General features: G+C 64.7%; 54 protein-coding genes and 1 pseudogene (2 of these 55 cut by a window edge). 33 read left to right on the top strand and 22 right to left on the bottom strand.

The genetic code is table 11. The annotated features are described in order from the left end of the window. The 3 genes in view from NGM28_RS10225 to NGM28_RS10215 are tightly spaced (each overlapping or abutting the next) and all read left to right on the top strand, a layout consistent with a single transcriptional unit that may run on beyond the window. Window positions 1-1,284 carry the 3' portion of a sensor histidine kinase gene (locus tag NGM28_RS10225; RefSeq protein WP_252090017.1) on the top strand. Its footprint begins 531 nt before the window's first position, so only the last 1,284 of its 1,815 coding nucleotides appear in the window; the start codon falls outside the window, past its left edge; its stop codon occupies window positions 1,282-1,284. After that, complete coding sequence (locus NGM28_RS10220; protein ID WP_252090015.1) at window positions 1,281-2,693, top strand: sigma-54-dependent transcriptional regulator; 1,413 nt, start codon at window positions 1,281-1,283, stop codon at window positions 2,691-2,693. Before NGM28_RS10225 ends, NGM28_RS10220 begins: the two co-directional genes overlap by 4 nt. Continuing rightward, on the top strand, window positions 2,690-3,145 hold the full coding sequence (locus tag NGM28_RS10215; protein ID WP_252090013.1) for a YiiD C-terminal domain-containing protein: 456 nt from the start codon (window positions 2,690-2,692) through the stop codon (window positions 3,143-3,145). Before NGM28_RS10220 ends, NGM28_RS10215 begins: the two co-directional genes overlap by 4 nt. A gap of 113 nt (window positions 3,146-3,258) precedes the next feature. Here NGM28_RS10215 and cysQ read toward each other — a convergent pair whose 3' ends face one another. Together cysQ and nudE are read right to left on the bottom strand one after the other, a co-directional pair. Next, entirely contained in the window at window positions 3,259-4,092 is an 834-nt protein-coding gene (gene cysQ / locus NGM28_RS10210) for a 3'(2'),5'-bisphosphate nucleotidase CysQ (protein WP_252090012.1), read from the bottom strand. Next, complete coding sequence (nudE, locus tag NGM28_RS10205; RefSeq protein ID WP_213659158.1) at window positions 4,089-4,655, bottom strand: ADP compounds hydrolase NudE; 567 nt, start codon at window positions 4,653-4,655, stop codon at window positions 4,089-4,091. The genes cysQ and nudE overlap by 4 nt, the downstream gene beginning before the upstream one ends. Window positions 4,656-4,719: 64 nt before the next feature. Between nudE and yrfG the strand changes: the two genes are divergently transcribed. Beyond that, a complete protein-coding gene (gene yrfG / locus NGM28_RS10200; RefSeq protein WP_240064006.1) occupies window positions 4,720-5,382 on the top strand; it encodes a GMP/IMP nucleotidase in 663 nt (220 codons plus the stop codon). A gap of 110 nt (window positions 5,383-5,492) precedes the next feature. On the opposite strand, the gene lysM is transcribed toward yrfG, so the two are convergent. After that, window positions 5,493-5,933, bottom strand: a complete 441-nt coding sequence (gene lysM, locus NGM28_RS10195; protein ID WP_252090010.1) for a peptidoglycan-binding protein LysM — start codon at window positions 5,931-5,933, stop codon at window positions 5,493-5,495. 174 nt (window positions 5,934-6,107) lie between these two features. Between lysM and fdhD the strand changes: the two genes are divergently transcribed. The 5 genes from fdhD to NGM28_RS10170 all read left to right on the top strand — a co-directional run bounded on the left by fdhD (window position 6,108) and on the right by NGM28_RS10170 (window position 11,899). Beyond that, window positions 6,108-6,935, top strand: coding sequence for a formate dehydrogenase accessory sulfurtransferase FdhD (gene fdhD / locus NGM28_RS10190; RefSeq protein ID WP_240064008.1), 828 nt, complete (start codon window positions 6,108-6,110; stop codon window positions 6,933-6,935). Between the two features lie 8 nt (window positions 6,936-6,943). After that, on the top strand, window positions 6,944-9,289 hold the full coding sequence (locus NGM28_RS10185) for an FdhF/YdeP family oxidoreductase (protein ID WP_252090008.1): 2,346 nt from the start codon (window positions 6,944-6,946) through the stop codon (window positions 9,287-9,289). 347 nt (window positions 9,290-9,636) lie between these two features. Further along, window positions 9,637-10,116, top strand: a complete 480-nt coding sequence (locus tag NGM28_RS10180; protein ID WP_125462220.1) for a YMGG-like glycine zipper-containing protein — start codon at window positions 9,637-9,639, stop codon at window positions 10,114-10,116. Window positions 10,117-10,323: 207 nt separating this feature from the next. Next, window positions 10,324-11,127 (top strand): CheR family methyltransferase, encoded by an 804-nt coding sequence (locus NGM28_RS10175; RefSeq protein ID WP_252090006.1) that lies wholly within the window; start codon window positions 10,324-10,326, stop codon window positions 11,125-11,127. A 118-nt stretch (window positions 11,128-11,245) separates the two neighbouring features. After that, window positions 11,246-11,899, top strand: coding sequence for a response regulator (locus NGM28_RS10170; RefSeq protein WP_252090005.1), 654 nt, complete (start codon window positions 11,246-11,248; stop codon window positions 11,897-11,899). Here the strand turns inward: NGM28_RS10170 and NGM28_RS10165 are convergent. Beyond that, complete coding sequence (locus tag NGM28_RS10165; protein ID WP_213659151.1) at window positions 11,889-12,323, bottom strand: acyl-CoA thioesterase; 435 nt, start codon at window positions 12,321-12,323, stop codon at window positions 11,889-11,891. The genes NGM28_RS10170 and NGM28_RS10165 overlap by 11 nt on opposite strands. A gap of 106 nt (window positions 12,324-12,429) precedes the next feature. On the opposite strand from NGM28_RS10165, the gene NGM28_RS10160 reads away from it, so the two are divergent. Together NGM28_RS10160 and NGM28_RS10155 are read left to right on the top strand one after the other, a co-directional pair. Then, on the top strand, window positions 12,430-12,894 hold the full coding sequence (locus tag NGM28_RS10160) for a ParC-related protein (RefSeq protein WP_286088962.1): 465 nt from the start codon (window positions 12,430-12,432) through the stop codon (window positions 12,892-12,894). Next, the gene (locus NGM28_RS10155) at window positions 12,894-13,166 is read left to right on the top strand and encodes a type II toxin-antitoxin system RelE/ParE family toxin (RefSeq protein ID WP_286088961.1); all 273 of its coding nucleotides are present in this window, start codon (window positions 12,894-12,896) and stop codon (window positions 13,164-13,166) included. The genes NGM28_RS10160 and NGM28_RS10155 overlap by 1 nt, the downstream gene beginning before the upstream one ends. 58 nt (window positions 13,167-13,224) lie before the next feature. Here the strand turns inward: NGM28_RS10155 and NGM28_RS10150 are convergent, their stop codons facing one another. Beyond that, a complete protein-coding gene (locus tag NGM28_RS10150; RefSeq protein WP_240064014.1) occupies window positions 13,225-14,766 on the bottom strand; it encodes a phosphoenolpyruvate carboxykinase in 1,542 nt (513 codons plus the stop codon). A gap of 179 nt (window positions 14,767-14,945) precedes the next feature. Next, complete coding sequence (gene hslO, locus NGM28_RS10145; RefSeq protein WP_252090003.1) at window positions 14,946-15,848, bottom strand: Hsp33 family molecular chaperone HslO; 903 nt, start codon at window positions 15,846-15,848, stop codon at window positions 14,946-14,948. A gap of 108 nt (window positions 15,849-15,956) precedes the next feature. Between hslO and NGM28_RS10140 the strand changes: the two genes are divergently transcribed. Then, complete coding sequence (locus NGM28_RS10140; protein ID WP_252090002.1) at window positions 15,957-16,757, top strand: phosphatase PAP2 family protein; 801 nt, start codon at window positions 15,957-15,959, stop codon at window positions 16,755-16,757. Window positions 16,758-16,847: 90 nt separating this feature from the next. On the opposite strand, the gene NGM28_RS10135 is transcribed toward NGM28_RS10140, so the two are convergent. Beyond that, a complete protein-coding gene (locus NGM28_RS10135; RefSeq protein WP_252090001.1) occupies window positions 16,848-17,249 on the bottom strand; it encodes an RNA-binding S4 domain-containing protein in 402 nt (133 codons plus the stop codon). 109 nt (window positions 17,250-17,358) lie between these two features. Here NGM28_RS10135 and rimB point away from each other — a divergent pair, with 109 nt between their 5' ends. Both rimB and rimK read left to right on the top strand, forming a co-directional pair. Continuing rightward, window positions 17,359-17,841: a retropepsin-like aspartic endopeptidase RimB gene (rimB, locus tag NGM28_RS10130; RefSeq protein WP_240064018.1), complete on the top strand. Its 483-nt coding sequence runs from the start codon at window positions 17,359-17,361 to the stop codon at window positions 17,839-17,841. Continuing rightward, window positions 17,838-18,743, top strand: coding sequence for a 30S ribosomal protein S6--L-glutamate ligase (rimK, locus tag NGM28_RS10125; protein WP_011531656.1), 906 nt, complete (start codon window positions 17,838-17,840; stop codon window positions 18,741-18,743). Before rimB ends, rimK begins: the two co-directional genes overlap by 4 nt. 138 nt (window positions 18,744-18,881) lie before the next feature. On the opposite strand, the gene NGM28_RS10120 is transcribed toward rimK, so the two are convergent. After that, window positions 18,882-20,195, bottom strand: a complete 1,314-nt coding sequence (locus NGM28_RS10120) for an ATP-binding protein (RefSeq protein WP_011531655.1) — start codon at window positions 20,193-20,195, stop codon at window positions 18,882-18,884. Between the two features lie 94 nt (window positions 20,196-20,289). After that, window positions 20,290-21,030 carry an osmolarity response regulator transcription factor OmpR gene (ompR, locus tag NGM28_RS10115; protein ID WP_252090000.1) on the bottom strand — a complete coding sequence of 247 codons (741 nt, stop codon included), beginning with the start codon at window positions 21,028-21,030 and terminating at the stop codon, window positions 20,290-20,292. A 229-nt stretch (window positions 21,031-21,259) separates the two neighbouring features. Here ompR and NGM28_RS10110 point away from each other — a divergent pair, with 229 nt between their 5' ends. The 4 genes from NGM28_RS10110 to NGM28_RS10095 all read left to right on the top strand — a co-directional run bounded on the left by NGM28_RS10110 (window position 21,260) and on the right by NGM28_RS10095 (window position 26,447). After that, complete coding sequence (locus tag NGM28_RS10110; RefSeq protein ID WP_240064020.1) at window positions 21,260-23,587, top strand: Tex family protein; 2,328 nt, start codon at window positions 21,260-21,262, stop codon at window positions 23,585-23,587. Further along, window positions 23,587-23,970, top strand: coding sequence for a PaaI family thioesterase (locus NGM28_RS10105; protein ID WP_186654087.1), 384 nt, complete (start codon window positions 23,587-23,589; stop codon window positions 23,968-23,970). Before NGM28_RS10110 ends, NGM28_RS10105 begins: the two co-directional genes overlap by 1 nt. A gap of 267 nt (window positions 23,971-24,237) precedes the next feature. Then, a complete protein-coding gene (gene gshA / locus NGM28_RS10100) occupies window positions 24,238-25,815 on the top strand; it encodes a glutamate--cysteine ligase (RefSeq protein WP_252089999.1) in 1,578 nt (525 codons plus the stop codon). Beyond that, complete coding sequence (locus tag NGM28_RS10095) at window positions 25,815-26,447, top strand: TetR/AcrR family transcriptional regulator (RefSeq protein WP_252089998.1); 633 nt, start codon at window positions 25,815-25,817, stop codon at window positions 26,445-26,447. Before gshA ends, NGM28_RS10095 begins: the two co-directional genes overlap by 1 nt. 83 nt (window positions 26,448-26,530) lie before the next feature. Here the strand turns inward: NGM28_RS10095 and NGM28_RS10090 are convergent, their stop codons facing one another. From NGM28_RS10090 to NGM28_RS10055, 8 genes are all read right to left on the bottom strand, one after another. Further along, window positions 26,531-26,746, bottom strand: a complete 216-nt coding sequence (locus NGM28_RS10090; protein WP_008095172.1) for a TOBE domain-containing protein — start codon at window positions 26,744-26,746, stop codon at window positions 26,531-26,533. A 30-nt stretch (window positions 26,747-26,776) separates the two neighbouring features. Then, window positions 26,777-27,589, bottom strand: coding sequence for an aliphatic sulfonates ABC transporter ATP-binding protein (ssuB, locus tag NGM28_RS10085; RefSeq protein ID WP_252089997.1), 813 nt, complete (start codon window positions 27,587-27,589; stop codon window positions 26,777-26,779). Continuing rightward, window positions 27,589-28,386, bottom strand: a complete 798-nt coding sequence (gene ssuC, locus NGM28_RS10080) for an aliphatic sulfonate ABC transporter permease SsuC (RefSeq protein WP_252089996.1) — start codon at window positions 28,384-28,386, stop codon at window positions 27,589-27,591. Before ssuC ends, ssuB begins: the two co-directional genes overlap by 1 nt. 11 nt (window positions 28,387-28,397) lie before the next feature. Then, window positions 28,398-29,546 (bottom strand): FMNH2-dependent alkanesulfonate monooxygenase, encoded by a 1,149-nt coding sequence (gene ssuD / locus NGM28_RS10075; protein ID WP_252089994.1) that lies wholly within the window; start codon window positions 29,544-29,546, stop codon window positions 28,398-28,400. A 59-nt stretch (window positions 29,547-29,605) separates the two neighbouring features. Further along, the gene (locus NGM28_RS10070) at window positions 29,606-30,571 is read right to left on the bottom strand and encodes a sulfonate ABC transporter substrate-binding protein (RefSeq protein WP_240064025.1); all 966 of its coding nucleotides are present in this window, start codon (window positions 30,569-30,571) and stop codon (window positions 29,606-29,608) included. A 96-nt stretch (window positions 30,572-30,667) separates the two neighbouring features. After that, window positions 30,668-31,261, bottom strand: a complete 594-nt coding sequence (ssuE, locus tag NGM28_RS10065) for an NADPH-dependent FMN reductase (RefSeq protein ID WP_011531645.1) — start codon at window positions 31,259-31,261, stop codon at window positions 30,668-30,670. Window positions 31,262-31,619: 358 nt separating this feature from the next. Further along, on the bottom strand, window positions 31,620-32,258 hold the full coding sequence (locus tag NGM28_RS10060) for a peroxiredoxin (protein WP_011531644.1): 639 nt from the start codon (window positions 32,256-32,258) through the stop codon (window positions 31,620-31,622). A gap of 165 nt (window positions 32,259-32,423) precedes the next feature. Beyond that, on the bottom strand, window positions 32,424-33,764 hold the full coding sequence (locus tag NGM28_RS10055; protein ID WP_252089992.1) for an OprD family porin: 1,341 nt from the start codon (window positions 33,762-33,764) through the stop codon (window positions 32,424-32,426). Between the two features lie 582 nt (window positions 33,765-34,346). Between NGM28_RS10055 and tauA the strand changes: the two genes are divergently transcribed. The 4 genes from tauA to tauD are packed head-to-tail and all read left to right on the top strand — an operon-like array spanning window position 34,347 to window position 37,829. Then, on the top strand, window positions 34,347-35,318 hold the full coding sequence (gene tauA / locus NGM28_RS10050; protein ID WP_252089990.1) for a taurine ABC transporter substrate-binding protein: 972 nt from the start codon (window positions 34,347-34,349) through the stop codon (window positions 35,316-35,318). A 13-nt stretch (window positions 35,319-35,331) separates the two neighbouring features. Further along, window positions 35,332-36,111 (top strand): taurine ABC transporter ATP-binding subunit, encoded by a 780-nt coding sequence (gene tauB / locus NGM28_RS10045; RefSeq protein WP_252089988.1) that lies wholly within the window; start codon window positions 35,332-35,334, stop codon window positions 36,109-36,111. Further along, a complete protein-coding gene (gene tauC / locus NGM28_RS10040) occupies window positions 36,108-36,947 on the top strand; it encodes a taurine ABC transporter permease TauC (protein WP_240064029.1) in 840 nt (279 codons plus the stop codon). The genes tauB and tauC overlap by 4 nt, the downstream gene beginning before the upstream one ends. A gap of 48 nt (window positions 36,948-36,995) precedes the next feature. Further along, window positions 36,996-37,829, top strand: coding sequence for a taurine dioxygenase (gene tauD, locus NGM28_RS10035; protein WP_252089986.1), 834 nt, complete (start codon window positions 36,996-36,998; stop codon window positions 37,827-37,829). A gap of 77 nt (window positions 37,830-37,906) precedes the next feature. Here the strand turns inward: tauD and betT are convergent, their stop codons facing one another. Together betT and epsC are read right to left on the bottom strand one after the other, a co-directional pair. Continuing rightward, on the bottom strand, window positions 37,907-39,868 hold the full coding sequence (gene betT / locus NGM28_RS10030; RefSeq protein WP_240064088.1) for a choline transporter BetT: 1,962 nt from the start codon (window positions 39,866-39,868) through the stop codon (window positions 37,907-37,909). Between the two features lie 330 nt (window positions 39,869-40,198). Then, complete coding sequence (epsC, locus tag NGM28_RS10025; protein WP_240064031.1) at window positions 40,199-41,131, bottom strand: serine O-acetyltransferase EpsC; 933 nt, start codon at window positions 41,129-41,131, stop codon at window positions 40,199-40,201. Between the two features lie 361 nt (window positions 41,132-41,492). Here epsC and tcyJ point away from each other — a divergent pair, with 361 nt between their 5' ends. From tcyJ to NGM28_RS09980, 9 genes and pseudogenes are all read left to right on the top strand, one after another. Next, window positions 41,493-42,287 carry a cystine ABC transporter substrate-binding protein gene (gene tcyJ / locus NGM28_RS10020; protein ID WP_011531636.1) on the top strand — a complete coding sequence of 265 codons (795 nt, stop codon included), beginning with the start codon at window positions 41,493-41,495 and terminating at the stop codon, window positions 42,285-42,287. Beyond that, entirely contained in the window at window positions 42,284-42,952 is a 669-nt protein-coding gene (gene tcyL / locus NGM28_RS10015; RefSeq protein WP_240064032.1) for a cystine ABC transporter permease, read from the top strand. The genes tcyJ and tcyL overlap by 4 nt, the downstream gene beginning before the upstream one ends. 1 nt (window position 42,953) lies before the next feature. Further along, window positions 42,954-43,715 carry an L-cystine ABC transporter ATP-binding protein TcyN gene (tcyN, locus tag NGM28_RS10010; protein ID WP_240064033.1) on the top strand — a complete coding sequence of 254 codons (762 nt, stop codon included), beginning with the start codon at window positions 42,954-42,956 and terminating at the stop codon, window positions 43,713-43,715. Window positions 43,716-44,026: 311 nt separating this feature from the next. Further along, window positions 44,027-45,278 (top strand): annotated as a pseudogene (locus NGM28_RS10005) (SfnB family sulfur acquisition oxidoreductase). An 85-nt stretch (window positions 45,279-45,363) separates the two neighbouring features. Then, window positions 45,364-46,545, top strand: coding sequence for an SfnB family sulfur acquisition oxidoreductase (locus NGM28_RS10000; protein ID WP_240064035.1), 1,182 nt, complete (start codon window positions 45,364-45,366; stop codon window positions 46,543-46,545). Then, window positions 46,545-47,936: an LLM class flavin-dependent oxidoreductase gene (locus NGM28_RS09995; protein WP_252089982.1), complete on the top strand. Its 1,392-nt coding sequence runs from the start codon at window positions 46,545-46,547 to the stop codon at window positions 47,934-47,936. Before NGM28_RS10000 ends, NGM28_RS09995 begins: the two co-directional genes overlap by 1 nt. Further along, on the top strand, window positions 47,929-48,729 hold the full coding sequence (locus NGM28_RS09990) for a MetQ/NlpA family ABC transporter substrate-binding protein (RefSeq protein WP_252089981.1): 801 nt from the start codon (window positions 47,929-47,931) through the stop codon (window positions 48,727-48,729). Before NGM28_RS09995 ends, NGM28_RS09990 begins: the two co-directional genes overlap by 8 nt. A gap of 1 nt (window position 48,730) precedes the next feature. Further along, window positions 48,731-49,840, top strand: a complete 1,110-nt coding sequence (locus tag NGM28_RS09985; RefSeq protein WP_252089979.1) for a methionine ABC transporter ATP-binding protein — start codon at window positions 48,731-48,733, stop codon at window positions 49,838-49,840. Continuing rightward, on the top strand, window positions 49,830-50,474 hold the full coding sequence (locus tag NGM28_RS09980) for a methionine ABC transporter permease (protein WP_252089977.1): 645 nt from the start codon (window positions 49,830-49,832) through the stop codon (window positions 50,472-50,474). Before NGM28_RS09985 ends, NGM28_RS09980 begins: the two co-directional genes overlap by 11 nt. Before the next feature lie 79 nt (window positions 50,475-50,553). Here the strand turns inward: NGM28_RS09980 and dibA are convergent, their stop codons facing one another. Further along, window positions 50,554-52,449 carry a phosphodiesterase DibA gene (dibA, locus tag NGM28_RS09975; protein WP_252089975.1) on the bottom strand — a complete coding sequence of 632 codons (1,896 nt, stop codon included), beginning with the start codon at window positions 52,447-52,449 and terminating at the stop codon, window positions 50,554-50,556. 151 nt (window positions 52,450-52,600) lie between these two features. Here dibA and desA point away from each other — a divergent pair, with 151 nt between their 5' ends. Further along, on the top strand, window positions 52,601-53,785 hold the full coding sequence (gene desA / locus NGM28_RS09970; protein ID WP_011531626.1) for a delta-9 fatty acid desaturase DesA: 1,185 nt from the start codon (window positions 52,601-52,603) through the stop codon (window positions 53,783-53,785). A gap of 139 nt (window positions 53,786-53,924) precedes the next feature. Then, entirely contained in the window at window positions 53,925-54,914 is a 990-nt protein-coding gene (locus NGM28_RS09965; RefSeq protein WP_240064041.1) for a GGDEF domain-containing protein, read from the top strand. Window positions 54,915-54,952: 38 nt separating this feature from the next. Here NGM28_RS09965 and NGM28_RS09960 read toward each other — a convergent pair whose 3' ends face one another. Together NGM28_RS09960 and NGM28_RS09955 are read right to left on the bottom strand one after the other, a co-directional pair. Continuing rightward, the gene (locus tag NGM28_RS09960; RefSeq protein ID WP_240064042.1) at window positions 54,953-55,675 is read right to left on the bottom strand and encodes a hypothetical protein; all 723 of its coding nucleotides are present in this window, start codon (window positions 55,673-55,675) and stop codon (window positions 54,953-54,955) included. A gap of 197 nt (window positions 55,676-55,872) precedes the next feature. Beyond that, a protein-coding gene (locus tag NGM28_RS09955; RefSeq protein WP_240064043.1) for a response regulator crosses the window boundary here: on the bottom strand, window positions 55,873-55,956 show its end. The gene runs 1,254 nt beyond the window's last position; only the last 84 of its 1,338 coding nucleotides appear in the window; the start codon falls outside the window, past its right edge — the gene reads right to left on this strand; the stop codon is at window positions 55,873-55,875.

Here is a 55,956-nt window from a genome sequence, read left to right as displayed (position 1 = left end):
GGCGTGCTGGTGGTCAAGGTCGACCTCGACCACACCGAAACCCTCTGGGGCCGCACCCCGGAACAGTTGCTGCTGACCGACCAGAACGGCGTGGTGGTGCTGACCTCCCGCCCGGACTGGCGCTTCCGCGCCACCCGCGAGCTGACCGAAACCGAGCGCCAGGCGATCATCGCCATCCAGCCCTACCCGACCCAGGCCCCTCAGCCATTGACGCTCGACCAGGCCGCCTGGCTGATCCAGACCCGCGACATCAAGGAGACCGGCTGGCAGGTCAGCATCCTCGCGCCGCGCACGCTGGTCGACCGCTCGGTACAGACCGTCATGGCCATCGGCGGCGCCGCGCTGCTGGTGGCCATGCTCCTGGCGGGCCTGGTGATGCAACGCCGCCGCCACTACATCGACCGCATCGACTTCGAGGCCCGTGCCCGCCAGGAACTGGAAAAGCGCGTGATCGAACGCACCGCCGACCTCGAAGGCCTCAACACCCGGCTGAAAAGCGCGGTGCTGGAGCGCGAGAACACCCAGCAGGAGCTGGTGCGCGCCCAGGACGAACTGGTCCAGGCCGGCAAGCTGTCGGTGCTGGGCACCATGTCGGCAAGCATCAGCCACGAACTCAACCAGCCGCTGGCGGCGATCCGCAGCTACGCCGAAAACGCCGAGATCCTCCTCGACCATCAACGTTCCGAGGACGTGCGCGGCAACCTCAAGCTGATCGGTGAACTGACCGGCCGCATGGCCTCGATCATCGCCCACCTGCGCGCGTTCGCCCGCCGCGACCGCCACGCCCCGGAAAGCGTGGCCCTGCAACCGGCGCTGGACGATGCCCTGGCGCTGCTGGCCAAGCGCCGCCGGGCCATGGCCGTGGAGCTGGTGCGTGACCTGCCGGAGGCCACCCTGTGGGTGCAGGCGGGCGAAACACGCCTGCGCCAGGTACTGGGCAACCTGCTGGCCAACGCCCTCGACGCCCTGACCGAGAAAGCCAACCCACGCAAGCTCTGGCTGAGTGCCGAACGGCGGGACGACTGCGTCTACCTGTACATCCGCGACAACGGCCCCGGCTTCAGCCGCCAGGCACTGGAACATGCCAAGGAGCCGTTCTTCACCACCAAGACCCGTACTCAGGGCCTGGGGCTGGGGCTGGCCATCTGCGAAAGCCTGATGCGCGCCCTGGGCGGCGAACTGCTGCTGGCCAACCACCCGGAAGGCGGCGCCCTGCTGACCCTGCAACTGCGCGTGGCCAAGCCCGGCGCCAACCTGCAATCTTCGGAGGACACCTCGGCATGACCACCGAGACACTGATCGACAGCCGTGCCCAGGTGATCCTGGTCGATGACGACCCGCACCTGCGCCAGGCCCTGAGCCAGACCCTCGACCTGGCCGGGCTCAAGGTCGTGCCACTGGCCGATGCCCAAGGCCTGGCCGCACGCATCGAGGCCGACTGGCCGGGTGTGGTGGTCAGCGATATCCGCATGCCCGGCATCGATGGCCTGCAACTGCTGGAACAACTGCACGCCCGCGACAGCGAGCTGCCGGTGCTGCTGATCACCGGTCACGGCGACGTGCCGCTGGCGGTGCAGGCCATGCGCGCCGGCGCCTACGACTTCCTCGAGAAGCCCTTCGCCACCGACGCCCTGCTCGACAGCGTGCGCCGCGCCCTGGCCCTGCGCCGCCTGGTGCTGGACAACCGCAGCCTGCGCCTGGCGTTGAGCGATCGCCAGCAACTGGCCACGCGCCTGGTTGGCCAGTCGGCCGGGATGCAGCGCCTGCGCGAGCAGATCGGCGCCCTCGCCGGGACCCGGGCCGACGTACTGATCCTCGGTGAGACCGGCGCCGGTAAGGAGGTGGTCGCTCGCGCACTGCATGATCTCTCGAGCCGCCGCGACGGGCCGTTCGTGGCGATCAACGCTGGCGCCCTGGCCGAGTCGGTGGTCGAGAGCGAGCTGTTCGGCCACGAGCCCGGTGCCTTCACCGGCGCGCAGAAGCGCCGTATCGGCAAGTTCGAGTTCGCCAATGGCGGCACCCTGTTCCTCGATGAGATCGAGAGCATGAGCCTGGACGTGCAGGTCAAGCTGCTGCGCCTGCTGCAGGAGCGCGTGGTCGAGCGCCTGGGCGGCAACCAGTTGATCCCGCTGGATATCCGCATCATCGCCGCGACCAAGGAAGACCTGCGCCAGGCCGCCGACCAGGGGCGCTTCCGCGCCGACCTTTACTACCGCCTGAATGTCGCGCCGCTGCGGATTCCAGCCCTGCGTGAACGGGGCGACGACATCCTCGTCCTGTTCCAGCATTTCGCCGATGCCGCCAGCGAGCGTCATGGCCTGCCGCCGCACACCCTGCAACCGGCCCAGCGCGCCCTGCTGCTGCGCCACGACTGGCCGGGCAACGTGCGCGAGCTGCAGAACGCCGCCGAACGCTTTGCCCTCGGTCTGGAACTGGCCCTGGATGGCCAGGCGCCCGCCAGCCCCCATGATGTTCAAGGCCCCGTGTCGACCGGCAACCTCAGCGAGCAGGTCGAACATTTCGAACGTTCGCTGATCGCCGCCGAACTGTCCCAGCCCCACGGTTCGATGCGCAGCCTCGCCGAAGCCCTCGGTATCCCGCGCAAGACCTTGCACGACAAGTTGCGCAAGCACGGCCTGAGCTTCGATGGCGGTAGCGGCGCGCACGACGACCAGGAGGACAACCGTCAATGAACACCGATAGCCAGTACCTGCAGGCCGTGCTGCACGGCGACATCCCGTTGACCTGCGAAATGGGCATGGAAGTCATTGACTGGCAGGATCACTGCCTGCGCCTGAAGCTACCGCTGGCGCCCAACGTCAACCACAAGAGCACCATGTTCGGCGGCAGCCTGTACTGCGGCGCGGTACTTGCGGGTTGGGGCTGGTTGCACCTGCGTTTGCGTGCGCTGGGGATCGATGACGGGCATATCGTCATTCAGGAAGGGCAGATCAGCTATCCGCTGCCGGTCACTGGCACGGCGATAGCGAGCTGCCCGGCAGCGGACGAGAAGACCTGGGAGCGGTTCCTGGCGATGTACCAGCGCCGAGGGCGGGCGCGGCTGACGCTGGAGACGGTGGTGTGCAACGAGGGTAGCGCCGAGCCTGCGGTGAAGTTCAGCGGGCAGTACGTGCTGCATCGCTGAAGCCTTGGGGCTGCTGCGCAACCCATCGCGGGTAAACCCGCTCCTACAGGGATACCGCTGAACCTGTAGGAGCGGGTTTACCCGCGATGGGCCGCAAAGCGGCCCCGACGCGTTCAATCGTTGATCACGCTGGCCAACCGGACAAGCGCCGCACGCCACTCGGCAGCACGAGGCAACGCCAGGAAAAACGGATTGAGCAGCGATTCCCGCGCCGGATACCTGAACGCCAACCCGTCCAGCCCGATCACCTCGCCCCCGGCGCCTTCGAGCACGCCTTGCGCAGCTGCCGTATCCCACTGAGAAGTCGGCGCCAGCCGCGGATAGCAGTCGGCACTCCCCTCAGCCAGCAGGCAGAACTTCAATGAACTGCCAATATTGGCCAGCTCCAGCTCACCCACCGCCCCACTCAACCCGGCCAGCAGTGCCTCCTGCTGCGGGCTGGTATGACGACGGCTGGCGACGACCGTGAAGTTCGTCCCCGCTGGCGGCACGTCACGCACCTGGATCGGCTGCGCGGCACCATCACGCTCGACGCGCCAGGCCCCCAGCTCGCGCCCACCGAAGTAGCAGCGCCCGTTGGTCGGCATCGCCACCACCCCGAACACCACCTCGCCACGTTCGATCAGCGCGATGTTGACGGTGAATTCCTCGCTGCCGGCAATGAACTCCTTGGTGCCGTCCAGCGGGTCGACCAGCCACCAGCGCTGCCAGGCGGCACGCGTCTCAAGCGCAATGTCGCAATCTTCCTCGGAAAGCACTGGGATCTGTGGCGCCAATGCCTGCAGGCCCTCGGCGATAACCCGATGAGCGGCCAGGTCGGCAGCCGTGACCGGCGAATCGTCGGCCTTGTTGGTCACGGCGACACCCGCACGCCAGAACGGCAGGGTCGCCTCCCCCGCTGCAAGGGCGAGGGTCACCACGTCCTGCATCAACTGCCGATCGTTCATACGCTCAACACCCCGCGCTGGATCAGCAGGTCACGGGCCAGGTACAGCGCCGCCAACGCGCGACCTTCGGTGAACTGCGGGTGCATGGCCAGGGCCGAGAGCTCACGCAGGTTGACCTTGTCGACACGCATGGGCTCAGGCTCGTCGCCCTCCAGGCGCTCTTCGTACAGGTCCGTGGCCAACACCACCTGGATCTTCTGGCTCATGTAGCCGGGCGACAGTGACAGCTCGGTCAGGTGCTCCAGCTGGCGCGCGCCGAAACCGGCCTCTTCCTTGAGCTCCCGGTCAGCGGCGGCCAGCACGTCCTCGCCAGGCTCGATCAGGCCCTTGGGTAGCGAGAGTTCGTATTCGTCGGTACCACCGCAGTATTCCTCGACCAGCACCGCATGCTCGGCGTCGAGCATGGCCACGACCATCACCGCGCCATAGCCGTTGCCGCGGCCGACCAGGCGCTCGTAGGTACGCTCGGTACCGTTGGAGAAGCGCAACTGCACGGCTTCGACCCGGAACAGGCGGCTGCTGGCGACGATTTCGCGGCTGAGGACAGTGGGTTTCTGGCGCATGGTGCGGCTCCTTGGCGTGAACGGGTTACTATACCGTGGCTTGCCGACCGATCGAGAGTTTCCCATGCCCGTTCTTCCCTGGTCCGCCATCGATACCGTCCTGCTGGACATGGACGGTACCCTGCTCGACCTGCATTACGACAACCGCTTCTGGCTGGAGCACCTGCCCCAGCGCTATGCCGAACTGCATGGCGTGAGCCGGGCCATGGCCGAGCTTGAGCTGCGCCCCTTGTTCGAGCAGCATGCCGGCACGCTCAACTGGTATTGCCTGGATTTCTGGAGCCGCGAGCTGCGCCTGCCGATCCGTGAGTTAAAGCAGGAGATCGCCGACCTCATCGCCCTGAAACCCGATGCCGACACCTTTCTCGCAGCCGTGCGCAAGGCGGGCAAGCGGGTGGTGATGATCACCAATGCGCACCGGGACTCACTGTCACTGAAGCTGGAACGGGTGGAACTGGCGCCGTATTTCGAACGGCTGATCAGCTCGCATGATTATGGGTACCCGAAGGAGAGCCCGCAGTTCTGGGATGCCTTGCAAGCGGATATCGGCTTTGAACCGGCGCGCAGCCTGTTCATCGACGATACCCTGGCGATCCTGCGCAGCGCCCGGCAGTTCGGAGTGGGGCACCTGCTGGCGGTGCGCCAGCCGGATAGCCGGGCTGAACCACGGGACACCCAGGAGTTTGCGGCGGTCGAGGATTACCGGGCATTGCTGGAAGGGCTGTAACGGCCCATTCACCCTGTGGGAGCGGCTTCAGCCGCGATCACCCGCGAAGCGGGTGCCGGGCACCGTGATGCCCGCATCGCGGCTGAAGCCGCTCCTACAGGCGACCCCCTTCAGTCTGGAATACGCAGCACCTGCCCCGGATAAATCTTGTCCGGGTGCTTGAGCATCGGTTTGTTCGCCTCGAAGATCTTGTTGTACTTGTTGGCGTCGCCATACACCCTCTTGGAGATAGCGCTGAGGGTATCGCCCTTTTCTACCGTGACGAACTTCGCCGCCTGGGTAATCGGCCCGGTCACGGTGATCTGGTCATCCACCGAGGCCACGCCAGCGATATTGCCGGCGGCCAGGATGATCTTCTCCTTCTCCTCCTGGCTGCTCACCTCACCCTTGAGGATGACCTTGTCACCCTCTACTGTGGCCGAGATGTTCGGGTTGCCCAGGCCGACTTCCTGGACGTGCTTCTTCAACTGTTCTTCGGCATTGGCATTGCCCGGCGTCAGCAGGTCGATCAACTTCTCGCCGGCTTCCTTCACGAAACTGAACAGGCTCATGTGGCGCTCCTTTGATGGTGAATCCATGGAAGCAGCAGTCTAGGCCAGGATCGCCCACCTCGCCCCCCTGCGACCGATCGACGCGCTCTATCACGGCATAGACGCTAGCGATTAGACGGCACTTTCCCACCAGCCTAGGCTTGTGGGGTCAAACTGCCGCCGGTATTCGCTCGAATGAACAGCAAGCCCCCGGTCTGCGCGGCCTCCACGCCTTTGGCCCTACCCGCCGCCAGCAACACCTACGACTATGTCCAGCTCTCCGATGCCGCGCATGACAGCACGCCGCTGGCCGAGGAAGTGGCCCTGGCCATCGTCTACAACGGCCTGAACCAGGCGGTGATGCTGGTCAGCCCCACCGACCTGGAAGACTTCGCCGTGGGTTTCAGCGTGGGCAGCGGCATCGTCGCCGGTACCGATGAAATCTATGACGTGAAGCTGTCCGGCAGCGGTTCGGCGTTGTATGCCGACCTGGAAATTTCCAGCCGCGCCTTCTGGAACCTGAAGAACCAGCGCCGCCAACTGGCCGGCACCAGCGGTTGCGGCCTGTGCGGCGTCGAGGCCCTGGAGCAGGCGCTGCCCGAGCTCGACGTGCTGCCCGGCGCGCCCCTGCCGCCCGCGCACTGGCTCAAGGACCTGCGCCAGCGCATCGATGCGTTTCAGCCGTTAGGCCAGCACTGCGGCGCGGTGCACGCGGCACTGTTCATGGACCACGACGGCGAGCTGCTGCTGGGCCGCGAGGACATCGGCCGGCACAACGCCCTGGACAAGCTGATCGGTGCCTTGCTGCGCCAACGCATCGACACCACGGGCGGCCTGGCCATCGTCACCAGCCGCTGCAGCCTGGAACTGATCCAGAAAGTCCTGCGCGCCGGCATCCAGACCCTGGTCAGCCTCTCTGCGCCCACAGGCCTTGCCCTGCAATGGGCGCGCAAGCACAACCTCAACCTCATCCATCTGCCCAAACACAGCGCACCGCGGGTGTTCAGCCCAGCGGCGGAGTAGCAACAGCCGTGACCTCCTACGAAAAACTGCCAGACAACGCCCCCGCCTCTACCCCCCGCTACAAACCCTACCCCGGCCCTGCCGGCGGCTGGGGCGCGCTGCGCAGCGTGGCCAAGGCCTGGGTGGGCAGCGACAACGCCCTGAAGAACATCCGCGCCCTGCTCAAGACCAACCAGAACGGCGGCTTCGACTGCCCCGGCTGCGCCTGGGGCGACTCGCCCGAAAGCGGCATGGTCAAGTTCTGCGAGAACGGCGCCAAGGCGGTCAACTGGGAAGCCACCAAGCGCCGTGTCGACGCGGCATTCTTCGCCCGCTACAGCGTCAGCGCGCTGCTTGAGCAGAGCGACTACTGGCTCGAGTACCAGGGCCGCCTGACCGAGCCGATGGTCTACGACCCGACCACCGACCGCTACCAGCCGATCGACTGGGATGCCGCCTTCGCCCTGATCGCCCGACACCTGAACAACCTGGCCAGCCCGGACCAGGCCGAGTTCTATACCTCCGGCCGGGCCAGCAACGAAGCGGCCTACCTGTACCAGCTGTTCGTGCGCGCCTACGGCACCAACAATTTTCCCGATTGCTCGAACATGTGCCACGAGGCCAGCGGCGTAGCCCTAGGGCAGAGCGTGGGAGTGGGCAAGGGCACGGTCACCTACGACGACTTCGAGCACGCCGATGCGATCTTCGTCTGGGGCCAGAACCCCGGCACCAACCACCCGCGCATGCTCGACCCGCTGCGCGACGCAGTAAAGCGTGGCGCCCAGGTGGTCTGCGTCAACCCGCTCAAGGAACGCGGCCTGGAGCGCTTCCAGCACCCGCAGAATCCACTGGAGATGCTGACCAACACCGACCGCCCGACCAACACCGCATTCTTCCGCCCAGCCCTGGGCGGCGACATGGCGCTGCTGCGCGGCATGGCCAAGTTCCTGCTGCAATGGGAGCGCGAAGCCCACGCAAACGGCGAACCGCCGATCTTCGACCACGCCTTCATCGCCGAACACGGCCATGGCGTGGACGATTACCTGGCAGTGGTCGAGGCCACACCATGGGAGCAGATCCAGGCGCAATCGGGCCTGACCCTGGCCGACATCGAGCTGTCGGCGCGCATGTACTGCAAGGGCAAGCGGGTGATCATGTGCTGGGCCATGGGCATCACCCAGCATCGCCATTCGGTGCCGACCATCCAGGAAATCGTCAACCTGATGCTGCTGCGCGGCAACCTGGGCGTGCCGGGCGCCGGCCTATGCCCGGTGCGCGGTCATAGCAACGTGCAGGGCGACCGCACCATGGGCATCAACGAACGCCCGCCGGTGTTCCTGCTCGACGCCCTGGAGAAGCGCTTCGGTTTCCCGGTGCCGCGCCACAACGGGCACAACACCGTCGAGGCGATACACGCCATGCTCGACGGCCGGGCCAAGGTGTTCATCGGGCTGGGCGGCAACTTCGCCCAGGCCACGCCGGACACCGAGCGCACCGCGCAGGCGCTGCGCAACTGCGAACTGACCGTACATATCAGCACCAAGCTCAACCGCAGCCACCTGGTCCACGGCAAGCAGGCACTGATCCTGCCGTGCCTGGGCCGCACCGACATCGACCTGCAGGGTGAAGGCCCGCAGGCGGTGACTGTGGAGGACTCGTTCAGCATGGTCCACGCCTCCAACGGCCAGCTCAAGCCGCTGTCCAGGCAGATGCGCTCGGAGCCGGCGGTGGTCGCCGGCATCGCCGCCGCCACCCTGGGCAAGCAGCCGGTGGACTGGCACTGGCTGGTGGCCGACTACGACCGCATCCGCGACCTGATCGCCGACACCATTCCGGGCTTTGCCGACTTCAACCAGCGCCTGAGCCTGCCCGGCGGCTTCTACCTGGGCAACAGCGCCGGCAGTCGCCAGTGGAAGACCGCCAGCGGCCGCGCCAACTTCAAGGCCAACCTGCTGCCCGACAGCCTGCTCGACGAACGTGTGCGCGCCAGCGGCCAGGTGCCGGACCTGATCATGCAGTCAATGCGCTCGCACGATCAGTACAACACCACCATCTACGGCATGGACGACCGTTACCGCGGCGTGCGCGGCCAGCGCGACGTACTGTTCGTCAACGAGGCGGACATCATCCGCCTGGGCTTCCAGCCGGGGCAGAAGGTCGACATCGTGTCGCTGTGGGGGGATGAGCATGTGCGCCGGGTGCAGGGTTTCACCTTGCTGGCGTTCGACATTCCCGCCGGCCAGGCGGCGGCGTACTATCCGGAAGTGAACCCGTTGGTGCCGCTGGAAAGCATCGGCGATGGCAGCCACACGCCAACATCGAAGTTCATCGCCATCAAGTTGGAACGCGCGCGGGACAACGGTCGAATCATCTGAGCCGTGTGCCGCCCCTCCTGTAGGAGCGGCCTTGTGCCGCGAAAGGGCCGCAACGCGGCCCCGGCGAACATTGCGTGAACACTTAAACCCTGGGGCTGCTGCGCAGCCCTTTCGCGGCACAAGGCCGCTCCTACAGAGCCCTGATCGACACCCACAAAAAAGCCCTGCTCCGCAACGGATCAGGGCTTCGTCATAAATAGCTCAGACCACCGAAATTCGAGAAAGTTTCATACATAATTCAATAACTTAGAGAATTGTGTACAACTCGTGCTACTCGTCGGATTTCAATTGCCACGCGCCTCGCCGAGCCTCAAATTCCGCTTCGTCATCCCTCTGAGGCTCTCTTGATGAAGAAGTACTCCTCGATTCTGTTGTTGTCTTTCAGCTTGCTCAGCGGCGTTGCCATGGCAGGCGGCACCACCGAGGCCGGCATTGGCGGCGCATTGGGTGGGGTACTGGGCTCCGTGGTGGGCAACTCCATCGGTGGTAGCACCGGCGGCGCCATTGGTGCGGGCTTGGGCGGCGCGGCCGGCGGTGCCCTGGGTGCCGACAAGCGCCAACGTGGTGAAGCGGCCATCGGCGGCGCACTGGGCGCGGCCGGCGGCAACGTGGTGGGTCGCTCCATGGGCGGCACCACCGGCAGCTATATCGGCGCGGCAGCCGGTGGTGGCGCCGGTGGCGCACTGGGCAACTACATGGGCAACAAGGCCGACGAAGACGAGCGCCACGACTCGCGCCGCTACCGTCGTGACTACGACGACCGTCGCTACTACGACCGTGGCCACCACTACGGCCACCGCAAGCACAAGCGTCACTGGCGCGACTGATCGCCAGGCGTAAGCTTGTCACCTAAGGCCCTGCCCTAACCGGCAGGGCTTTTTCGTTTGCGCGCACAGCAGGGGATTAAGGGCGCCCCCGATATGGAGGCCAGTAGCCACTAGTTATCATCCCCTCCACCAACTCCAGACAGGACGCAGGGAATGCGCGCGATCATCACGGCCATCCGTTCATCCAAGGCCAAGGGAGCCTGAAGGATGCCGCGCCCGCCACTGCTCAGCGAAGACAACTTTGCGCGCATTCGCCAGCGGGTCGAGCAAGCTACCGGCGTGTACTTGGCCAACGACCGCCGAGCCGTGGTCGCGGCGCGCCTGCACAAGCGCCTGAAAGCCCATCGCCTGAGCGACTTCGATCAATACCTCACGCTGCTCGACCAACAGCAGGACGCGCTGGAGCACGATCAGCTGCTGCGTCTGCTGGTCGCTCGCGACAGCTACTTCTTCCGTGAGCACCGCCATTTCGAATGGCTGGCCCGCTGGCTGCCCGCTCTTGGCCACCCCGCACGCCTCTGGAGCGCCGCCTGCGCCACTGGCGAAGAAGCCTGGAGCCTGGCCATGGTCGCAGCCGAGCACGCCCGGCTGCCCGGCTGGCAAGTGCTGGCCAGCGACTTCGACACGCAACGCCTGGAACATGCCAGCGCCGGTATCTACGACATTGCCCAGGCCCGCTACTTTCCCGAAGGCTGGTTGACCCGCCACTGCCTGTGCGGCATCGGCGAGATGGCCGGCCGCCTGCGCATCGCGCCCGCCTTGCGCGAGCGGATGCGCTTCGAAGCGATCAATTTGATCCGGCCACTGCCCGAACACCTGGGCCGTTTCGACGTCATCCTCCTGCGCAACCTGCTGTCGAGCCTGGCGCCACGCCACAGAGGTGGCATGCTCCGGCAAGTACTGGCGCACCTGCGTCCCGGCGGCCTGCTGATGATCGGCCACAGCGAGAGCATCCACGAACTGGACCTGCCCCTGCGCCCGTTACTGCCATCGGTATTCAAGCGCCTATGATGAGAGGCACTGCCGCGCCCATCGGCAGACAAGGACTGATCGCGCTACCGCGCGGCAGTGCGCTTTCGGATCGAGCAGGCCTGCCGCCCCCCTTCCCTTGCGAAACAGGCCCTTATCCATGCCTTGCCGAATCCTGCTTGCCGACGACTCGCCCCTCTTCCGCGCCGGCCTGCGCGCCCTGCTGGAGCAGAAGAAAGACTTCGCCGTGGTGGGCGACACCGGCGACGCCATGACCGCCGTGAGCCTGGCGGAAAAGCTCAAGCCAGACATCGTGGTACTCGACATGAGCGGCGAGCTGGACAGCCAGCAGGCCCTGCAGGAGTTGTTCATCCGCGCCCCGGCCAGCCGTGTGCTGATGTTCTCGGCGCGCTCGCAACTGGAGCATGTGCTCAATTGCCTGCAACTCGGCGCCCACGGTTTCCTGCTCAAGAACGCCACGGTGGCGGAGCTGGAGCAGGCCTTGCTGACGCTGCGCAGTGGCGGTCAGTTTTTGTCGTCGGCGGTGCTGCCAATGGTCATCGGCCAAGCCCTCCGGCACAGCCGAAAGCGCACCTCGGCACCGCCCCAGGTACCCCTGACCAAGCGCCAGCTGGAGATCCTGCGCTTGATCACCCGCGGCGAGACCACCCGCTCCATCGCCGACGGCCTGGGCCTGAGCATCAAGACCGTCGAGGCGCACCGCTCGCAGATCATGCACCGCCTGCAGATCCACGACGTGCCCGGGCTGGTGTTGTTCGCCGTGCGCGAGGGGATCATCCGCGTCAACGATTGAGCGACAACCCCGCGAGGATCAGTTGCAGCGTCTCCGGCAGCGCCGCTGGCCGCCCGGAGGCACGCTCGACGAACACCTGCACCAGCGAGCCGGCCGCGCAGGCCTCGACCTCGCCCGGGCGGAACAGTGCCAGGCGGAATTCCACCGTGCTGCCGGCCAGGCGGGTCACGCCCAAGCCCACTTCGAGTACATCCGGGAAACCCGGAAGGGCGAAGAAGTCCGCGCTCGAGCTCACCACGAAGCCGGCCAGTTCGCCGTCGCGCAGGTCCAGCTCGGCCTGCTCGACGAGGAAGGCCTGGATGGCGGTTTCGAAGAACGCATGCACGGTGGAGCCGGCGAGGTGGCCGTTGTGGTCGTTGTCCTGAGGGCGGGTGAGGATGGGGTGGAAGTGGGAGAAGGCAGAACGCTGAGGAGATTCAGTCATGGGACACCCTGAGTTTTCTTCTAATTACCAGCGAAGCTTCCCACAGAGATCTGGGAACGCCTATAGTCGCAATCAACAATAGATTGCATATGATGGTTCACTTTCCATGAAGCCGAGACATACCCCCGTGCCTACTCAACAACTGGATCATGCCAATCTCAGTCGCTTGGTTGAGAACGGCCGAATCAACGCCACTCACATCGTTGGCCAACCCGGGGGCTGGGCTATCCAGGTAGACGTCAACGATCAAGAGCACATACTCACCGCACAGCGTAGCGGCAACGTCCGTCTGTTCAAGAAGCTCGAAACACTGGTCAGCTACCTGCATGAGCTTGGTATCGACCATTTCGAAGTCGACAGCTCGACCTGGGACCCGGAGCAAATCGGCACCTACCAGCGACCGGACCGTTCCCGAGCGCTCAAGCGGGCCCATGAGGCTGCAGCCTACGAAGCCTGGTTCATCGAGCAAGTCGAGGCCAGCCGCCGCGATCCATCACCTGCAATGGATGACGAAGCCGTCGAAAAACTCTTCGCCGCCCGCCGTGCCGAGTTAAGAGCCCAAAAACGCTGATGCGCCTTGTCTGGTCGGCAATGGCTCGAAAGGACCGTCTGCGCATCATGACCGTTATCGGGGAGGATAATCCGGCGGCGGCAGTGGCACTGGATGAAGCCTTCAGGGACAAAGCCAGGCGCGCCACTCGGTTCCCTCACCTCTACAGGGCCGGCAGAAGTGCTGGTACGCACGAAATTATAGTAATCCCCAATTACGTGATGATTTACCAGGTACAGAATGACGAGGTCGAGATCCTCCGCATCTTGCATTCGCGACAGCAATGGCCATGACCTCGGAAACAAAAAAGCCGCCCCGAAGGGCGGCTTTCTGTTTCAAACCGTCTACCGCTTACAGCTGCGGACCAGCAGCCTTGATGGCGTCGGACACGTCGAACTTCTTGAAGTTCTCGATGAACAGGCCAGCCAGGCCCTTGGCGGCTTCGTCGTAGGCAGCCTTGTCAGCCCAGGTGTTGCGCGGGTTGAGCAGCTCGGTCTCGACGCCTGGAACAGACTTCGGCACGTCCAGGTTGATGATGTCCAGGTGCTCGGTCTCGGCACCGATCAGCGCGCCGCTTTGAATGGCAGCGATCACGCCACGGGTGGTCGGGATGCTGAAGCGCTTGCCAACACCGTAGCCACCGCCGGTCCAGCCGGTGTTGACCAGGTAGACCTTGGAATCGAAGCCCTTGATGCGCTTGATCAGCAGCTCGGCGTACTCGCCAGCCGGACGCGGGAAGAACGGTGCGCCGAAGCAGGTGGAGAAGGTCGACTTGATGCCGCCGCCCGAACCCATTTCGGTGGAACCGACCAGCGCGGTGTAGCCGGACAGGAAGTGGTAGGCCGCCTGCTCGTTATTCAGGATCGACACTGGCGGCAGCACGCCGGTCAGGTCACAGGTCAGGAAGATTACCGCGTTCGGCTCACCACCCAGGTTCTTCTCGGAACGCTTGGCAACGTGCTCCAGCGGGTAGGCGGCGCGGCTGTTCTGGGTCAGGCTGACATCGGCGTAGTCGGCGTGCTGGTTACCGTCGAGAACGACGTTCTCCAGTACCGCGCCGTGCTTGATGGCTTTCCAGATGACTGGCTCGTTCTTCTCGGACAGGTCGATGCACTTGGCGTAGCAGCCGCCTTCGATGTTGAAGACAACGCCTTCGCCCCAGCCGTGCTCGTCGTCACCGATCAGGTAACGGCTTTCGTCGGCCGACAGGGTGGTCTTGCCGGTGCCGGACAGGCCGAAGAACAGGGTCACATCGCCTTTCTCGCCGATGTTGGCGGCGCAGTGCATCGGCAGCACGTCAGCGGCCGGCAGCAGGAAGTTCTGCACCGAGAACATGGCTTTCTTCATTTCGCCGGCATAGCGCATGCCCGCGATCAGCACCTTCTTCTGGGCGAAGTTGATGATGACGCAGCCGTCGGAGTTGGTGCCGTCACGCTCAGGCACGCACTCGAAATTGGCGACGTTGAGGACCTGCCACTCACCACGGCCGGCCGGGTTGTACTGGGCCGGGTTGATGAACAGGCAACGGCCGAACAGGTTCTGCCAGGCGGTCTGGGTGGTCATCTTGACCGGCAGGTAGTGTTCTTCGGCCGCACCTACGTGAACGTAGGAGACGAAGTGGTCCTGGGCGTTGTTGAACGCCTCGACGCGGTCCCACAGGGCATCGAACTTGTCGGCCGGGAACTTGCGGTTGATCGGGCCCCAGGCGATGGCGGCAGAGGTGCTCGGTTCGTCAACGATGAAACGGTCAGCTGGCGAACGGCCAGTACGGTGGCCTGTCTCGACGACCAGTGCGCCGGTATCGGCCAGCACACCTTCACCGCGTTGCAGCGCTTCTTTTACCAGGTCATCGACGCTCAGGTCGGTGTACACGGTGTTGTTGGCTTGCGTCATGAGATACCCCATCCGGCCCGAGGCCGAGTGCTCCAAACGTTTTGTAGTGGCCTGTTTCAAACTACTACAGCGAAAAAAGTGGCCGGATTATGCCAGAAACGCCCAAAAAAAGTAGGCCCCTCCTGTCAGAACTGCGCTTTTGCGCGGTTCGACAGGAGAATGTCCTGTAGTGAAGCGTTTCAGTGCTGAGTTTCTGACGGTACGTCAGTACCGCCACCCGCGAACAATTGCGCAACATCGCTCGCATCGAAGAGATAGCGCTCGTTACAGAACTGGCAATCGATCTCGACCTGGCCGCCGCATTCCTCGACCAACGCCTTGGCATCCTGCTCGCCGAGGCTGACCAGGGCGTTGCTGGAGCGCTCGCGCGAGCAGCTGCAACGGAAGCGTAGCGGCTGGATGTCGAACAGACGAACCGCGTCCTCGTGGTACAGGCGGTGCAGCACGGTTTCGTTGTCCAGGCCGAGCAGTTCCTCGGCCTTGACGGTGTTGGCGAGGGCCTTGACGTGGGCCCAGCTTTCCTCGCGCTCCTCGATATCCTTGTGGATTTCGGCCGGCAGCTGCTGCACCAGCAGGCCGCGGGCGCGCACGCCATCGGCGGTCAGGGAAATGCAGGTGTTCACCTGCTGGGACATGACGAAGTAGTTGGTGAAGCACTCCGACAGGTTCTGCCCGTCCAGCTCGACGGTGCCCTGGTAACGCTGGCCGTTGACCGGAATGATGGTCAGCACCAGGTGACCGCCTGGCATCAGGTCGGCAAGGCGCGCGTCTTCCTTGATCTGCTCGGCCTCGAAGCGCGCCAGGCCGCGAATGTCGTGCTCGCTGGTGTACTCGATGGCCAGCAGCGGCACAGGGCCCTGGGACTGCGCCTGGAGGACCAGCAACCCATCGAACTTCAGGGTGCCGACCAGCAGTGCGGCAGCAGCCATCAGCTCGCCCAGCAGGTGCTTGACCGGGCGCGGGTAAGCGTGCTTGGCCAGCACTTCGGCGTAGCTGCGTTTCAGCGCGACCATCTCGCCGCGTACGTCGCGGTCGTCGAACAGGAAGCGTTGGGTGAAATCTGTATCTGGCAAGTCGCTCATGGTTGTCTGGCTTTCTGAAAATGATTACAAAATAATTACAGGAGACTGAAAGGTCTGTCGTAGAGCGCTCGCAAAGCGCTCATTTGCCGCTGGAGATCGAGGTATTTTATGGATAATCGACCACTGTTCCAAGCAAGGTGGTCCTGGGGCCCTTTGGTAGCCTGCACGCTGCTGCCCATCGCCCTACTGTGTTTCTGGTTGTGGCCCGTTGGCCAGATCCTTTGCCTGACTTTCGACGAGTGGCTGTTCCACAGCCTCAATGCCCCGCTGGCCGACAACGTGATCTGGCGCTCCATCTGGGCGGTCGGCAGCCTGCGACCGTTCGACATCCTGGTCGGGTTGATCATGCTGTCGCTGCTGGTTCGCGGCGATTGGGTGTTCAAGGCCATCCATGTTCGCCAGGCGTTTTTCGCCTTCCTCGTGACCCTGCTCCTCTTAGTGGTGATTCGCGCGCTGTTTTCCAAGTGGGTCAGCGCAATGGGCTGGCAGCACAATAGCCCATCGATGGTGTTCGACAACGCCGTCCACCTGAGCGACTACTACCCGAACCTGGAAAAGAAGTGGGAGCTCAAGGACCGCTCGAGCCAGAGTTTCCCGGGCGACCACGCTTCGGTGCTGCTGATCTGGGCGCTGTTCATGAGCCTGTTCAGCCGACGCCTGGTGCAGCACCTGGCGATCTGGGCACTGGCCTGCCTGTTCATGCTGCCGCGCCTGGTGGCGGGCGCGCACTGGGGGCAGGACGACTACATCGGCGGGTTGCTGATGGCCGTGCTGGCCTTGGGCTGGAGCTGCCACACGCCGCTGGCAGCCAAAGCCAGCGCGGCGTTGGTGCGCTGGACGGCGCCGTTGTTTGATCTGCTCGGCAAACTGCCGCTGGTCGGGCGGATGAGCGTCATCCGCGCAGCCTGATCACGGCCCTGTAGGAGCCAGCCTTGCTGGCGAACGGTGCCAATACGCACGTTCGCCAGCAAGGCTGGCTCCTACGAGTTCAGGCAATGATCATTCGAAACTGCCATGCAGCTGGTGAATCTGCCGCCGCTGCTTCTTGGTCGGCCGCCCGTCGGTAGTCACCCCCATCGCACCCGCCTTGCGCATTTCGGCCGCCTGCTCACGCCGCTTCACACTCTCGGGCGTTTCCTCATACAGTGTCTGCGCCTCCGGCGCCCCTCGCCGCACCACCGACAATGCCTTCACCACCACGGTGCGCTCGTCGAAGCCGGTGCGCAGCACGAACTCGTCGCCCAACCGCGGCTCCTTGCCCGGCTTGCAACGCTCGCCCCGGCAGTGCACCTTGCCGCTTTCGATGGCCGCCTTGGCCAGGGCGCGGGTCTTGTAGAAGCGCGCCGCCCACAGCCACTTGTCCAGGCGCACCTTGTCATCGTCGTCAGGCTTTTGTGCCATGGTTTTTCCTCGAATTCTGTCTTTCACGGAACTGTACTACCGTGACTGACGGATGCAAAAAATCCGTGCCGTCATTACAGTTCACCACCTCATCCGCAGGGCACGCTTCGTGAAGACATTTGACCACCTGACTGTGATCGGCCTGCGCGAGTGGGTCGCCCTGCCCGACCTCGGTGTCGCTGGCCTGCGCGCCAAGATCGACACCGGCGCCAGCACCTCCAGCCTGCACGCCACAGATGTCGAGCCCTTCGAACGCGACGGCCAGCAGTGGGTACGCTTCACCGCGCACTTGGGCTCGGTGGTGCAACTACGCCATCGCCGCTGCGAGGCACCGCTGGTGACCATGAAGACCATCAAGAGCTCCAACGGCCATGCCCAAACCCGCTACGTGATTCGCACCAGCCTGGCGCTGGGCGACCGGGTCTGGGAGGTCGAGTTCACCCTCGCCTGCCGCAAGAACATGCGCTACCGGCTGCTGCTTGGCTCCAAGGCACTCATCCACGGCCAGCTGGTGGTCAACCCCGGCCTCAAGTACGTCCAGGACAAACCGGCCTTCCCGGCCACCCTTTCCCCTGTCACAGGTGCTGCATGAAGATCGCTGTGCTCTCGCGCAATCCGCGTCTGTATTCCACCCGCCGCCTGGTCGAGGCCGGCACCCAGCGGGGCCATGAAGTGGTGGTGATCGACACGCTCCGGGCCTACATGAACATCGCCAGCCACAAGCCGCAGATCCACTACCGCGGCAAACCGCTGGAAGGTTTCGACGCGGTGATCCCGCGCATCGGTGCCTCGGTCACTTTCTACGGCTGCGCGGTGCTGCGCCAGTTCGAGATGATGGGGGTCTACCCGCTCAACGAGTCGGTGGCCATCGCCCGCTCGCGGGACAAGCTGCGCTCCCTGCAGCTGCTGTCGCGCCGCGGCATCGGCCTGCCCATCACCGGCTTCGCCCACTCCCCGGACGACATCCCCGACCTGATCCAGATGGTCAATGGCGCGCCCCTGGTGATCAAGGTGCTCGAAGGCACCCAGGGTATCGGCGTGGTGTTGTGCGAGACCACCAAGGCCGCGGAGTCGGTGATCGAGGCGTTCATGGGCCTGAAGCAGAACATCATGGTCCAGGAGTACATCAAGGAGGCTGGCGGCGCCGATATCCGCTGCTTCGTGGTGGGTGACAAGGTGATTGCCTCGATGAAGCGCCAGGCCAAGCCGGGCGAGTTCCGCTCCAACCTGCATCGCGGTGGCGTGGCCAGCCTGATCAAGATCACCCCCGAGGAGCGCATGACCGCCATTCGCGCAGCCAAGGTGATGGGCTTGAGCGTGGCGGGGGTGGATATCCTGCGGTCGAACCATGGGCCGCTGGTGATGGAGGTGAACTCGTCACCGGGGCTGGAAGGGATCGAGGTGACCACCGGCAAGGACGTGGCCGGGATGATCATCGAGCACCTGGAGAAGAACAGCGGGCCGAATCAGACGCGGACCAAGGGTAAAGGATAAGCAGCATACGCTACCCCTGTAGGAGCCGGCCTTGCCGGCGAAGGGGCCAGTACTGGCAGCGCAAGGCAACCGTTCAGTGCTGTCGGTGCGGGCCTTTTCGCCAGCAAGGCTGGCTCCTACAAGAGCTTGGGCTTGTCTTTACACGGCGTTGCGCGGCAGCAACAGCCCCAGCGGCAATCTCACCCGTGCCTCGATCCCGCCACCGGAGCGATTGCGCAGTTCCACATTGCCGCCGTGCTGCGCTGCAATCCGCTTCACGATCGCCAACCCCAGCCCGGTGCCCTTGCCGCCCCGCGCCCGATCACCGCGAATGAACGGGTTGAAGATGGTCTCCAGCTCCGACTCGTCGATCCCCGCGCCACGGTCCAGCACACTGAGCACCACATAGGGCGCGCTTTGATCGCCCGACACATAGGCTGCCACCTCGACGCCCTTGCCGGCGTGATGCAGGGCATTGCCGATCAGGTTGCCGAGCATGCGCTTGAGCGACACCCGCCGCAGCGGGAAGGGCGGAATCGGCTCCAGGCACAGGCGCACCTGCTCCTTGTGCTGGTTGTAGGGCGCCACCACTTCGTAGATCAGGTCGTTCAGGTCGACCTCCTCCACCGGCTCGTCACGCCCGTCACGAATGAACGCCAGGAACTGGTCGAGAATCGCGTCCATGTCCTCGATGTCACGGACCATGTCGTCACTGAGATCGCTTTCATTGCCCATCAGCGACAGCGACAAACGCAGCCTTGTAAGCGGTGTGCGCAAGTCGTGGGACACCCCGGCGAGCATCAGCTCACGTTCGCGACCGGCCTGCTCGACATCCTCGGCCATCTGGTTGAAGGCGCGGTACACCTCGGTCATCTCGCTGGGGGTATCGCTGATGGGCAGCCGCACGCTGCGCCCCTGGCCCAGCTGGCGAGCGGCGAACACCAGGCGTTTGAGCGGCTGGTTGAGCTGGCGCACGAAGATCCACGCCGAGGCCGTGGACAACAGGCCGATGGCCAGGAACCAGCCGAGCACGTTCCAGATCTTCTGCCCGCGCAGCGGGTGCGGATACAGCGGCACTTTCAGCCAGCCAGGGCCCAGGCTCGGGGCATTCACCCACAGCGCGGGCGGCGCGTGGATGCGCAGGCGCACTTCTGTGTCATCGCCCAGTTCGGCCTGCATCTGGCGTTGGTAGATTTCACTGTAAGGCCAGTGCTGCTCGCCCTCCGGCACACCGGAGCCGGTGACCCGGATCAGGCCCGCGGCCTCGGCGATCTTGTCACGGTTCTCTTCGTCCGCAGCCCAATAGGCGCGCAACGTCAGTGCTACACCGTGGCTGTACTGGCGGTCGACCAGTACGTCCTCGTTCATCAGCAGGTAGACGAGCGTCAGTGCCTTGGAGAACAGCACGACGATCAGCACCAGCCACAAGGTGCGGGCGAAGAAGCTTTGCGGGAACCAGAGAGGGGTTTTCATCGATCAACTACTGTGCTGAAAGGGCCGGACGCCATAGACGAAAACAGGGCGACTCGCAGGAGTCGCCCTGTTGCACCCGGACGAGCCGGCAGGCTCATTTGCCGGCGTTTCCGTCCGGCACGAAGACGTAACCCACACCCCACACGGTCTGGATGTAGCGGGGTTTGGACGGATCGGGTTCGATCATGCGGCGCAAGCGCGAGATCTGCACGTCGATGGAGCGCTCCAGGGCGTCCCACTCACGGCCGCGGGCCAGGTTCATCAGCTTGTCGCGGGTCAGCGGCTCGCGTGCATGCATCACCAGGGCCTTGAGCACGGCGAACTCGCCGGTGGTGAGCATGTGCGTCTCTTCGCCGCGCTTAAGCTCGCGGGTGGCCAGCGACAACGCGTAGTCGCCGAAGGTGACGGTCTCTTCCTCGCTGCCGGGGGCGCCCGGCACGCTCGGGGCCTGGCGGCGCAGCACGGCCTTGACCCTGGCGACCAGTTCGTCGGGGTTGAACGGCTTGGCCAGGTAGTCGTCGGCGCCCAGCTCAAGGCCTTTGATACGGCTGAGCTCATCGCCCTTGGCGGTGAGCATGATGATCGGGATCTGGTTGTTCGACGCGCGCAGGCGCTTGCAGGCGGACAGGCCGTCCTCGCCAGGCAGCATCAGGTCGAGCACCACCAGGTTGAACACTTCACGGGCCAGCAGGCGGTCCATCTGCTCGACGTTCGGTACGGTACGGACACGGAAGCCCTTGCTGGTGAAGAAACGGTCCAGCAGGCTGCTCAGGCCCGGGTCGTCGTCGACGATGAGAATCTTGTCGCCTTCTACGGCGTTTGCGGTGCTGCTCATGAATGTCTCCTCTGATATCGCCGCGCATTATGGCGTAGCCATTGCAGCGCGTGCCGTGTGCATTGTTAGCAGATTTTTCCCGGCATGCCAGTGTCGCCCCATCGTCGGCTGGCGCCGCGCCATCACCGCAAGCCTGGCGCGATGGGTATAATGCGCGCCTTTCACCCAGCGCCGCCGGGCCTGAACGCCCACCCGCGGCCTTGCATTCACTATTTGTCAGGTGGTTTTCATGGACAGCATCAACAGCCGTATCGCCGAGGAACTGGGCGTACGCCCGCAACAGGTCGAAGCGGCCGTGGGCCTGTTGGACGAAGGCTCGACCGTGCCCTTCATCGCCCGTTACCGCAAGGAAGTGACCGGCAGCCTGGACGACACCCAACTGCGCCACCTGGAAGAGCGCCTGCGCTACCTGCGCGAACTCGACGAGCGCCGCGCCAGCATCCTGGCCAGCATCGAGGAGCAAGGCAAGCTGACCCCGGAGCTGGCCCGCGAGATCAAGCTGGCCGACACCAAGACCCGCCTCGAAGACCTGTACCTGCCGTACAAGCAGAAGCGCCGCACCAAGGGCCAGATCGCCCTGGAGGCTGGCCTGGGCGAGTTGGCCGACGGCCTGTTCAACGACCCGCAGTTGAACCCGGAAAGCGAAGCCGCACGCTTCGTTGACGCCGAGAAAGGCGTGGCCGACGTCAAGGCCGCACTGGAAGGCGCCAAGTACATCCTCATGGAACGCTTCGCCGAAGATGCCGCCCTGCTCGACAAGCTGCGCAACTTCCTCAAGCAGGAAGCGGTGCTGACTGCCCGCGTGGTGGCCGGCAAGGAAGAGGAAGGCGCCAAGTTCCGCGACTACTTTGCCCACGATGAACTGCTGCGCACTGCGCCGTCACACCGTGCCCTGGCGATCTTCCGCGGCCGTAACGAAGGCGTGCTGAGCGCCTCGCTGAAAGTCGGCGAAGAGCTGCCGGGCACCCTGCACCCGTGCGAGCTGATGATCGGCCAGCAGGTCGGCATCGAGAACCGCAACCGCCCGGCCGACAAGTGGCTGGGCGAGGTGGTGCGCTGGACCTGGAAGGTCAAGCTCTACACCCACCTGGAAACCGACCTGTTCGGCGAACTGCGCGACAACGCCGAGGGCGAGGCGATCAACGTCTTCGCCCACAACCTGCACGACCTGCTGCTGGCCGCTCCGGCCGGCCCGCGCGCAACGCTGGGCTTCGACCCGGGCCTGCGCACCGGCTGCAAGATCGCCGTGGTCGATGCCACCGGCAAGCTGCTGGACCACACCACGGTCTACCCGCACGCGCCGAAGAACGACTGGGACCGCACGATCTCGATCATGGCCGCGCTGTGCGCCAAGCACTCGGTCGAGCTGATCGCCATCGGCAACGGCACCGCCAGCCGCGAAAGCGACAAGCTGGTGGCCGAGCTGGTCAAGAAATACCCAGCCTTGAAAATCACCAAGATCATGGTCTCCGAGGCCGGCGCCTCGGTGTACTCGGCGTCGGAGCTGGCTGCCCGAGAATTCCCCGACCTGGACGTGTCGATCCGTGGTGCGGTGTCCATCGCCCGCCGCCTGCAGGACCCGCTGGCGGAGCTGGTGAAGATCGATCCGAAATCCATCGGCGTCGGCCAATACCAGCACGACGTGTCGCAGGTGAAGCTGGCCCGCGGCCTGGACGCCGTGGTCGAGGACTGCGTGAACGCCGTAGGCGTGGACGTCAACACCGCTTCGGTGGCGCTGCTGACGCGCATCTCCGGCCTCAACGCGACCCTGGCGCAGAACATCGTCGCCCACCGCGACGCCAACGGTCCGTTTGCCACCCGCGCTGCGCTGAAAAAGGTCAGCCGCCTGGGCGAGAAGACCTTCGAACAGGCTGCCGGCTTCCTGCGCGTGATGAACGGCGACAACCCGCTGGACGCCTCGGCGGTGCACCCGGAAGCCTACCCGCTGGTGCAGCGCATCGCCGCCGACACCGACCGCGATATCCGTTCGCTGATCGGCGACAGCGGCTTCCTCAAGCGCCTGGACCCGAAGCAGTTCACCGACGAAAGCTTCGGCCTCCCAACCGTCACCGACATTCTCCAGGAACTGGACAAGCCCGGCCGCGACCCACGCCCGGAGTTCAAGACCGCCACCTTCCAGGACGGCGTCGAGGACCTCAAGGACCTGGAACCGGGCATGATCCTCGAAGGCGTGGTGACCAACGTCACCAACTTCGGCGCCTTCGTCGACATCGGTGTGCATCAGGATGGCCTGGTACATATCTCGGCGCTGTCGGAGAAGTTCGTCAAAGATCCCCGTGAAGCGGTCAAGGCCGGTGACGTGGTCAAGGTGAAGGTCATGGAAGTGGACATCCCGCGCAAGCGTGTCGGCCTGTCCATGCGCATGAGCGACACCCCGGGCGAGAAGGTCGAAGGCAACCGTGGCGGTAATCGGGGTGGCAATGGCGGCAACCGCCAGCAGCAGGCCCCGCGTCCACGCGAAACCACCCCTGCGGCACCGGCGAACAACGCCATGGCGGCACTGTTCGCCAACGCCAAGCAGTTGAAGAAGAAGTGATGGACGTCGCCCCGGAATACGTCGAAAGCGCCTTCAGCCAGCTGCTGGGCTGCCGCCTGCAACGCCTGGACACGGGTGTGGCCGAGGTGGCCCTGGCGCTGGAACCGCACCTGCGCAACCGCGGACAGAAGCTGCATGGCGGGGCGATCTTCAGCCTGGTGGACATCGCCATGGGCCTGGCCTGCTCGGCCAGCCATGGCTTTGACCAGCAGAGCGTGACCATCGAGTGCAAGATCAACTACATGCGCGCCGTCAGCGAGGGCGAAGTGCTGTGCACCGCCCGCGTGCTGCATGCCGGACGGCGCACGCTGGTGGTCGACGCCGACGTGCTTCAGGGCGACAAACTGGTGGCCAAGGCACAGGGAACCTTCGCGGTTCTCTAGCTGATACCGACCCATCTGCGGTATTTTCTGCTGCAGCCGGGTCTGCTGCGCAGCCCATTCTCCGGCAAGCCGGCTCCTACAGGGGAAACACCCTCTCCGTAGGAGCCGGCTTGCCGGCGAATGGGCCGCAAAGCGGCCCCAGATCGGCGCTGCGCATTGCCAGAACCGCGTAAACCAGGCGACAACGCCAGTTCCTTTCCCCACTACCCTTGTAGACCGTCACCTCTACCCCCATATTGGGGCGACTGACGCGTGAAGGAATCCATCTTGAGCGACCTCCTCAACCGCCGCCTGAGCCTGCTCGGCGCGAATCTCGACCTGCTCAAGCAGTGCCTGCACGGCATTGAGCGCGAATGCCTGCGCGTGACCGATGACGGTCGCCTGGCCCAGACCCCGCACCCCGAAGCCCTGGGTTCGGCGCTGACCAACGAGCAGATCACCACCGACTATTCCGAGTCGCTGCTGGAGTTCATCACTCCGGCCCTGGCGGATCCTGCCAAGGTGCTCGAGAACCTCGAAGAGATCCACCGGTTCGTCTACACCCAGCTCGGTGGCGAATACCTGTGGAGCCCGTCGATGCCTTGCGCGCTGCCGGCCGAAGAGGACATCCCGATCGCCGAGTACGGCAGCTCGAACATCGGCAAGCTCAAGCACGTGTACCGCAAAGGCCTCGCCCTGCGTTACGGCCGCACCATGCAATGCATCGCCGGCATCCACTACAACTTCTCCCTGCCCGAAGCGCTGTGGCCGCTGCTGCGCGAAGCCGAAGGCGGCAAGGAGAACGACCGCGACTACCAGTCCTCGGCCTACATCGCGCTGATCCGCAACTTCCGCCGCTACAGCTGGCTGCTGATGTACCTGTTCGGTGCCTCGCCGACCCTGGACAAAGGCTTCCTGCGCGGCCGCCCGCACCAGCTTGAAGAGCTGGATGAACAGACGCTCTACCTGCCCTACGCCACCAGCCTGCGCATGAGCGACCTGGGCTACCAGAGCAACGCCCAGGCCGGCCTCACGCCCTGCTACAACAACCTGGCCAGCTACACCGACAGCCTGCGCAAGGCGGTGGGCACACCCTACCCGCCCTATGTCGAAGTCGGCACGCACAAGGATGGCGAATGGGTTCAACTGAACACCAACATCCTGCAGATCGAGAACGAGTACTACTCGAACATTCGCCCCAAGCGCGTCACCTACACCGGCGAACGGCCGATCCAGGCCCTGACCTCGCGTGGCGTGCAATACGTGGAAGTGCGCTGCCTGGACATCAACCCGTTCCTGCCAGTGGGCATCGACCTGCCCGAGGCGCGCTTCCTCGACGCCTTCCTGCTGTTCTGCGCGCTGGAAGAAAGCCCGCAACTGGACAACGGCGAATGCGGCCAGTGCACCGACAACTTCCTCACCGTGGTCAAGGAAGGCCGTCGCCCTGGCCTGGAACTGCGCCGTGACGGCCAGCCGATTGCCCTGAAGACCTGGGCCACCGAGCTGATCGAACGCATCGGCCAGCTGGCCGACCTGCTCGACAGCGCCCACGGCGGCAACGCCCACGCCAAGGCCCTGGAAGCACAGCAGGCCAAGGTTGACGACCCTGAGCTGACGCCTTCGGCGCAGGTGCTGGCACGCATGACCGAGCATGGCGAGACCTTCGTCCAGTTCTCCCTGCGCCAGAGCCGCCTGCACGCCACGACCTTCCGCGAGCAGCCGCTGCCAGCTGATCGCCAGCAAGCCTTCGAGACCCTCGCCCGCGACTCCCTGGCCGAACAGTCGCGCCTGGAACAGCAGGAAGTCGGCGACTTCGACCTGTTCGTCGGCGCCTACCAGGCCAGCATCCTGGCGATCAGCAACTGATGAACCGCACCGCCACCCCACGCAAGCCACGCGCCAGCAGCCAGGCCAGGATCGAGGCGATCCTGGCCGCGGCCCGCGAGCTGCTGGCCGGCCAGGGCGTGGCGGCGCTGTCGATCTACAGCGTCGCGGAGCGGGCGCAGATCCCGCCGTCGTCGGTGTATCACTTCTTCGCCAGCGTCCCGGCCCTGCTCGAGGCCTTGACCGCGGATGTGCACCGGGCCTTTCGCGAGGCCTTGAGTGCGCCGATCGACAGCGCCGCGTTCAGCACCTGGCACGAACTGTCACGGCTGATCGAGCAACGCATGCTCGACATCTACAACGAGGACACTGCGGCGCGCCAGTTGATCCTGGCCCAGCATGGGCTGAGTGAAGTGGTGCAGGCCGACCGCCAGCACGACCTGGAGTTGGGCGAGCTGATGCACCGGCTGTTTGACCGGCATTTCCAGCTGCCGGCGATGCCGAAGGATGTGGATGTGTTCGCCTTGGCGATGGAACTGAGCGACCGGGTGTATGCCCGCTCGATGCAGTTGCACGAGCAGATCACCCCGCGCATGGCGGAGGAAGGGATGCGGGTGTTCGAGGCTTACCTGGGGTTGTATCTGCCGCCATATCTGGCCAAGCGCACGGCTTGAGGGTGCTGTTCGCCGGCAAGCCGGCTCCTACAAGGTAATCGCTGCCCTTCTGGTAGGAGCCGGCTTGCCGGCGAACACGGCCATCACAGCTTGGCGATGGACACCTCGGTCGATTTCACGAAGGCGATCACTTCGCTGCCCACTTGCAACTCCAGCTCCTTCACCGAACGGGTGGTGATCACCGAAGTGACGATGCCGGAGGCAGTCTGCACGTCGATTTCCGACAGTACCGGGCCTTCGAGGATTTCCTTCACGGTGCCTTTGAACTGGTTGCGTACGTTGATGGCTTTGATGGTCATGGCGTGCTTCCTTTTGCGGGTTTCAGGGGTTCAGTGGGCCCAACGCAGGTGCGTGGGCAAAGGGGCTACAGGTTCCGGCTCGGGCGGGATGCCCGGGACGGACAGGACACGGTTGAGCACTTCGCTTTCCAGCGCCGCCAGGCGGTGCGAACCTCGCACCCGTGGCCGTGGCAGGTCGACGACCAGGTCCAGGCCGACGGCGCCGTCTTCGATCAGGATCACCCGGTCGGCCACGGCGACGGCTTCGCTGACATCGTGGGTGACCAGCAGCACGGTGAAGCCATGCTGGCGCCACAGGCGCTCGATCAGTTGCTGCATTTCGATACGGGTCAGGGCGTCCAGCGCGCCGAGCGGTTCATCCAGCAGCAGCAGGCGCGGCTGGTGGATCAACGCACGGGCCAGGGCCACCCGCTGTTTCTGGCCCCCGGACAACGCTGCCGGCCATTCATGGGCGCGCTCGGCCAGGCCGACCGCGTCCAACGCTTCCAGGGCGCGGGGCCGCCAGTTGCCGGACAACCCCAGGCCAACGTTGTCGATCACCTTCTTCCAGGGCAGCAGGCGCGCATCCTGGAACATCAGCCGGGTGTCCTCGCGGGCCTCGGCCAGCGGCGCGGCGCCCGCCAGCAGCTCGCCGCCGCTGGGCTGGTCGAGCCCGGCCAACAGGCGCAGCAAGGTGCTCTTGCCGCAGCCACTGCGCCCGACGATGGCGACGAACTGGCCGGCCGGGATGTGCAGGTCGACACCGCGCAGCACTTCACGCTGGCCGAAGGTGCGGCGCAGGTCATTGGCCGCCAGGGGGATGCCACGCAGCAGGCGTGGCGGCTGTTCCTTGAGCACGGTCATCATGCGCCCTCCTTCTTCGCCACCTGGTACGCCGGGTGCCAGCGCAGCCACACACGCTCCAGGCCACGGGCGGCCAGGTCGGCGCACTTGCCGAGCACCGCGTACAGGACGATGGCCAACACCACCACATCGGTCTGCAGGAACTCACGGGCGTTCATCGCCAGGTAGCCAATGCCGGAGTTGGCCGAGATGGTCTCGGCGACGATCAACGTCAGCCACATGAACCCGAGGGCAAAGCGCACACCGACCAGGATCGACGGCAGCGCACCCGGCAGGATCACCTGACGGAACAGCGCGAAGCCCGACAAGCCATAGCTGCGCGACATCTCCACCAGCGCCGGGTCGACGTTACGGATGCCGTGGTAAGTGTTCAGGTAGATAGGGAATAGCGTCCCCAGCGCCACCAGGAAGATCTTCGCCGACTCGTCGATGCCGAACCACAGGATCACCAGCGGGATCAGCGCCAGGTGCGGCACGTTGCGGATCATCTGCACCGAGCTGTCGAGCAGGCGTTCGCCCCAGGTCGACAGGCCGGTGATGAAACCCAGCAACAGCCCCAGGCTGCCACCGATGAGAAAGCCAAGGCCGGCACGCCAGCCACTGATGGCCAGGTGGGTCCAGATATCGCCGCTGCGCACCAGCTCGACGCCTGCGCTCACCACCGCGCTCGGGGCTGGCAGGATGCGGGTCGACAGCCAGCCGGCGCTGACCGCCAACTGCCACACCGCCACCAGCAGGATCGGCAGGGCCCAGGGCGCCAGGCGCTTCGGCCAGGTGGTTGAAGATGCACGACTCATGGCCTCGGTCCTCAGCTCTGCGACACGGACTTGGGCAGGATGTCGTTGGCGACCATTTCACCGAACGGGCTGACATAGCCCCCGGTTTTCGGCTGCTCCGGGCGCTGCACGTCCAGGTGCGGGAACAGCAGCTCGGCGACGCGGTACGACTCTTCCAGGTGGGGGTAACCGGAGAAGATGAAGGTGTCGATGCCCAGGTCCGCATACTCCTTGACCCGCGCCGCGACGGTCGGGCCATCGCCCACCAGCGCGGTGCCGGCACCGCCACGCACCAGGCCGACGCCGGCCCACAGGTTCGGCGCCACCTCCAGCTTGTCACGCTTGCCGCCGTGCAGGGCGGCCATGCGCTGCTGGCCGACCGAGTCGAAGCGCGCCAGCGAGGCCTGGGCACGGGCGATGGTGTCATCGTCCAGGTGCGAGATGAGTTTGTCGGCGGCGGCCCAGGCTTCTTCGTTGGTTTCCCGTACGATCACGTGCAGGCGGATACCGAAGCGCACTTCACGGCCCTGGGCTGCGGCTTTCTCGCGCACCTGGGCGATCTTCTCGGCCACGGCGGCCGGCGGCTCGCCCCAGGTCAGGTACAGCTCGACCTGCTCGGCGGCCAGGTCCTGGGCGGCGTCGGACGAGCCGCCGAAATACAGCGGCGGGCGGGGTTGCTGGATCGGCGGATAGAGCAGCTTGGCACCCTTCACCTGGAGGTGCTTGCCGTCATAGTCGACCACTTCACCTTCGAGCACCTTGCGCCAGATGCGGGTGAACTCCACCGACGCCTCATAGCGCTCCTGATGGTTGAGGTGCAGGCCGTCACCGGCCAGTTCGTCCGGGTCGCCACCGGTTACCAGGTTGAACAGCGCGCGGCCATTGGACAGGCGGTCCAGGGTGGCCGCCTGGCGTGCCGCCACGGTCGGCGAGATGATCCCCGGGCGCAGGGCGACCAGGAACTTCAGGCGCTCGGTCACCGGGATCAGCGACGCCGCCACCAGCCAGGAGTCCTCGCAGGAACGCCCGGTGGGGATCAACACGCCGCCGAAACCCAGGCGGTCGGCGGCCTGGGCGATCTGGCTCAGGTAGCCGTGGTCGACGGCGCGGGCGCCTTCGGTGGTGCCCAGGTACTTGCCGTCACCATGGGTGGGGAGGAACCAGAAGATGTTAAGGCTCATTGGAGTTGTCTCCTCAAGGGTGGCTCAAGCCGGGGCGGCGCCCCGGCGCGGCGAATCGTTCAAGGCGCGCTGGCGACCTTGGCCGGGGGTGTCCAGATCACGTCCTTGATGCTCAAGGGCTTGGGGATCAGCTTCAGGGCCGTGAAGGTGTCGGCTATCTTCTGCTGCGCAGCGATGACTTCCGGGGTCAGTGGCGTGGCACCGTAACCCTGGCGTTTCACCGAGGTGAGCGTGATGTCGGCGGGCAGGCCGAGCAGCGGCGCGACCTGGTCGGTGACCTGCTGCGGGTTGGCCTGGGACCACTGGCCCACGGCACGCACTTCCTCGACCAAGGTGTTGATCACCCCTGGGTGCTGGGTGGCATAGCCGCGGGTGGCGAGGTAGAACTGGTGGTTGTCGACCAGGCCCTTGCCGTCGCGCAGAACGCGGGCCTGCAGCTGTTGCTCGGCAGCAGCCTGGTACGGGTCCCAGATCACCCAGGCATCGACGCTGCCGCGCTCGAAGGCGGCACGGGCGTCGGCGGGCGGCAGGTAGACCGGCTGGATGTCGGCGTAGGTGAGGCCGGCGTCTTCAAGGGCGCGGACCAGCAGGTAGTGAACGTTCGAACCCTTGTTGAAGGCGACTTTCTTGCCTTTGAGCGCTTTCACCGACTGGATCGGCGAACCCTTGGGCACGAGGATCGCCTCGCTGTGCGGCGCTGGCGGCTCGTAGGCGACGTAGAGCAGGTCGGCGCCCGCAGCCTGGGCGAACACTGGCGGCGTTTCACCGGTCACGCCGAAGTCGATGGAGCCGACATTGAGCCCTTCGAGCAGCTGCGGGCCGCCGGGGAACTCGGTCCATTGCACCTGGATGCCTTGCTCGGCCAGGCGCTTCTCCAGCGAGCCCTTGGCCTTGAGCAGCACCAGGGTGCCGTATTTCTGGTAACCGATGCGCAGGCTCTCGGCCTGGGCTTGGGTGATGGCGCCGAAGGACACAGCCGCCGCAAACAGGGCGACCAGACCGCGACGCAAGAAGACTGTGCGCATGGCGCTCTCCTGTGCGAGTGGGGTTCGGGTAGCACCTGCTTGCCTCGTTGGCGGGCGAGTAAGGTGGGAACAGCGATGAAGCGGTAGTGACTAGGTTCAGATGCTCCAGCGGGCACTGATCAGGCGTTCGTTGAGCACGCCGGGGGCGACTGGCCGAGGCCGGCGTGCCAAGGCGCTGTGGAACGTTTCCAGCGAATCCTGCAGGCGCTGCTCAAGGGCGGGCGCCAGTTGCGCGGGCTTGCTGCCTTCGCCGTAGGCGATCTGGCCGTCGTCGGCGAAGATCCCTTGCAGGGTCTCCTGCGCCTTGAGAGCCGACAGCACGGGCTTGAGTGCGTAGTCCACGGCGAGCATGTGGGCGATGCTGCCGCCGGTGGCGATCGGCAGTACTACTTTGTGTTCCAGGGCACGCTCGGGCAGCAGGTCGAGCAGGGTCTTCAGCGCGCCGGCGAACGATGCCTTGTACACCGGGGTGGCCACCACCAGACCGTCGGCCTGGGCCACCAGCTCGTTGAAATGGCGCACCTGCGGGCTGTCGAAGCGCGCGTGGAGCAGGTCCTCGGCGGGGAATTCCCGCACCTGGAAGGTCACCACCTCGACGCCACGCTCCTGCAGCCAGTCGCGCGAGCGTTCTAGCAGCACGCCGGAGCGTGAACGAAGACTGGGGCTACCACCGACAGAAACAACCAGCATTGAAAGCGCTTCCTTCGATTCGATTGCAGGGCCGCGAGGGGTTGGCCCCGCTGGATGGAAGTGACATTAACAGCTCGTCACATATACCTATAAATCATATTTTTTTATTTGTTTATTCCATAAAGAGATAATTGACGCTCTTCTCTGTAGGAGCGGCCTTGTGCCGCGAAAGGGCCGCAAAGCGGCCCCGGCGATGTGTGCATTGGCTCTGAAATCCTGGGGGTGCTGTGCACCCCTTTCGCGGCACAAGGCCGCTCCTACACGGGACAGTGCAGACCTTTTCGGCAGGCATAAAAAAGGGCCGTCGAAACGGCCCGAAGATCCCTGCTTGGCTAAGAGCAATACAACGAGGAATTCCTTAACGATTCGGTTGCGGGGTCAGCCGCAGATAGGGTTTCACTGCCCGGTACCCTTTCGGGAAGCGCTGCTTGATTTCGTCTTCGTCCTTCAGCGACGGCACGATCACTACCTCGTCGCCGTCCTGCCAGTTGCCTGGGGTGGCGACCTTGTAGTTGTCGGTCAGCTGCAACGAGTCGATCACCCGCAGGATCTCGTTGAAGTTGCGCCCGGTACTGGCCGGATAGGTAATGGTCAGGCGCACCTTCTTGTTCGGGTCGATGACGAACAGCGAGCGTACAGTGAGGGTATCGCTGGCGTTGGGGTGGATCAGGTCGTAGAGGTCGGAGACCTTGCGGTCGGCGTCGGCGATGATCGGGAAGTTGACCACGGTGTTCTGGGTCTCGTTGATGTCATCGATCCACTTGTGGTGCGAGTCGACCGGGTCCACCGACAGGGCGATGGCTTTCACGCCACGCTTGGCGAAGTCATCCTTGAGCTTGGCGGTCAGGCCCAGTTCGGTGGTGCACACCGGGGTGAAGTCGGCCGGGTGGGAGAACAGCACGCCCCAGCTGTTGCCCAGCCATTCGTGGAAGCGGATCTTGCCGGCGCTGGAATCCTGTTCGAAATCGGGGGCGATGTCGCCGAGTTTGAGGCTCATGGAAGCGGCTCCTGTGCTGTGTCTGGCCTGGATGGGTTCAATGTGCCTGCTTCTGATTAAAAATAAAAAGAATAAATATCGATTTATTTATAACCATATTGCATACGAATTCACAGGCACAAAAAAGCCTCGCACTAGGCGAGGCTTTTCGTGTGCCGCTACGACTTACATGAAGGCGTAAGTGTAGTTCACGATGAAGCGAGTCTGATCCTGGTCGGCGCTGCTTTCGCCGCTACCACGGTAGACACCTTGACGCAGGCTGAAGCCCAGGCCTTTGAGGGTGCCTTGCTGAATGGTGTAGTCGACGCGCGCGTCACGTTCCCATTCGTTGTAGGTACCATGGCCGTTCTGGTTGCGAATGTCGTCACCACGCAGGTAGGCGACGGAAGCCTTCAGGCCCGGCACACCCAGTGCAGCGAAGTCATAGGAGTACTGACCGAAGTTGGTGTTCTCGCCAGCACGGGCGAACTGGTTGATCATGCTGTCGGTGAACAGGTAGAAGCTGGAACCGCCAGCACCTTCCGAAGTACCGCTGTCGTTGACCAGGTTGCCCTGACCCATCCAGACGAAGCCGCCGTCGTCGCCGACCTGCTGGCGACCGAGCATCAGCGCGTGGCCACCCAGGGTGTAGGTGAACATGGCCGACCAAGTCTTGTTGTCGATCTTGCCTTTGTTCTTGGCGTAGCCGCCGTTGTTGTTGAAGTTGTAGGTCGCGTCGTGACCGTTCTTGCCGTCGTTGCTGCTGTCGAAGTAGCGCAGGTCGGTCTTGAACGACTGGTCGTCAGCAATCTTGAAGACGTGGGTGGCGCCCAGGAAGTGCTGCTTGTAGAAGTCTTCCAGGTTCGAGTAGTAGTACTGCAGGGTCAGGTCTGGAGTGAGCTTGTAGTCCAGGCCGCCGTAGCGGAACTTGTTGCTTTCGGCGGTAGCACCGGCAACGGACAGGCCGGTACGGTTGCTCGAGGCACGACCCATCGCGTGGGTCAGCTGACCGGCGTTGATGGTCAGGTTGTCGATTTCCTTCGACTGGATGGTGCCACCCTCGAAGGTCTGCGGCAGCAGACGACCGTCGTTGGAGACCAGGATCGGCAGGTTCGGAGCCAGGGCGCTACCGAAGTGCGCTTCGGTCTTGGAGAAGCGTGCCTTGGCGTTGCCACCGATACGGGCCCACTGGTCCGCGGCGCCTTTGCCATCATCCGGGAAGAAACCGGCTTTGTGATAACCCTTGCCGCCGTCCAGACGGATGCCCCACAGGGCCTGGGCATCAACACCGAAACCAACGGTGCCTTCGGTGAAGCCCGAGATGTAGTCGAGCTTGAAGCCTTGGCCGGACTCACGCTGGTCAGGACGCTTGGCAGTCCCGGTGGCGTGGGCTTCACGGTTGTCGTTGTTGAAGTACATGGTGCGCGAGCTCAGGGACAGCTTGCTGTCCTCGATGAAACCTGCAGCGCCTGCTTGTTGGGCGAGAACCCCCAGTGCCACGGCCAGGGCCAGGCTGGACTTGTACATGCTTTGCTCCTCTACGTTCTAATTTTTGTGCGTCTCAAGCGGCGGGATCTTCTGCCCCACTCGCCTGGATTGGCGATTTAGCACCAATGCGTGACCGCCAAGTCAATCGTTGACGGCCCAATTGCGACTTTGGTCTAACCCGCAACCTGCGCTACAGGATAATGACAATCCTATAAATCCAAAATGACCGTTTTATGAATCTGTAAGATTTTTACGGAATAACATTGGAACCTTTACAGCCATTCGATGTATCGACGCTGTCAATCATACCTTTAGGTTATGTGCAAACGTTTGCCGTAGAGCGGCCCGTTGCCCGACCAAGCGGAGCCGAAAAAGGCTAGCAGGGAACCCTGATTCCGCCAGTGTCGCCCTGACCTGTAGGAGCCGGCATTGCCGGCGAACAGCGGCGTTGGCCCTTGTTCGCCAGCAAAGCTGGCTCCTACAGGACACATGCCGTTCCGAAAAGCCCTTCAGAGCATTTGGCTTTTAAGCTAATGCAAAAAGGTTATTTATTTTTAGTTTCTTAGATCATCTAGTCTTCTCGCCATCCATACCCCCATTTGCCTGACGAGAGGTTCAACCATGATCCCGCATGCTCCGCTGCGCCTGTTCGCCGCCCTGACCCTCGCCAGCGCCAGCTGGCTGGCCCAGGCCGCCGACCTGACCGTCGCCTACCAGACCACCGTCGACCCGGCCAAAGTAGCCCAGGTCGATGGCACCTATGAAAAGGACAGCAAGGCCAGCATCGACTGGCGCAAGTTCGACAACGGCGCCGACGTGATCACCGCCGTGGCCTCGGGCGACGTGCAGATCGGCTACCTCGGCTCCAGCCCCCTGGCCGCCGCCGCCACCCGCAAGCTGCCGGTCGAGACCTTCCTGATCGCCACCCAGATCGGCGCCGGCGAAGCGCTGGTCGCCCGCGACAGCATCAAGACCCCGCAGGACCTGATCGGCAAGAAAGTCGCCGTGCCTTTCGTCTCCACCGGCCACTACAGCCTCCTGGCCGCACTGAAGGCCTGGAACATCGAGCCCTCGAAGGTGCAGATCCTCAACCTGACGCCACCGGCGATCATCGCCGCCTGGAAGCGCGGCGACATCGATGCCACCTACGTCTGGGACCCGGCCCTGGGCGTGGCCAAGGAGAACGGCAAGGTGCTGATCACCTCCGGCGAGTTGGCCGAAAAAGGCGCGCCGACCTTCGACGCCTGGATCGTGCGCAAGGACTTCGCCGCCAAGCACCCCGAGATCGTCAAGTCGTTCGCCAAGGTGACCCTCGACGCCTACGCCGACTACCGCAAGGACCCGCAGGCCTGGCTGGCCGACAAGGACAACGTCGCCAAGCTGGTCAAGCTTTCCGGCGCCAAGGCGGCCGACATCCCGGTGCTGCTGCAGGGCAACGTCTACCCGCTGGCCGCCGACCAGGCCAGCGCATTGGGCGCGCCGACCACCCAGGCGCTGACCGACACCGCCACCTTCCTCAAGCAACAGGGCAAGGTCGAAGCCGTGCTGCCGGACTACTCGCCCTACGTCAGCGCCCAATACCTGCCCAACTGATCCGGAGCCCGTCATGGCCTTGCTTGAACTGGAGCGCATCAGCGCACAGTACCCCGGCGCCACCACCCCGGTGCTGGCCGACATCAACCTGAGCCTCGGGCCACGCCAGCTGCTGGTGGCCCTCGGACCTTCCGGCAGCGGCAAGACCTCGCTGCTCAACCTGATCGCCGGGTTCGTCGCCCCCAGTGGCGGGCGCATCACCCTCGATGGCGCGCCGGTGCAAGGCCCCGGTGCCGAGCGCGGCGTGGTGTTCCAGGACGATGCCCTGCTGCCCTGGCAGGACGTGCTGGCCAACGTCGCCTTCGGCCTGGAGCTGGCCGGCGTGCCCCGCGCCCAGCGCGAAGCCAAGGCCCGCGAGATGCTGGCGCTGGTCGACCTGGCGGGCTTCGCCGAACGGCGTATCTGGCAACTTTCGGGTGGGCAGAAACAGCGCGTGGGCCTGGCCCGTGCGCTGGCCGCCGACCCTCGGGTGTTGCTGATGGACGAACCCTTCGGTGCCCTCGACGCCTTCACCCGTGAACAGATGCAGGAGCTGTTGCTGCAGGTCTGGCAGCGCACCGCCAAGCCGGTGTTCCTGATCACCCACGACATCGAGGAAGCGGTGTTCCTCGCCACCGAACTGGTGCTGCTGGCCCCCAACCCCGGGCGCGTGGTCGAGCGCCTGCAACTGGACTTCGGCCGGCGCTATGCCGCTGGCGAGTCGGCCCGGGCGATCAAGTCCGATCCCCGCTTCATCGAAACCCGCGAGCACGTGCTGGCACGGGTATTCTCGCAACGCCAGGAGTCCGCATGAGCAGCATCGAATTGCCGGCCGCCGCCAAGCAGGCACAACGGACACAACCTGTGGTGAAAACCCGCAAGCCCTTGCCAACCCGCTGGATCAGCACCCTGACCCTCGCCACCCTGCTGCTGGCCTGGTGGCTGGTGACCGCCGCCGGCTGGATCGAACCGCTGTTCCTGCCGCCGCCTGGCGACATCCTGGCCAAGGGTTGGACCCTGCTCACCCAGGGCTACATGGACGCCAGCCTGTGGCAGCACCTGGGCGCCAGCCTCGGCCGCATCGGCCTGGCCCTGGTGGCCGCGACGCTTACCGCCATCCCGGTGGGCCTTGCCATCGGCTACAACCGCGTCGCCCGCGGCATCCTCGACCCGCTGATCGAGTTCTACCGGCCGATTCCGCCGCTGGCCTACCTGCCGCTGATCGTGATCTGGTGCGGCATCGGCGAACTGTCGAAGGTGCTGCTGATCTACCTGGCGATCTTCGCCCCGATCGCCATCGCCACCGCCACCGGTGTGCGCACCGTCGACCCGGCCAAGTTGCGCGCCGCCCAGTCGCTGGGCGCCACCCAGGCCCAGCTGATTCGCCACGTGATCCTGCCCAGCGCCCTGCCCGACATCCTCACCGGTATCCGCATCGGGCTTGGCGTGGGTTGGTCGACCTTGGTCGCCGCCGAGCTGATCGCCGCCACCAGCGGCCTGGGCTTCATGGTGCAGTCGGCGGCGCAGTTCCTGGTCACCGACGTGGTGGTGCTGGGGATCCTGCTGATCGCCCTGATCGCCTTCGCCCTGGAAATGGGCCTGCGTGCCCTGCAACGCAAGCTGGTGCCCTGGCATGGGCAGAGCCATTGATAGCCGAATGACCACGCCGGCAACCCGGCACCTGGAACGAGAAATGACATGAGCCTGACCGTAACCCCTCTCAGCCCGGCCCTCGGCGCGCAGATCAGTGGCGTGGACATCAGCCGCGAGATCACCGTCGAACAGCGCGACGCCATCGAGCAGGCGCTGCTCAAGCACCAGGTGCTGTTCTTCCGCGACCAGCCGATCAACCCCGAGCAGCAGGCACGTTTCGCCGCACGCTTCGGCGACCTGCACATCCACCCGATCTACCCCAACGTGCCGGAAACACCACAAGTGCTGATCCTCGACACGGCGGTCACCGACGTGCGCGACAACGCCGTGTGGCACACCGACGTGACCTTCCTGCCGACTCCGGCACTGGGCGCGGTGCTCAGCGCCAAACAATTGCCTGCCTTTGGTGGCGATACCTTGTGGGCCAGCGGCATCGCCGCCTTCGAAGCGCTGTCGGCGCCGCTGCGCGAGATGCTCGATGGGCTGACCGCCACCCATGACTTCACCAAGTCGTTCCCGCTCGAGCGCTTCGGCACCACGCCGGAGGACCTGGCGCGCTGGGAGGCGACCCGGCGCAACAACCCACCGCTGTCGCACCCGGTGGTGCGCACCCATCCGGTCAGCGGGCGCAAGGCGTTGTTCGTCAACGAAGGGTTCACCACGCGCATCAACGAGTTGAACGAGCAGGAGAGCGAGGCGCTGCTCAAGCTGCTCTTCGCCCATGCGACACGGCCGGAGTTCAGCATTCGCTGGCGTTGGCAGGAGAACGACGTGGCGTTCTGGGACAACCGCGTCACGCAGCATTTCGCGGTGGATGACTACCGGCCGAGTCGGCGGGTGATGCATCGGGCGACCATCCTGGGGGATGCGCCGTTCTGACCGACCGTGGAGTGCGTTCGCCGGCAAGCCGGCTCCTACGAGACCTGTAGGAGCCGGCTTGCCGGCGAACGGGCGATCTAGCGAACCAGATGCAGGTACTGCATGTGCCGCTCGTACTGGTCGAGGATGTCGTTGATGATCTGCTCCTTGCTGTAGCCCACCAGGTCGTAGTTCTGGCTGCCTTCGCTCAGGTGCACCTCCGCCCGGTAGTAGCGGCGGTTCTTCAACTCCTGGGTACCCAACCCACCCAACGCGAACGAGGGCGTGAAGTAGCCACGCATCTGCACCAGGTAGATGAACGGCTGTTCCTCGCCATGGCCGATCTTCAGGCTGACGTTGTCGTGGCTCGGGTCGTCCTGGGTGATCAGCACCAGGCCCTTCTGCTCGAACACCTCGCGCACCTCGGCGATCGCCGGGCGCACCACGTCATCCATGAAACGGTACACCTCGTCCCGCGACGGGAAGTGCACCGCCTGGCTCAGGCGCTGGCGCCAGCCGCCACGCCCGCGCCGCGACTGGGCGAACGGCGCCAGCGAGTGCATCTGCGCGATCTGCCGCTGGCTCTCCAGGTAGAACGCCTTGTGCAGCCCCCACATCATGCACAGCAGGATCAGCGAGAACGGCAGCGAGGTCAGCACCACCGCCGACTTCAGCGAATCGATGCTGCCGGCGAACAAGAGGCCGCCAGTGATCAGCGCGGTCATCGCGCCCCAGAAGATCCGCAGCCAGTTCGGGCCATCCTCGTCGGCGCCGCCGCCCTTGGCCGACAGCGTCGACAGCACCACGGTGCCGGAGTCGGCCGAGGTGACGAAGAACACGAAGCTGATGAACACCGTCACGGCGATCACCGTCTTGCTCCAGGGGTAGGTTTCCAGCAGCAGGTACAAGCTCATCGACGGGTTGTCGAGGGCCGACTGGCCGAGGGCGGTCATGCCGTGGTCGAGCACCTGGCTCATGGCGCTGTTGCCGAAGATCGACATCCACGCCAGGGTGAAGCCCAGCGGGATCAGCAGCACGCCGAAGACGAACTCACGGATGGTGCGCCCGCGCGAAATGCGCGCGATGAACAAGCCCACGAACGGCGCCCAGGCAATCCACCAGGCCCAGTAGAACACCGTCCAGCCACCCAGCCAGTCGCGGTTCTCGCCATAGGCGTACACATCGAAGCTCTTGCGCGGCAAGGCGCCGAGGTAATCGCCGAGGTTCTGGATCAGCGTGTTGAACAGGTGCTGGGTAGGGCCGGCGAACAGCACGAACAGCAGCAGCGCGCAGGCCAGGAACAGGTTGATGTCGCTCATCACCCGCACACCCTTCTCCACCCCGGCGACCGCCACGGCCACCGCCGCGCCCATCATCAGGGCGATCAGCAACACCTGCACCCACTGGCTGTGGCTGATGCCGAACAGGTAGTCGAGGCCTGCATTCAGATGCAACACGCCAAAGCCCATGTCGGCGCCCAGGCCGAACACCGTGGCAATGATGCCGAAACCGTCCACCGCATAGCCGATCGGGCCGTTGATACGCTTGCCGATCAGCGGGTACAGCGCCGAACGCAGGGCCAGCGGCAAGTTATGGCGGTAGGCGAAGTAGGCCAGCGCCATGCCGACGAAGGCGAACACGCCCCAGCCGTGCAGGCCCCAGTGCAGGAACAGGATCTGCATCGCCTGGCGCCCGGCCTCGGCCGTGCCCGCTTCGCCTTGCGGTGGCTGCAGCATATGGGTCAGCGGCTCGGAGACGCAGAAGAAGAACAGGGTGATGCTGATGCCAGCGGCGAACAGCATGCCGGCCCAGGACAGGTAGCTGAACTCGGGTTCGTCGTGGTCGGCACCGAGCTTGAGCTTGCCGTAGCCGGACAAGGCGGTGACCACCACGAAGACCAGGTACAGGGTCATGGCCAGCATGTAGTACCAGCCGACGGTGTTGGCCGCCCAGTTCTGCGCCGCCAGCAACCACTCGCCCGCCGCTTGCGGCTGGGCGATGACCACCAGGCCGAAAATGAGGATGAAACTGGCCGCGAAGTAGAACACGGGGGGGTTCATGCGGATCTTGCCGTTGGCAAGCTCGGGGGTCGGTGCACTCATTGAACGGGCACCTCGTCGAAGGACGTGAGGTTCGGATTGAACGGGTTCAGCAAAGGCGATTCCTCCTTTTGAACACCGGCAATGGACCAGCGTTTTTCGTTGAACAAGCGTTCAAGTTAAACATGGATCGGCCTTCAATGCGACCCGATGTCGCTGGGCGGGAGCCTTGCGGGGCTGCATTGCAGCCCTTCGCCTACAAGCCGGATCCTACGTTCTAGACGGGTTTACGCTACACGTAGGAGCCGGCTTGCCGGCGAACAAATCAGAAAAGCCAACAGCAATACGAGGTCAATTCTTATCCTGGCAATCCAGCTGCAGGTTGGCCTGGGTGATGTTGCTGTCGGCCGGCACGCTGCGGGTCAGCCACACGTTGCCGCCAATGGTCGAGCCCTTGCCGATGGTGATCCGCCCGAGGATGGTCGCACCGGCATAGATCACCACGTCGTCCTCGACGATCGGGTGGCGCGCCAAGCCCTTGTGCAGGGTGCCCGACTCGTCGCTGGGGAAGCGCTTGGCGCCCAGGGTCACGGCCTGGTAGATGCGCACCCGCTCGCCGATGATCGCGGTCTCGCCGATCACCACGCCCGTGCCGTGGTCGATGAAGAAGCTCTGGCCAATGCGCGCGCCAGGGTGGATGTCGATACCGGTGGCCGAGTGCGCCAGCTCTGAGCTGATCCGCGCCAGCAGCGGCAAGCCGGCCTGGTACAGGTGGTGGGCCAGGCGGTGGTGGATGATCGCCAGGATGCCGGGATAGCACAGCAGCACTTCATCAACGCTGCGCGCCGCCGGGTCGCCGTGGTAGGCGGCCAGCACATCGGTATCGAGCAGCACGCGCAGGGCCGGCAGGGCCGCGGCGAAGTCCTGGATCAGGCGCAGGGCGTGGCCGTCGACGTCGGTGACCTCGGTCTTGCCGTGGCGCGCGGCGTAACGCAGCTCCAGGCGGGCCTGGGCCAGCAGGGCGGTGAGCGCGGCGTCAAGGGTGTGGCCGACGTAGAAATCCTCGCTCTCTTCGCGCAGGTCCACCGGGCCCAGGCGCATAGGGAACAGCGCGCCGCACAGTTGTTCGAGAATCTGACGCATCGCTTCGCGCGAAGGCAGCTCGCGCCCGCCCTGCTCGCCGCTACTGCGGCCATTGCGGCTGCGCCACTGTTCACGGGCACTGCGCAGGCCGCTGACGATGCCCTGCAACTGCCAATACCCTATTGATGGTTGTTCGCTCACGGTGTTTCTCCTGCCAGGCAGCTTTCTCGGTATGCACACATTCCCTGTAGGAGCGGCCTTGTGCCGCGAAAGGGCCGCGTAGCGGCCCCGTCGATAGATGTTTCTGCGCGAGATCCCAGGGCCGCTGCGCGGGCCCTTTCGCGGCACAAGGCCGCTCCTACGGGGGAGGGTGTAAGCCACGATACGTCAAATCTGCTCTTGGAAAAAACAACGCTTTATTCCATCCTGAGCTAAGTCGGGCATAAGCCATTGCGGAAAGCAAAATAGGAATAACAACCTGATTTTTTATTATTTCCCGACCTATAAAGCCCACCTCTATAGTCGCCACCTCACTACTTCCACAACAAGCGCGGGGCCTGCCATGACCAAATTCGCCAAACCCCTTCTCAACGCCAGCCTGGCGCTCCTGCTCGGCGCCGGCCTGCTCGGCCAGGCCTTCGCCGGCGAGCAACTGAAGACCATCCAGGAAAAAGGCGTGATCAACGTCGGCCTGGAAGGCACCTACCCACCGTTCAGCTTCCAGGACGAGAACGGCAAGCTGGCCGGCTTCGAAGTCGAGCTGTCCGAGCTGCTGGCCAAGGAGCTTGGGGTCAAGGCCAAGGTCCAGCCAACCAAGTGGGATGGCATTCTCGCCGCACTGGAATCCAAGCGCCTGGACGTGGTGATCAACCAGGTCACCATCTCCGAAGAGCGCAAGAAGAAGTACGACTTCTCCGAGCCCTACACCATCTCCGGCATCCAGGCGCTGATCCTGAAGAAGAAGGCCGAGCAGCTGAACATCAAGACCGCCCAGGACCTGGCGGGCAAGAAAGTCGGCGTGGGCCTGGGCACCAACTACGAGCAGTGGGTCAAGCAGGACGTACCGAAGGCTGAAGTACGCACCTACGAAGACGACCCGACCAAGTTCGCCGACCTGCGCAACGGCCGCATCGACGCCATCCTGATCGACCGCCTGGCCGCGCTGGAATACGCGCAGAAAGCCAAGGACACCGAACTCGCCGGCGCGCCGTTCTCACGCCTGGAAAGCGGCGTGGCCCTGCGCAAGGGCGAGCCTGAACTGCTCGAAGCGCTGAACAAGGCCATCGACAAGCTCAAGGCTGACGGCACGCTGGCCAAGCTGTCCGAGAAATACTTCGGTGCCGATGTCACCAAATGATCGCTGAAAGCCTGCAACTCGTTGTCGACTCCGTGCCCTTCCTGTTGAAGGGCGCGGGTTATACCGTGCTGCTCAGCGTGGGCGGCATGTTCTTCGGCCTGGTGCTGGGCTTCGCCCTGGCACTGATGCGGCTGTCGAAGATCCTGCCACTGGACTGGCTGGCGCGCGTCTACGTGTCGTTCTTCCGGGGCACGCCGCTGCTGGTGCAGCTGTTCGTGATCTATTTCGGCCTGCCGCAAATCGGTATCGAGCTCGATCCGATCCCGGCGTCGCTGATCGGCCTGTCGCTGAACATGGCGGCGTACATCTGCGAAATCCTCCGCGCCGCGATTTCCTCCATTGACCGTGGCCAGTGGGAAGCCGCGGCCAGCATCGGCATGACCCGCACCCAGGCCATGCGCCGGGCGATTTTGCCGCAGGCCTTGCGCACCGCGCTGCCGCCGTTGGGTAACAGCTTCATCTCGCTGGTCAAGGACACCGCCCTGGCGGCGACCATCCAGGTGCCCGAGCTGTTCCGCCAGGCACAGCTGATCACCGCCCGGACCTTCGAGGTTTTCACCATGTACCTGGCTGTCGCGGTGGTCTACTGGATCCTCTGCAGCATCCTGGCGTACTTCCAGAACCGCATGGAAGCGCGGGTCAACCAGCACGACCAGGAGCACTGAGATGATCGTAGTAGAGGGCCTGACCAAACGGTTCAAGGGCCAGACCGTGCTCAACGGCATCGACCTGACCGTGCAACCCGGCGAAGTGGTGGCCATCATCGGCCCCAGCGGCTCGGGCAAGACCACCTTCCTGCGCTGCCTGAACCTGCTGGAAACCCCTGATGCCGGGCGTATCCAGATCGGCGACATCACCATCGATGCCGGGCGCCCGCTGGGTAGCCAGCAGAGTGCGATCCGCCGCCTGCGCCAGCAGGCCGGGTTCGTGTTCCAGAACTTCAACCTGTTCCCCCACCGCACCGCCCTGGACAACGTCATCGAAGGGCCGGTGATCGTCAAGAAGACGCCCCGCGAGCAAGCCGTCGAACTGGGCAGGCGCCTGCTGGCAAAGGTCGGCCTGGCGGGCAAGGAAGACGCCTACCCCCGGCGGCTGTCCGGTGGCCAGCAGCAACGGGTGGCCATCGCCCGTGCCCTGGCCATGGAGCCGGAGGTGATCCTGTTCGACGAGCCCACCTCGGCGCTCGACCCCGAACTGGTGGGTGAGGTGCTGGCGACCATCCGCGGCCTGGCCGAGGAGAAACGCACGATGATCATCGTCACCCACGAGATGAGCTTCGCCCGTGATGTGGCCAACCGGGTGATCTTCTTCGACAAGGGCGTGATCGTCGAACAGGGCGAGGCCAAGGCGCTGTTCGCCAATCCGAAGGAAGAGCGCACCCGGCAGTTCCTGCGCAAGTTCCTCGGGACCACTGCCGCGCAGGACTGAAATCCGGCGTTGTCTTCTTCGCGGGTAAACCCGCTCCTACAGGATCGCTGCTGAACCTGTAGGAGCGGGTTTACCCGCGAATGCTTTCGCACATCCGAAGCCGATTCCGACTTCTATAGATATTCCAAAGAGTTAGTTCATAAAACTTTTATAAACGAATAGGGTATATCCACCGGACCACCGGACCAGCAAACGTCTGTCGCCATCAGCTGAGGCGGCACATTCAACTTTGTGAGGTAAGGAATGGTCAGGATCACAATCACCCCAGTGGCCAACGCCAGGGCATTGAGTGCAGCCAAGGAGCGGTACTGATGTCCAGCCAGCCAACTACCCAATTCCACAGCGATATCGACAGCTCGCCCCTGCTGTTGCCGGCCAAGGTGCTGCGCAATGACGAGGAGGCCCTGCACGCCGCCCGCGAGCTGGCCCAGGTGGCCCGCCAACAGGCCGCACGCCGGGACCAGCAGCGCAAGCTGCCATGGGCCGAGATCGAACAGTTCACCCGCAGCGGCCTGGGCAGCATCAGCGTACCCAAGGCCTTCGGCGGCCCCGAAGTGTCCTTCGAGACCATCGCCGAAGTCTTCCGCCTGATCAGCGCCGCTGACCCAGCACTGGGGCAGATTCCGCAGAACCAGTTCGGCATTCTCCAGCTGGTGCGCCTGACGGCCACCGAAGCGCAGCAGGAAGCGATCTTCCGCGCCGTGCTCGACGGCTGGCGCATCGGCAATGCCGGCCCTGAACGTGGTACCAAGGACACGCTCACGCTCAAGGCGCGCATCACCCGCGACGGCGATGGCTATCGCATCAGCGGCGAGAAGTTCTACTCCACCGGCGCCCTGTTCGCCCACTGGGTGGCGGTCAAGGCCCTGGACGAAGAGGGGCGTCAGCGCCTGGCGTTGGTTCGCCGGGGCAGCCCGGGGCAGCCCGGGGCTGCGCATCGTCGACGACTGGTCCGGCTTCGGCCAGCGCACCACCGCCAGCGGCACCGTGCTGCTCGACCAGGTGCCGGTGGACGCCGACCTGGTCATCGACAACTGGCGCCATCGGGAGCAACCCAGCACCCAGGGCGCGGCCTCGCAACTGATCCAGGCCGCCATCGACGCCGGCATCGCCGAGGCGGCCATCGATGACGCGATCCAGTTCGTGCGCGAGAAATCGCGGCCGTGGATCGAAGCCAAGGTCGAGCGCAACAGCGACGACCCCTACGTGATCGCCGACATCGGCCGCCTCAAGCTCGACCTGCACGCCGCCGAAGCGCTGCTGCGCAAGGCCGCGAAGGTGCTCGACGAGGTCAACGCCGGCCCCGTTGACGATGCCGCCGCTGCACGGGCGTCGATCGCCGTGGCCGAGGCCAAGGTGCTCACCACCGAGATCTCGCTGCAGGCCAGCGAGAAGCTGTTCGAGCTGGCCGGCAGCCGCGCCAGCCTGGCCGAGTTCAACCTCGACCGGCACTGGCGCAACGCCCGGGTGCACACCCTGCACGACCCGGTGCGCTGGAAGTACCACGCCGTCGGCGCTTACTACCTCAACGGCACCCTGCCAGCCCGCAATTCCTGGATCTGATTCAAGGCCCTTCGCCAGCAAACCGGCCCCTACGCAATCCCCGTAGGCGCCGGCTTGCCGGCGAACAGCCCCTGCGGAGAGCACCATGACTGCATCCCTCATCACCAGCGACGCCCAAGCCCTGGCCGTCGCCGAAGAAATCGCCCAATCACTGCGTCACGACAGCGCCGCGCGCGACCGCGAGCGCCGCCTGCCCCACGCCGAACTCGACCACTTCGTGCACACCGGCCTGTGGGGCATCAGCGTGCCCAAGGCCTACGGTGGCGCCGGCGTCTCCAGCGCCACCCTGGCCAAGGTCATCGCCCGCATCGCCCAGGCCGACGCCTCGATCGGGCAGATCCCGCAGAACCACTTCTACGCCCTGGAAGTGCTGCGGGTGAACGGCACCCCGGAACAACAGCAGCGCCTGTATGCGGAAGTCCTCGCCGGCCGCCGCTTCGGCAACGCCCTGGCCGAGATCGGCACCAAGAACGCCCATGAGCGCACCACCCGCCTGAGCCGCGACGGCGACCATTACCGTATCGATGGCCGCAAGTTCTATTGCACCGGCGCCCTCTATGCCCAACGTATCCCGACCCTGGTGATCGACGAACAAGGCGTGTCGCACCTGGCCTTCGTGCCCGCCGACACTCCGGGCATCGAGGTGATCGACGACTGGAGCGGCTTCGGCCAGCGCACCACCGGCAGCGGCTCGGTGGTGTTCGACAACGTGTTAGTCCGCGCCGAGGACGTGGTGCCGTTCCAGAGCGCCTTCGATCGCCCGACCACGGTCGGCCCGCTGGCGCAGATCCTCCACGCCGCCATCGACACTGGCATCGCCCGCGCCGCCTTCGAGGACGCCCTGCACTTCGTGCGCACCCGCAGCCGGCCCTGGATCGACTCCGGCCTCGACAAGGCCAGCGACGACCCGCTCACCCTGAAGAGCTTCGGCCACCTGGCGATCCGCCTGCATGCCACCGAAGCGCTGCTGGAGCGCGCTGGCGAGATCCTCGACATCGCCCAGGCCGACAGCAACGCCGAAACCCTGGCCGCCGCCTCCATCGCCGTGGCCGAGGCCCGGGCAATCAGCACCGAGATCTCGCTTGCCGCCGGCACCACCCTGTTCGAGCTGGCCGGCAGCCAGGCTACCCTGGCCGAGCACAACCTCGACCGCCACTGGCGCAACGCCCGCGTGCACACCCTGCACGACCCGGTGCGCTGGAAGTACCACGCCATCGGCAACTACTACCTCAACGACGAGAAACCACCTCGCCGGGGGACTATCTGATGGCCCGCCAGATCCTGCTCAATGCCTTCAACATGAACTGCATCGGGCACATCAACCATGGCCTGTGGACCCACCCACGGGACACCTCGACCCAGTACAAGACCCTGGAATACTGGACCGACCTCGCCCGCCTGCTGGAGCGCGGGCTGTTCGACGGCCTGTTCATCGCCGACATCGTCGGCACCTACGACGTCTACGGGCAGTCGGTGGACGTGCCGCTGAAAGAGGCCATCCAACTGCCGGTCAATGACCCGCTGCTGCTGGTCTCGGCCATGGCCGCGGTGACGAAACACCTGGGCTTCGGCCTCACCGCCAACCTGACCTACGAGGCGCCCTACCTGTTCGCCCGGCGCCTCTCCACCCTCGATCACCTGAGCAACGGCCGGGTCGGCTGGAACATCGTCACCGGCTACCTCGACAGTGCCGCCCGGGCCATGGGCCTTGAGCAACAGCCCGAGCATGACCGCCGCTACGACCAGGCCGACGAGTACCTGCAGGTGCTGTACAAGCTGCTCGAAGGCAGCTGGGACGACGACGCCGTGATCGCCGACCGCGAACAACGCGTGTATGCACGCCCGGACAAGGTGCGCAAGGTCGAGCACCACGGCGAGTTCTACAAGATCGAGGGCTACCACCTGTGCGAACCCTCGCCCCAGCGCACGCCGGTGCTGTTCCAGGCAGGCAGCTCGGCGCGCGGCCTGGCGTTCGCCGGCAACCATGCCGAATGCGTGTTCATCAGCGGCCAGGACAAGCCATCGACCCGCGCCCAGGTCGACAAGGTCCGCGCGGCGGCCAAGGCGGCCGGGCGCGATCCCCAGGCGGTGAAGGTGTTCATGGGCCTCACCGTGATCGTCGCCCCGACCGAGGAGCAGGCCCGCGCCAAGCATGCCGAGTACCTGCACCACGCCAGCGCCGAAGCGGGCGTAGCGCACTTCGCCAGTTCCACCGGCATCGACTTTTCGCGCTATGAACTGGACGAGCCCATCGGCTTTGCCAAGGGTAACGCCATCCAGTCCGCCACCCGTCAGTTGCAGGACAACGCCTGGACCCGCCGCCGCCTGCTCGAACAACACGCCCTGGGCGGGCGCTACGTGACCCTGGTCGGTGCCCCGGAGCAAGTGGCCGAGCAACTGATCGCCTGGATCGACGAAACCGGCCTGGACGGCTTCAACCTGGCGCGCACTGTCACTCCGGAAAGCTACGAGGACTTCATCGACCTGGTGATCCCGGAACTGCAACGCCGTGGCCGCTACAAGACCGCCTACACAGACGGCAGCCTGCGCCAGAAGCTGTTCGACACCCCCCACGCCCACCTGCCCGCCGACCACCCCGGCGCCGCCTACCGCAACCCACATGTCCCTGCCCCGACTGGAGCCTTGCACCATGCTTGAGAAACTGTTCCGGCCCGTCGCGGCCATCGCCCTGGGCCTCGGCCTGTCCGCCGCCGCCTTCGCCGCCGAGCCGCTGAAGATCGGCACCACTGCTGCCTTCGCCATCCCGCTGGAAGCCGCCGTGGAAGAGGCACACAAACAAGGCCTGGAAGTGAAGCTGATCGAATTCAGCGACTGGATCGCACCGAACGTCAGCCTCAACAGCGGCGACATCGACGTGAACTACTTCCAGCACATCCCGTTCCTGGAAAACGCCAAGGCCGCCGCCGGTTTCAACCTGGTGCCCTACGCGCCGGGGATCATCAACAACGTCGGCCTATACTCGAAGAAATACAAAAGCTTCGCCGAGCTGCCCGAGGGCGCCAGCGTGGCCATCGCCAACGACCCGATCAACAGCGGCCGAGGCTTGCAGTTGCTGGCCAAGGCCGGGCTGATCACCCTCAAACCGGGTGTGGGCTACAAGGCCACCGAGGACGACATCGTCGCCAACCCGAAGAAGATCAAGATCCTCCAGGTTGAAGCAGTGCAACTGGTGCGCGCCTATGACGACGCCGACCTGGTCCAGGGCTACCCGGCCTACATCCGCCTGGCCAACAGCTTCGACGCCACCTCGGCGCTGCTGTTCGACGGCCTTGAAAACAAGGAATACGTGATCCAGTTCGTGATCCGTCCGCAGGAGAAGAACGACCCACGCCTGGCCAAGTTCGTCGACATCTACCAGCACTCGCCTGCCGTGCGCGCCGCCCTGGACAAGGCTCACGGCAAGCTCTACCAGGCCGGTTGGGAAGGCTGACATGGCCCAGGCCAGCGCCCTCAGGGCGCCCGTCCCGCCCGCCGCACCGCACAAGGCCGTGGAGCAGGCCCTGCGCCCGGACGTGAACCAGGCCCACGTGCGCTTCATCGGCCTGGGCAAGACCTACCCGGGCCAGGCCCAGCCAGCGTTGCACGGCATCGACCTGAACATCCGCCGCGGCGAGATCTTCGGCATCATCGGCCGCAGTGGCGCTGGCAAGTCGTCGCTGCTGCGCACGATCAACCGCCTGGAACAACCCAGCCAGGGCCGGGTGCTGATCGACCAGGTGGATATCGCACCGTTCGACGAAGACCACCTGGTGGCCCTGCGTCGGCGCATCGGCATGATCTTCCAGCACTTCAACCTGATGTCGGCCAAGACTGTGTGGCAGAACGTCGAGCTGCCACTGAAGGTCGCCGGGGTGGCCAGGGCCGAGCGGCAGCGCAAAGTACGCGAGCTGCTGGATCTGGTCGGGCTTTCGGAGAAGCACCACGTCTACCCGGCGCAACTGTCGGGTGGGCAGAAGCAGCGGGTCGGCATCGCCCGGGCACTGGTGCACGACCCTGAGATCCTGTTGTGCGATGAAGCCACTTCGGCACTGGACCCGGAGACCACCGCCTCGATCCTCGAACTGCTGCGCGACATCAATCGGCGCCTGGGCCTGACCGTGGTGCTGATCACCCATGAAATGGCCGTGATCCGCGATATCTGCCACCGCGTGGTGGTGCTCGAACGTGGCGAGGTGGTCGAGCAGGGCGAAGTCTGGCAGGTGTTCGGCGCGCCGCGCCATGAGGTCACCCGCACGCTGCTGGCCCCCTTGCAGACACGGCTCCCTGAGTCATTGCAGGCCGGTCTGCGCGCAAGCCCCGCCAGCCGCGACGCGGCCGTGGTGCTCAAGCTCAGCGTGGTCGGCGAGCCGGAACTGAGCACCCTGTTCGCCGACCTGGGTGGGCGGGTGCGCCTGCTGCAGGGCGGCATCGAGACCATCGGTGAACATGCCCTGGGGCAACTGATCCTGTCCGTGCGCGGCTCGCCGCTGGACACCCGTCAACTGCTGGAGCGCGCCCGTGGCTGGGCTGCGGATGTGGAGGTGCTTGGCCATGTGGATTGAGCGTTTGCTGCAAGGCCTGCTCGACACCTTGCTGATGGTCGGCGTGTCGTCATTGGTCGCGTTGATTGTCGGCGTGCCAATGGCGGTGCTGCTGGTCACCAGCGACAAGGGCGGGATCTTCGAGGCCCCCGCACTGAACCGGGTGCTAGGCGCGATCGTCAACCTGTTCCGCTCGATCCCGTTCCTGATCCTGATGGTCGCGCTGATCCCCTTCACTCGCCTGGTGGTCGGCACCACCTATGGCGTGTGGGCGGCGGTGGTGCCGTTGACCATCGCGGCGACACCGTTCTTCGCGCGAATTGCCGAGGTGAGCCTGCGCGAGGTGGACCATGGCCTGATCGAAGCGGCGCAGGCCATGGGTTGCCGGCGCTGGCACATCGTCTGGCACGTGTTGCTGCCCGAGGCGCTACCGGGCATCGTCGGTGGGTTCACCATCACCCTGGTGACGCTGATCAACTCGTCGGCCATGGCCGGGGCGATCGGTGCCGGGGGATTGGGAGACATTGCCTATCGGTATGGGTACCAGCGGTTCGACAGCCAGATCATGCTGACCGTGATCGTGATGCTGGTGGCGTTGGTGGCGCTGATCCAGCTGGGCGGGGATCGCCTGGCGAAAGGCTTGAACAAGCGTTGAGCCCTTCGCCGGCAAGCCGGCTCCTACATCGATAGCGTTGCCCCTGTAGGAGCCGGCTTGCCGGCGAACCGCAACACCCTCATCCCCAATGCAGTTCGCTTGCCGGAACCGGCCTGCCAAACCAGTACCCCTGCCCCATCTGACATTGCTGCACCAACAGGAACCGCGCCTGTTCGGCCTGTTCGATCCCTTCGGCATGCACCTGCATACCCATGCTGCGCGCCAGGGCGATGATCACCCGCACGATGGCGATGTCGTCCTCATCATGGGGCAAGCCGGCAACGAAGCCCTGGTCGATCTTCAACTTCTGCACCGGCAAGCGCTTGAGCCGCAGCAATGACGAATATCCTGTGCCAAAGTCATCGATGGCCAGGTTCAGGCCCAGTTCGCGCAACCGGTGCATCTGCTCCAGCGCCACCTCCGGGTCCTCCATCACCGCGCTCTCGGTGACCTCGAGCTCCAACAGGGCCGGGTCCAGGCCGGTGTCGTGCAGCACATCGGCCACCTGCCGATACAGTTCGCGCTGATTGAACAACCGGCTGGAGATATTCACCGCGACAAACTCCAGCACCCGCCCCTCGGTCTGCCACTGCACCATCTGCCGGCAGGCCTGCCCCAGCACCCAGGCGTCGATCTCGGCGATCAGCCCGGTGCGCTCGGCGATGGGGATGAACTCCCCTGGCGGGACCAGCCCACGCGTGGGGTGCTGCCAGCGTACCAGCGTCTCCACCCCGATCATCCTCGAGGTGAACAGGTCATGCACCGGCTGGAAGAACACCCGTAACTCCTGCTGCTCCAGCGCTCGGCGCAACTCGCCAGCGGTCTCTACCCGCTGCTGGGCATGGGCGGTGAGCTCTTCGGTGTACAGCGCGTAGCAGGCCCGGCCATTGCCCTTGGCCTTGAACAGCGCCGAGTCGGCGTTGCGCAGCAGTTGCTCGGCACTCAGCGCGTCGCTGGGGAACAGGCTGATACCGATGCTGGCGCTGATGAACAGCCGGTTGCCCTCGAAGCTGAACGGTTCTTTCAGCCGCTCGATGATGGTCTGCGCCAGCTTGCCGGCCTGGCCGACCTGCTGGCAGTTCTCGGCCAGCACCCCGAACTCGTCGCCGCCCAGGCGGGCCAGGGTAACGCCGTTGCCCAACACTTCACGCAGGCGTTCGCCAACCAGTTTGAGCAACTGGTCGCCGATGGTATGGCCAAGACCGTCGTTGATGCTCTGGAAGTGGTCGAGATCGAGCAGCAGCAGGGCGCAGCCGCGCTTGTTGGCCTGGGCGGCGGCCAGGGCCTGCTCGACACGGTCGTTGAACAGCAGCCGGTTGGGCAAACCGGTGAGTGGATCATGGTGGGCGAGGTAGGCCAGCTCCTCTTCAGTGTGCTTGATCGCACTGATATCGCTGAACACCGCCACATAGTGGCTGAGCTCACCACCATCGTCGCGAATGGCGCAGATCGTCTGCCATTGCGGGTAGATCTCGCCACTTTTTCGGCGATTCCAGATTTCCCCGCTCCACTCGCCCTTGTCTGCCAGCGCGGCATAGATCTGCTGGTAGAACGGCGCGTCATGGCGGCCCGACTTGAACTTGCTCGGGCGCTGGCCAACCACCTCGTCCTGCTGGTAACCGGTGATGCGCATGAACGCCCGGTTGACGTGCACGATCAGGCCGTTGCGATCCGTCACCAGCACGCCCTCCAGGGTGCTGTCGAACACCGCGGCGGCCATGCGCAAGCGTTCGCGGTCCTCGCTGCGCAGGCGGGCGCCGATACCGATGAAGTTGAGCAGACGGGCGCGCGAGACGAAGATCAGCAAGGCACTGAGCAGCACCCAGACCACGACATTGATCTGCCGCCCCACGGTCAATGCCAGCGGGTCCTCGGTCATGCCATGCAGGACCAGCTCGGACAGCGCCAGCCAGAGGATCGAAAGCACCACATAGAGCCCGGCCATGCGCAAGGCGTCGCGAACGGAAACAGACATGTCGGGTGGGTTAGCCCATGGAAAAGGAAGGGGCATTATAGGGGCTGAAACACCCTGTGACTTCCTATCAAAAAGGGCGACTGGTTTTATTTCCCCGCCAAGGGATAATGCGAGCGCTGTTCCCCCTGTGTTTTCGAGGGTCTTCCCCGTTATGTGGTACTACGGTCTGCTCGACCTGTCGGCCTGGCAACTGGTCGCGGTCACCTTGCTGATGACTCACCTGACCATCGTCAGCGTCACCATCTACCTGCACCGCTACTCGGCCCACCGGGCCCTGGAGCTGAACGCGGGCCTCAAGCATTTCTTCCGTTTCTGGCTGTGGCTCACCACCGCGCAGAACACCCGCGAGTGGACCGCCATCCACCGCAAGCACCACGCCAAGTGCGAAACCCCGGATGACCCGCACAGCCCCGTGCACAAGGGCCTGGGCACCGTGCTGCGCAAGGGCGCGGAGCTGTACCGCGAAGAGGCACGCAACGAAGAGACGCTGCGCATCTACGGCAAGAACTGCCCCGACGACTGGATCGAGCGCAACCTCTACACCCGCTATAAGCTCGGCGGCATCGCCCTGATGGCAGTCATCGACTTGCTGCTGTTCGGCACCATCGGCATCACCATCTGGGCCATCCAGATGATGTGGATTCCGTTCTGGGCCGCCGGCGTGGTCAACGGTCTGGGCCACGCGGTGGGCTATCGCAACTTCGAATGCCGCGACGCGGCCACCAACCTGGTGCCCTGGGGCATCATCATTGGCGGCGAGGAGCTGCACAACAACCACCACACCTACCCCAACTCGGCCAAGCTTTCGGTGCGGCGCTGGGAATTCGACATGGGCTGGATGTGGATCCGCCTGCTGAGCCTGCTGCGCCTGGCCAAGGTGCAACGGGTCGCGCCCATCGCCCACCGGGTAGAGGGCAAGGCCTCGCTGGACATGGACACCGCCATGGCCATCCTCAACAACCGCTTCCAGATCATGGCCCAGTACCGCAAGCTGGTGATCGCACCTTTGGTGAAGCAGGAACTGGACAAGGTCGACGCGTCGGTGCGTCACCGCTTCCGCCGCGCCAAACGCCTGCTCTCGCGCGAAACCAGCCTGCTGCAGGACCGCCATCACGTGCGCATCGAGTCCATGCTGGCCCACAGCCAGGCACTCAAGACCATCTACGAAAAACGCCTCGCGCTGCAGCAGATCTGGGCCCGCACCAGCGCCAACGGTCACGACATGCTCGCCGCCATGAAAGAGTGGGTGCACGAAGCAGAAGCCAGCGGTATCCATTCGCTGCGCGACTTCGCCGCCCAGCTCAAAACCTACTCGCTGCGCCCCGCCACGGCCTGACCGCCGTTGATCGGCACGCTCCGCAATGGCGCGTGCCGACCGGAACTTACCCTTCGCACACGGCTCAAACTCGACATATCGCCCGCGTGGCGGGCCTGACCGTGGCCGCACGCCTATCGTCGAGAACCGCTCCGTGCTCATGGCCAAAGAACTCCCACCCACGCACACCGGCACACCCCGCCCCGAAGCCGCCCAGACCTTGCTGGCCCTGCTCCACGCCCAGGGCGAAGTGGCGCGCCTGAGCGAACGCGAGCAGTTGTACAGTTCTCTGCTCGACAGCGTTAACGCCGTGCTGTGGGCGTTCGACTGGGAAACGCGCCAGGTGCTCTACGTCAGCCCTGCCTACGAGCGCATCTTTGGTCGCCCGGCCAGCCTGGTGCTCGCCGATTACAACGAGTGGCGCGACGCCATCTACCCCGACGACCTCGAGTACGCCGAGCGCAGCCTGGCCCAGGTGCTGGTCAAGGGCACCGTGGAAGACCGCGAGTACCGCATCCTCAACGCCGCCGGCGAAGTGCGCTGGATCAGTGACAAGTGCTACATCAACCAGCCGCGCGAGGGTGATCAGCGGGTGATCATCGTGGGTATCGCCGAGGACATCACCGAGAAGAAGCGGCTGGAGGGCGAACTGCAACGCCTGGCCACCACCGACGTGCTGACCCAGAGCAGCAACCGCCGGCACTTCTTCGACTGCGCCCAGCAAGCCTTCGACAGCGCCCGTGAAGGCGGCACGCCGCTGGCTTTCCTGCTGCTGGATATCGACGACTTCAAGCAGATCAACGACAGCTACGGCCACCAGGAAGGCGACCAGGTGCTGCAACGCATCGCCGACGCCGGCAAGGCCGTGCTGCGGCGTGGCGACCAGTTTGGGCGTATTGGTGGTGAAGAGTTCGCGGCGGTGTTCCCCGGCTGCACGGCACAAATGGCCGAGCAGATCGCCGAGCGCCTGCAGCGGGAGATCCAGCGCCTGAGCTTCAGCCACGGGCAGCAGACCTACGGCGTGACCGTGAGCCAGGGCCTGACCGGACTTAGCGACGAAGACGAGACGCTGGACAGCCTGTTCGCTCGAGCGGATGCGGCCATGTACCGGGCCAAGCGCCAGGGCAAGAACCAGATCGTAAAAGGCTGAGTGGATCACCTACCATTCACACACCGAAACAGCTCGGCTCACTTCAAGGCGGTGGAACTCCACTCATAGTCGATCGGGCCGCTGCGTGGCCCGGCCAATATTCCCTCAGGCTCTTTTTCTCGACCTTCCTTGAATGCAACTTCAAGAATATGCCGCTGCTGGTCCGTGATACCACCCGCCAAGGCGATGGCTTCGGCAGTGTATCGCTTGATCAATGCAGCCTTCCTCGAGTTTGTCGGATATTGCATGGACACCTCTGATATCTGGTCAGTGATTTGCGGAGTAAGCGCCCCTACCGGCATCACAAGACGCCCAGCTGGGTCACGGGTGAAACCAAGCGATAGATACAAGGGTTCAGCACCCGAGTCAGGTTGCTGAACTTCAATTTGCGAGCACCTGAGCATCCTGGCGTATTCAATGACAGCTAACAGCGATAGCGATGCCACCAGCCCCCTCAATGGATTTGTCGGGCCTGGGTTACCCTCCAGCAAAATGATCTTTATGCAGTGGCTGCTCCTTCGAGGACTGGCATAGCAGAGGCCGCAAAGCTCGCGGGCAGACCACAACGAGACGTCGAGCCCCTTGAAATCTCGATCAGTCCAACATGGCACCTCCTCCCAGGGAAAGTGATGAGTTTGCCTGCCCCAGAGCTGCAGGGCTTCAATAGCACCATGCCCGATAGGTTCGAACCGTACCTTGTCAGCATCAAGCTCTGTACCAGGCGAGCAGGCACCGGTGGAGAATGCTTCGTGAGCGAGCATTCGCGCCTGGGAGCGATAGACCTGATAGCGCAAACCACGGTGTCTGTACGTGCTCATCTTCAGCCGCAACCTTCCTGCCATTCCGTTGGTGGAGTGGAGGCAAAGCTACACCTGGGAGACTTGCCTGGATACGAACCAACGTCTGCAAACCCTGTAGGACCAATCCCAAGCCTGAATCGCCTACAGCAATGATCAAATCAGGCCGGACGCTCCTCGTCTGTTTCGGCCGGGGTTTCCGCCAGCGCCGGATCGATCAAGGTGGCTTGCGCTTCGTCGGTGGC

The sequence above is a fragment of the Pseudomonas sp. MWU13-3659 genome (genome assembly GCF_023757525.1).
GTDB classification, from domain to species: domain Bacteria; phylum Pseudomonadota; class Gammaproteobacteria; order Pseudomonadales; family Pseudomonadaceae; genus Aquipseudomonas; species Aquipseudomonas entomophila_E.
The sequence above is the reverse complement of the archived record's forward strand: the minus strand, read 5'-3'. Positions and strand labels throughout refer to the sequence as shown.

Coding starts and splice junctions, on each gene's coding strand:
- NGM28_RS10220 (WP_252090015.1), top strand. CDS start 1,281: ATGACCACCGAGACACTGATCGACAGCCGTGCCCAGGTGATCCTGGTC.
- NGM28_RS10215 (WP_252090013.1), top strand. CDS start 2,690: ATGAACACCGATAGCCAGTACCTGCAGGCCGTGCTGCACGGCGACATC.
- cysQ (WP_252090012.1), bottom strand. CDS start 4,092: ATGAACGATCGGCAGTTGATGCAGGACGTGGTGACCCTCGCCCTTGCA.
- nudE (WP_213659158.1), bottom strand. CDS start 4,655: ATGCGCCAGAAACCCACTGTCCTCAGCCGCGAAATCGTCGCCAGCAGC.
- yrfG (WP_240064006.1), top strand. CDS start 4,720: ATGCCCGTTCTTCCCTGGTCCGCCATCGATACCGTCCTGCTGGACATG.
- lysM (WP_252090010.1), bottom strand. CDS start 5,933: ATGAGCCTGTTCAGTTTCGTGAAGGAAGCCGGCGAGAAGTTGATCGAC.
- fdhD (WP_240064008.1), top strand. CDS start 6,108: ATGAACAGCAAGCCCCCGGTCTGCGCGGCCTCCACGCCTTTGGCCCTA.
- NGM28_RS10180 (WP_125462220.1), top strand. CDS start 9,637: ATGAAGAAGTACTCCTCGATTCTGTTGTTGTCTTTCAGCTTGCTCAGC.
- NGM28_RS10175 (WP_252090006.1), top strand. CDS start 10,324: ATGCCGCGCCCGCCACTGCTCAGCGAAGACAACTTTGCGCGCATTCGC.
- NGM28_RS10170 (WP_252090005.1), top strand. CDS start 11,246: ATGCCTTGCCGAATCCTGCTTGCCGACGACTCGCCCCTCTTCCGCGCC.
- NGM28_RS10165 (WP_213659151.1), bottom strand. CDS start 12,323: ATGACTGAATCTCCTCAGCGTTCTGCCTTCTCCCACTTCCACCCCATC.
- NGM28_RS10160 (WP_286088962.1), top strand. CDS start 12,430: ATGAAGCCGAGACATACCCCCGTGCCTACTCAACAACTGGATCATGCC.
- NGM28_RS10155 (WP_286088961.1), top strand. CDS start 12,894: ATGCGCCTTGTCTGGTCGGCAATGGCTCGAAAGGACCGTCTGCGCATC.
- NGM28_RS10150 (WP_240064014.1), bottom strand. CDS start 14,766: ATGACGCAAGCCAACAACACCGTGTACACCGACCTGAGCGTCGATGAC.
- hslO (WP_252090003.1), bottom strand. CDS start 15,848: ATGAGCGACTTGCCAGATACAGATTTCACCCAACGCTTCCTGTTCGAC.
- NGM28_RS10140 (WP_252090002.1), top strand. CDS start 15,957: ATGGATAATCGACCACTGTTCCAAGCAAGGTGGTCCTGGGGCCCTTTG.
- NGM28_RS10135 (WP_252090001.1), bottom strand. CDS start 17,249: ATGGCACAAAAGCCTGACGACGATGACAAGGTGCGCCTGGACAAGTGG.
- rimK (WP_011531656.1), top strand. CDS start 17,838: ATGAAGATCGCTGTGCTCTCGCGCAATCCGCGTCTGTATTCCACCCGC.
- NGM28_RS10120 (WP_011531655.1), bottom strand. CDS start 20,195: ATGAAAACCCCTCTCTGGTTCCCGCAAAGCTTCTTCGCCCGCACCTTG.
- ompR (WP_252090000.1), bottom strand. CDS start 21,030: ATGAGCAGCACCGCAAACGCCGTAGAAGGCGACAAGATTCTCATCGTC.
- NGM28_RS10110 (WP_240064020.1), top strand. CDS start 21,260: ATGGACAGCATCAACAGCCGTATCGCCGAGGAACTGGGCGTACGCCCG.
- NGM28_RS10105 (WP_186654087.1), top strand. CDS start 23,587: ATGGACGTCGCCCCGGAATACGTCGAAAGCGCCTTCAGCCAGCTGCTG.
- NGM28_RS10095 (WP_252089998.1), top strand. CDS start 25,815: ATGAACCGCACCGCCACCCCACGCAAGCCACGCGCCAGCAGCCAGGCC.
- NGM28_RS10090 (WP_008095172.1), bottom strand. CDS start 26,746: ATGACCATCAAAGCCATCAACGTACGCAACCAGTTCAAAGGCACCGTG.
- ssuB (WP_252089997.1), bottom strand. CDS start 27,589: ATGACCGTGCTCAAGGAACAGCCGCCACGCCTGCTGCGTGGCATCCCC.
- ssuC (WP_252089996.1), bottom strand. CDS start 28,386: ATGAGTCGTGCATCTTCAACCACCTGGCCGAAGCGCCTGGCGCCCTGG.
- ssuD (WP_252089994.1), bottom strand. CDS start 29,546: ATGAGCCTTAACATCTTCTGGTTCCTCCCCACCCATGGTGACGGCAAG.
- NGM28_RS10070 (WP_240064025.1), bottom strand. CDS start 30,571: ATGCGCACAGTCTTCTTGCGTCGCGGTCTGGTCGCCCTGTTTGCGGCG.
- ssuE (WP_011531645.1), bottom strand. CDS start 31,261: ATGCTGGTTGTTTCTGTCGGTGGTAGCCCCAGTCTTCGTTCACGCTCC.
- NGM28_RS10060 (WP_011531644.1), bottom strand. CDS start 32,258: ATGAGCCTCAAACTCGGCGACATCGCCCCCGATTTCGAACAGGATTCC.
- NGM28_RS10055 (WP_252089992.1), bottom strand. CDS start 33,764: ATGTACAAGTCCAGCCTGGCCCTGGCCGTGGCACTGGGGGTTCTCGCC.
- tauA (WP_252089990.1), top strand. CDS start 34,347: ATGATCCCGCATGCTCCGCTGCGCCTGTTCGCCGCCCTGACCCTCGCC.
- tauB (WP_252089988.1), top strand. CDS start 35,332: ATGGCCTTGCTTGAACTGGAGCGCATCAGCGCACAGTACCCCGGCGCC.
- tauC (WP_240064029.1), top strand. CDS start 36,108: ATGAGCAGCATCGAATTGCCGGCCGCCGCCAAGCAGGCACAACGGACA.
- tauD (WP_252089986.1), top strand. CDS start 36,996: ATGAGCCTGACCGTAACCCCTCTCAGCCCGGCCCTCGGCGCGCAGATC.
- betT (WP_240064088.1), bottom strand. CDS start 39,868: ATGAACCCCCCCGTGTTCTACTTCGCGGCCAGTTTCATCCTCATTTTC.
- tcyJ (WP_011531636.1), top strand. CDS start 41,493: ATGACCAAATTCGCCAAACCCCTTCTCAACGCCAGCCTGGCGCTCCTG.
- tcyL (WP_240064032.1), top strand. CDS start 42,284: ATGATCGCTGAAAGCCTGCAACTCGTTGTCGACTCCGTGCCCTTCCTG.
- tcyN (WP_240064033.1), top strand. CDS start 42,954: ATGATCGTAGTAGAGGGCCTGACCAAACGGTTCAAGGGCCAGACCGTG.
- NGM28_RS10000 (WP_240064035.1), top strand. CDS start 45,364: ATGACTGCATCCCTCATCACCAGCGACGCCCAAGCCCTGGCCGTCGCC.
- NGM28_RS09995 (WP_252089982.1), top strand. CDS start 46,545: ATGGCCCGCCAGATCCTGCTCAATGCCTTCAACATGAACTGCATCGGG.
- NGM28_RS09990 (WP_252089981.1), top strand. CDS start 47,929: ATGCTTGAGAAACTGTTCCGGCCCGTCGCGGCCATCGCCCTGGGCCTC.
- NGM28_RS09985 (WP_252089979.1), top strand. CDS start 48,731: ATGGCCCAGGCCAGCGCCCTCAGGGCGCCCGTCCCGCCCGCCGCACCG.
- NGM28_RS09980 (WP_252089977.1), top strand. CDS start 49,830: ATGTGGATTGAGCGTTTGCTGCAAGGCCTGCTCGACACCTTGCTGATG.
- dibA (WP_252089975.1), bottom strand. CDS start 52,449: ATGTCTGTTTCCGTTCGCGACGCCTTGCGCATGGCCGGGCTCTATGTG.
- desA (WP_011531626.1), top strand. CDS start 52,601: ATGTGGTACTACGGTCTGCTCGACCTGTCGGCCTGGCAACTGGTCGCG.
- NGM28_RS09965 (WP_240064041.1), top strand. CDS start 53,925: ATGGCCAAAGAACTCCCACCCACGCACACCGGCACACCCCGCCCCGAA.
- NGM28_RS09960 (WP_240064042.1), bottom strand. CDS start 55,675: ATGCTCGCTCACGAAGCATTCTCCACCGGTGCCTGCTCGCCTGGTACA.